At 38.5% G+C, this 57,671-nt stretch carries 53 protein-coding genes (2 of these 53 cut by a window edge); 14 read left to right on the top strand and 39 right to left on the bottom strand.

The window, feature by feature from the left end:
* The 3 genes in view from DWZ33_RS10385 to DWZ33_RS10375 are tightly spaced (at most 3 nt apart) and all read left to right on the top strand, a layout consistent with a single transcriptional unit that may run on beyond the window.
* Positions 1–653, top strand: the 3' portion of a protein-coding gene (locus DWZ33_RS10385; RefSeq protein ID WP_022938730.1) for an AraC family transcriptional regulator. Its footprint begins 190 nt before the window's first position; only the last 653 of its 843 coding nucleotides appear in the window; its start codon lies beyond the left edge, outside the window; its stop codon occupies positions 651–653.
* Entirely contained in the window at positions 646–1,527 is an 882-nt protein-coding gene (locus tag DWZ33_RS10380; protein ID WP_118454766.1) for a DMT family transporter, read from the top strand. The genes DWZ33_RS10385 and DWZ33_RS10380 overlap by 8 nt, the downstream gene beginning before the upstream one ends.
* A 3-nt stretch (positions 1,528–1,530) precedes the next feature.
* Positions 1,531–1,953 (top strand): DUF2000 domain-containing protein, encoded by a 423-nt coding sequence (locus tag DWZ33_RS10375; protein WP_118454765.1) that lies wholly within the window; start codon positions 1,531–1,533, stop codon positions 1,951–1,953.
* Positions 1,954–1,989: 36 nt separating this feature from the next.
* On the opposite strand, the gene DWZ33_RS10370 is transcribed toward DWZ33_RS10375, so the two are convergent.
* Genes DWZ33_RS10370 through DWZ33_RS10345 form a run of 6 tightly spaced genes read right to left on the bottom strand, consistent with a single transcriptional unit; the run spans position 1,990 to position 6,730 of the window.
* Positions 1,990–2,652, bottom strand: a complete 663-nt coding sequence (locus tag DWZ33_RS10370; RefSeq protein ID WP_118454764.1) for an HAD family hydrolase — start codon at positions 2,650–2,652, stop codon at positions 1,990–1,992.
* Between the two features lie 8 nt (positions 2,653–2,660).
* Positions 2,661–4,148 (bottom strand): sulfatase, encoded by a 1,488-nt coding sequence (locus DWZ33_RS10365; protein WP_118454763.1) that lies wholly within the window; start codon positions 4,146–4,148, stop codon positions 2,661–2,663.
* Positions 4,149–4,152: 4 nt separating this feature from the next.
* Positions 4,153–4,971: a PTS system mannose/fructose/sorbose family transporter subunit IID gene (locus DWZ33_RS10360; protein ID WP_118454762.1), complete on the bottom strand. Its 819-nt coding sequence runs from the start codon at positions 4,969–4,971 to the stop codon at positions 4,153–4,155.
* Complete coding sequence (locus tag DWZ33_RS10355; RefSeq protein WP_118454761.1) at positions 4,971–5,771, bottom strand: PTS mannose/fructose/sorbose/N-acetylgalactosamine transporter subunit IIC; 801 nt, start codon at positions 5,769–5,771, stop codon at positions 4,971–4,973. Before DWZ33_RS10355 ends, DWZ33_RS10360 begins: the two co-directional genes overlap by 1 nt.
* Positions 5,772–5,773: 2 nt before the next feature.
* Positions 5,774–6,262: a PTS sugar transporter subunit IIB gene (locus DWZ33_RS10350; protein ID WP_022938737.1), complete on the bottom strand. Its 489-nt coding sequence runs from the start codon at positions 6,260–6,262 to the stop codon at positions 5,774–5,776.
* 36 nt (positions 6,263–6,298) lie between these two features.
* Positions 6,299–6,730: a PTS sugar transporter subunit IIA gene (locus tag DWZ33_RS10345; protein WP_022938738.1), complete on the bottom strand. Its 432-nt coding sequence runs from the start codon at positions 6,728–6,730 to the stop codon at positions 6,299–6,301.
* A 367-nt stretch (positions 6,731–7,097) separates the two neighbouring features.
* On the opposite strand from DWZ33_RS10345, the gene DWZ33_RS10340 reads away from it, so the two are divergent.
* Positions 7,098–8,552 carry an arylsulfatase gene (locus tag DWZ33_RS10340; protein ID WP_118454760.1) on the top strand — a complete coding sequence of 485 codons (1,455 nt, stop codon included), beginning with the start codon at positions 7,098–7,100 and terminating at the stop codon, positions 8,550–8,552.
* Between the two features lie 32 nt (positions 8,553–8,584).
* On the opposite strand, the gene DWZ33_RS10335 is transcribed toward DWZ33_RS10340, so the two are convergent.
* Together DWZ33_RS10335 and DWZ33_RS10330 are read right to left on the bottom strand one after the other, a co-directional pair.
* Positions 8,585–9,082 carry an AAA family ATPase gene (locus tag DWZ33_RS10335; RefSeq protein WP_244925872.1) on the bottom strand — a complete coding sequence of 166 codons (498 nt, stop codon included), beginning with the start codon at positions 9,080–9,082 and terminating at the stop codon, positions 8,585–8,587.
* Positions 9,082–10,647: a helix-turn-helix domain-containing protein gene (locus tag DWZ33_RS10330; protein ID WP_022938747.1), complete on the bottom strand. Its 1,566-nt coding sequence runs from the start codon at positions 10,645–10,647 to the stop codon at positions 9,082–9,084. The genes DWZ33_RS10335 and DWZ33_RS10330 overlap by 1 nt, the downstream gene beginning before the upstream one ends.
* Before the next feature lie 98 nt (positions 10,648–10,745).
* Between DWZ33_RS10330 and DWZ33_RS10325 the strand changes: the two genes are divergently transcribed.
* The gene (locus DWZ33_RS10325) at positions 10,746–11,840 is read left to right on the top strand and encodes a radical SAM/SPASM domain-containing protein (RefSeq protein WP_118454759.1); all 1,095 of its coding nucleotides are present in this window, start codon (positions 10,746–10,748) and stop codon (positions 11,838–11,840) included.
* A 24-nt stretch (positions 11,841–11,864) separates the two neighbouring features.
* Here DWZ33_RS10325 and DWZ33_RS10320 read toward each other — a convergent pair whose 3' ends face one another.
* The gene (locus tag DWZ33_RS10320) at positions 11,865–12,482 is read right to left on the bottom strand and encodes a YigZ family protein (RefSeq protein WP_118454758.1); all 618 of its coding nucleotides are present in this window, start codon (positions 12,480–12,482) and stop codon (positions 11,865–11,867) included.
* Between the two features lie 78 nt (positions 12,483–12,560).
* Between DWZ33_RS10320 and DWZ33_RS10315 the strand changes: the two genes are divergently transcribed.
* The 4 genes from DWZ33_RS10315 to DWZ33_RS10300 all read left to right on the top strand — a co-directional run bounded on the left by DWZ33_RS10315 (position 12,561) and on the right by DWZ33_RS10300 (position 17,397).
* Complete coding sequence (locus DWZ33_RS10315) at positions 12,561–13,376, top strand: MerR family DNA-binding transcriptional regulator (RefSeq protein WP_118454757.1); 816 nt, start codon at positions 12,561–12,563, stop codon at positions 13,374–13,376.
* 159 nt (positions 13,377–13,535) lie between these two features.
* Positions 13,536–15,464 carry an FAD-dependent oxidoreductase gene (locus tag DWZ33_RS10310; protein WP_118454756.1) on the top strand — a complete coding sequence of 643 codons (1,929 nt, stop codon included), beginning with the start codon at positions 13,536–13,538 and terminating at the stop codon, positions 15,462–15,464.
* A gap of 203 nt (positions 15,465–15,667) precedes the next feature.
* Complete coding sequence (locus DWZ33_RS10305) at positions 15,668–16,519, top strand: DegV family protein (RefSeq protein ID WP_022938752.1); 852 nt, start codon at positions 15,668–15,670, stop codon at positions 16,517–16,519.
* A 20-nt stretch (positions 16,520–16,539) separates the two neighbouring features.
* The gene (locus DWZ33_RS10300) at positions 16,540–17,397 is read left to right on the top strand and encodes a DegV family protein (protein WP_118454755.1); all 858 of its coding nucleotides are present in this window, start codon (positions 16,540–16,542) and stop codon (positions 17,395–17,397) included.
* Between the two features lie 247 nt (positions 17,398–17,644).
* Here the strand turns inward: DWZ33_RS10300 and DWZ33_RS10295 are convergent, their stop codons facing one another.
* The 23 genes from DWZ33_RS10295 to DWZ33_RS10185 form a co-directional block, all read right to left on the bottom strand.
* Positions 17,645–17,899 carry a type II toxin-antitoxin system RelB/DinJ family antitoxin gene (locus DWZ33_RS10295; protein ID WP_118454754.1) on the bottom strand — a complete coding sequence of 85 codons (255 nt, stop codon included), beginning with the start codon at positions 17,897–17,899 and terminating at the stop codon, positions 17,645–17,647.
* 449 nt (positions 17,900–18,348) lie between these two features.
* Positions 18,349–18,501: a FeoB-associated Cys-rich membrane protein gene (locus DWZ33_RS10290; RefSeq protein ID WP_182425652.1), complete on the bottom strand. Its 153-nt coding sequence runs from the start codon at positions 18,499–18,501 to the stop codon at positions 18,349–18,351.
* Positions 18,498–20,507 carry a ferrous iron transport protein B gene (feoB, locus tag DWZ33_RS10285; protein ID WP_022938759.1) on the bottom strand — a complete coding sequence of 670 codons (2,010 nt, stop codon included), beginning with the start codon at positions 20,505–20,507 and terminating at the stop codon, positions 18,498–18,500. The genes DWZ33_RS10290 and feoB overlap by 4 nt, the downstream gene beginning before the upstream one ends.
* The gene (locus tag DWZ33_RS10280; protein WP_022938760.1) at positions 20,485–20,733 is read right to left on the bottom strand and encodes a FeoA family protein; all 249 of its coding nucleotides are present in this window, start codon (positions 20,731–20,733) and stop codon (positions 20,485–20,487) included. The genes feoB and DWZ33_RS10280 overlap by 23 nt, the downstream gene beginning before the upstream one ends.
* Positions 20,734–20,925: 192 nt before the next feature.
* Complete coding sequence (locus tag DWZ33_RS10275) at positions 20,926–21,777, bottom strand: prephenate dehydrogenase (protein ID WP_022938761.1); 852 nt, start codon at positions 21,775–21,777, stop codon at positions 20,926–20,928.
* Positions 21,770–23,038 carry a 3-phosphoshikimate 1-carboxyvinyltransferase gene (gene aroA / locus DWZ33_RS10270; RefSeq protein WP_118454752.1) on the bottom strand — a complete coding sequence of 423 codons (1,269 nt, stop codon included), beginning with the start codon at positions 23,036–23,038 and terminating at the stop codon, positions 21,770–21,772. The genes DWZ33_RS10275 and aroA overlap by 8 nt, the downstream gene beginning before the upstream one ends.
* Before the next feature lies 1 nt (position 23,039).
* A complete protein-coding gene (aroF, locus tag DWZ33_RS10265; RefSeq protein WP_022938763.1) occupies positions 23,040–24,056 on the bottom strand; it encodes a 3-deoxy-7-phosphoheptulonate synthase in 1,017 nt (338 codons plus the stop codon).
* A gap of 13 nt (positions 24,057–24,069) precedes the next feature.
* Positions 24,070–25,086, bottom strand: a complete 1,017-nt coding sequence (aroF, locus tag DWZ33_RS10260; protein ID WP_022938764.1) for a 3-deoxy-7-phosphoheptulonate synthase — start codon at positions 25,084–25,086, stop codon at positions 24,070–24,072.
* Complete coding sequence (gene aroQ, locus DWZ33_RS10255) at positions 25,083–25,526, bottom strand: type II 3-dehydroquinate dehydratase (RefSeq protein WP_022938765.1); 444 nt, start codon at positions 25,524–25,526, stop codon at positions 25,083–25,085. The genes aroF (DWZ33_RS10260) and aroQ overlap by 4 nt, the downstream gene beginning before the upstream one ends.
* Positions 25,507–26,754: a shikimate kinase gene (locus DWZ33_RS10250; RefSeq protein ID WP_118454751.1), complete on the bottom strand. Its 1,248-nt coding sequence runs from the start codon at positions 26,752–26,754 to the stop codon at positions 25,507–25,509. Before DWZ33_RS10250 ends, aroQ begins: the two co-directional genes overlap by 20 nt.
* A 2-nt stretch (positions 26,755–26,756) precedes the next feature.
* On the bottom strand, positions 26,757–27,842 hold the full coding sequence (aroC, locus tag DWZ33_RS10245) for a chorismate synthase (RefSeq protein ID WP_118454750.1): 1,086 nt from the start codon (positions 27,840–27,842) through the stop codon (positions 26,757–26,759).
* Between the two features lie 9 nt (positions 27,843–27,851).
* Complete coding sequence (gene aroB, locus DWZ33_RS10240) at positions 27,852–28,871, bottom strand: 3-dehydroquinate synthase (protein WP_022938768.1); 1,020 nt, start codon at positions 28,869–28,871, stop codon at positions 27,852–27,854.
* Between the two features lie 623 nt (positions 28,872–29,494).
* Positions 29,495–30,946, bottom strand: coding sequence for a glycoside hydrolase family 1 protein (locus DWZ33_RS10235; RefSeq protein WP_118454749.1), 1,452 nt, complete (start codon positions 30,944–30,946; stop codon positions 29,495–29,497).
* Position 30,947: 1 nt separating this feature from the next.
* Positions 30,948–32,354: a PTS transporter subunit EIIC gene (locus tag DWZ33_RS10230; RefSeq protein ID WP_118454748.1), complete on the bottom strand. Its 1,407-nt coding sequence runs from the start codon at positions 32,352–32,354 to the stop codon at positions 30,948–30,950.
* A 74-nt stretch (positions 32,355–32,428) separates the two neighbouring features.
* Positions 32,429–33,256 (bottom strand): PRD domain-containing protein, encoded by an 828-nt coding sequence (locus DWZ33_RS10225; RefSeq protein ID WP_182425650.1) that lies wholly within the window; start codon positions 33,254–33,256, stop codon positions 32,429–32,431.
* A 319-nt stretch (positions 33,257–33,575) separates the two neighbouring features.
* Complete coding sequence (locus DWZ33_RS10220) at positions 33,576–34,985, bottom strand: glycoside hydrolase family 1 protein (protein ID WP_118454746.1); 1,410 nt, start codon at positions 34,983–34,985, stop codon at positions 33,576–33,578.
* 1 nt (position 34,986) lies between these two features.
* A complete protein-coding gene (locus tag DWZ33_RS10215; protein WP_118454745.1) occupies positions 34,987–36,843 on the bottom strand; it encodes a beta-glucoside-specific PTS transporter subunit IIABC in 1,857 nt (618 codons plus the stop codon).
* A gap of 13 nt (positions 36,844–36,856) precedes the next feature.
* Entirely contained in the window at positions 36,857–37,690 is an 834-nt protein-coding gene (licT, locus tag DWZ33_RS10210; protein ID WP_118454744.1) for a BglG family transcription antiterminator LicT, read from the bottom strand.
* 184 nt (positions 37,691–37,874) lie between these two features.
* The gene (locus DWZ33_RS10205; RefSeq protein WP_118454743.1) at positions 37,875–38,507 is read right to left on the bottom strand and encodes an epoxyqueuosine reductase QueH; all 633 of its coding nucleotides are present in this window, start codon (positions 38,505–38,507) and stop codon (positions 37,875–37,877) included.
* Positions 38,507–39,529, bottom strand: a complete 1,023-nt coding sequence (queA, locus tag DWZ33_RS10200) for a tRNA preQ1(34) S-adenosylmethionine ribosyltransferase-isomerase QueA (RefSeq protein WP_022938773.1) — start codon at positions 39,527–39,529, stop codon at positions 38,507–38,509. Before queA ends, DWZ33_RS10205 begins: the two co-directional genes overlap by 1 nt.
* Before the next feature lies 1 nt (position 39,530).
* A complete protein-coding gene (tgt, locus tag DWZ33_RS10195) occupies positions 39,531–40,670 on the bottom strand; it encodes a tRNA guanosine(34) transglycosylase Tgt (RefSeq protein ID WP_022938774.1) in 1,140 nt (379 codons plus the stop codon).
* A gap of 140 nt (positions 40,671–40,810) precedes the next feature.
* Positions 40,811–41,029: a PBECR4 domain-containing protein gene (locus tag DWZ33_RS10190; protein WP_147352885.1), complete on the bottom strand. Its 219-nt coding sequence runs from the start codon at positions 41,027–41,029 to the stop codon at positions 40,811–40,813.
* A 682-nt stretch (positions 41,030–41,711) separates the two neighbouring features.
* Positions 41,712–42,998, bottom strand: a complete 1,287-nt coding sequence (locus DWZ33_RS10185) for a hypothetical protein (RefSeq protein WP_118454741.1) — start codon at positions 42,996–42,998, stop codon at positions 41,712–41,714.
* A 411-nt stretch (positions 42,999–43,409) separates the two neighbouring features.
* Between DWZ33_RS10185 and DWZ33_RS10180 the strand changes: the two genes are divergently transcribed.
* The 4 genes from DWZ33_RS10180 (at position 43,410) to DWZ33_RS10165 (ending at position 48,750) form a co-directional block, all read left to right on the top strand.
* A complete protein-coding gene (locus DWZ33_RS10180) occupies positions 43,410–44,477 on the top strand; it encodes a bifunctional chorismate mutase/prephenate dehydratase (protein WP_022938776.1) in 1,068 nt (355 codons plus the stop codon).
* A gap of 17 nt (positions 44,478–44,494) precedes the next feature.
* A complete protein-coding gene (locus DWZ33_RS10175) occupies positions 44,495–45,730 on the top strand; it encodes a pyridoxal phosphate-dependent aminotransferase (protein WP_118454740.1) in 1,236 nt (411 codons plus the stop codon).
* A 42-nt stretch (positions 45,731–45,772) separates the two neighbouring features.
* Positions 45,773–47,539, top strand: coding sequence for a MutS-related protein (locus DWZ33_RS10170; protein ID WP_118454739.1), 1,767 nt, complete (start codon positions 45,773–45,775; stop codon positions 47,537–47,539).
* 173 nt (positions 47,540–47,712) lie between these two features.
* Positions 47,713–48,750 carry a hypothetical protein gene (locus tag DWZ33_RS10165; RefSeq protein WP_118454738.1) on the top strand — a complete coding sequence of 346 codons (1,038 nt, stop codon included), beginning with the start codon at positions 47,713–47,715 and terminating at the stop codon, positions 48,748–48,750.
* 370 nt (positions 48,751–49,120) lie between these two features.
* Here DWZ33_RS10165 and DWZ33_RS18280 read toward each other — a convergent pair whose 3' ends face one another.
* The 7 genes from DWZ33_RS18280 to DWZ33_RS10135 all read right to left on the bottom strand — a co-directional run bounded on the left by DWZ33_RS18280 (position 49,121) and on the right by DWZ33_RS10135 (position 55,891).
* Positions 49,121–49,705, bottom strand: a complete 585-nt coding sequence (locus tag DWZ33_RS18280; protein WP_244925871.1) for a type IV toxin-antitoxin system AbiEi family antitoxin domain-containing protein — start codon at positions 49,703–49,705, stop codon at positions 49,121–49,123.
* 203 nt (positions 49,706–49,908) lie between these two features.
* Positions 49,909–50,583 (bottom strand): hypothetical protein, encoded by a 675-nt coding sequence (locus tag DWZ33_RS10155; RefSeq protein ID WP_118454737.1) that lies wholly within the window; start codon positions 50,581–50,583, stop codon positions 49,909–49,911.
* A 30-nt stretch (positions 50,584–50,613) separates the two neighbouring features.
* On the bottom strand, positions 50,614–51,876 hold the full coding sequence (locus tag DWZ33_RS10150; protein ID WP_118454736.1) for a hypothetical protein: 1,263 nt from the start codon (positions 51,874–51,876) through the stop codon (positions 50,614–50,616).
* Between the two features lie 425 nt (positions 51,877–52,301).
* A complete protein-coding gene (locus DWZ33_RS10145) occupies positions 52,302–53,525 on the bottom strand; it encodes a helix-turn-helix transcriptional regulator (RefSeq protein WP_118454735.1) in 1,224 nt (407 codons plus the stop codon).
* A gap of 31 nt (positions 53,526–53,556) precedes the next feature.
* Positions 53,557–53,727: a hypothetical protein gene (locus tag DWZ33_RS17985; RefSeq protein ID WP_182425648.1), complete on the bottom strand. Its 171-nt coding sequence runs from the start codon at positions 53,725–53,727 to the stop codon at positions 53,557–53,559.
* 215 nt (positions 53,728–53,942) lie between these two features.
* Positions 53,943–54,773 carry a hypothetical protein gene (locus tag DWZ33_RS10140; RefSeq protein WP_022938784.1) on the bottom strand — a complete coding sequence of 277 codons (831 nt, stop codon included), beginning with the start codon at positions 54,771–54,773 and terminating at the stop codon, positions 53,943–53,945.
* A 5-nt stretch (positions 54,774–54,778) separates the two neighbouring features.
* The gene (locus tag DWZ33_RS10135) at positions 54,779–55,891 is read right to left on the bottom strand and encodes an aldo/keto reductase (RefSeq protein ID WP_022938785.1); all 1,113 of its coding nucleotides are present in this window, start codon (positions 55,889–55,891) and stop codon (positions 54,779–54,781) included.
* Positions 55,892–56,052: 161 nt separating this feature from the next.
* Between DWZ33_RS10135 and DWZ33_RS10130 the strand changes: the two genes are divergently transcribed.
* A protein-coding gene (locus tag DWZ33_RS10130; RefSeq protein WP_118454734.1) for a PD-(D/E)XK nuclease family protein crosses the window boundary here: on the top strand, positions 56,053–57,671 show its 5' portion. Its footprint extends 1,045 nt past the window's final position; 1,619 of the gene's 2,664 nt are visible here — the first part of the coding sequence; its start codon is at positions 56,053–56,055; the stop codon falls past the right edge of the window.

Genomic DNA, 57,671 nt, shown 5'->3' with positions numbered 1-57,671 from the left:
TGATTCTTTTTAATCCCCGTGATAATCATTACTGCGCGCCGATTAATGGCGAGATACTGGATTATCGAGCCGTAAATATTAATCCTGAAATCATGGTTAAGATGGCAGGTGAAATCACCGGCAAGGAATTTACGCCTTATTTCATACACAATGTCATTTATCAAAGTGATATCACTCGTTCATTAAACGATTTATATAATGCGATCTTAAACCATGCCCCTAAGCTTGAAAAAGAGGAAGCCTTCTTTTTCCTGCTTGATCAGGTATTTCAGGAGCATGTCATGCCCTTTGATGAAATCAGTGTCAGTGAACCTGATCAGCAAATTAAATTACTTTGTACCTATATGGAAGAGCATTATTCAAAAAATATACAGCTTGATGATTTAGTAGCTATGACTAATTTCAGTAAATCATATTTATTGAGATCGTTTACCCGTCAAATTGGTGTATCACCTTACCGCTATCTGCAGACAATCCGAATTGACCGGGCTAAAAAACTATTGGAACAGGGCATTTTACCAATTGATGCGGCAGTAATGACTGGTTTTGCGGATCAAAGTCATTTCACGAATTTCTTTAAAGAATTTATCGGCTTGACGCCAAAACAATATCAGCGGATTTTTATCAATCCTAAGGGGAAGAAAAATGAGTGATCAAGCAAAAGGACATCTGTTCGCATTCATTACGATTCTTATCTGGGGGACAACTTTCATTTCCACTAAGGTGCTGTTAGTTTATTTTACACCCATTGAAATTCTTTTTATCCGCTTTTTTATTGGCATATGTACCTTATGGCTTGTCTGCCCGCATAAGCTTAAACTTGTCGATTCGCGGCAGGAATATACCTTTGCGGCGGCAGGTTTATGCGGTATCACCCTGTATTACTTATTCGAAAATATTGCACTGACTTATACGCAGGCGGCTAATGTCGGAGTCATTATTTCAATCGCGCCTTTCTTTACGGTGATTTTCAGCTGTCTGTTTCTGCATGATCAACGCCCAGGCCTACGTTTCTTTTTAGGTTTTTTGATAGCTATGGCCGGCATTGCCCTAATCAGCTTCAGTAACGCCGCTTTAGAACTAAATCCGATGGGTGATCTGCTTGCGGTTGCGGCTGCCTGTATCTGGGCTGCCTATTCAACGCTGACCAAGAAAATCAGCAGCTTTGGCTATAACACGATTCAAACTACACGCCGAACATTCTTTTACGGTTTGATCTTCATGCTGCCAATCATATTCTTTACCGGTTTTCAAATGAATTTGAAAAGTCTCATTGATCCGCAGAATTTGTTTAATCTGCTATTCTTGGGTCTTGGCGCATCAGCACTTTGTTTTGTCACTTGGAACAGTGCCGTAAAAACATTAGGACCAATCAGAACCAGTGTCTATATCTATATGGTACCGGTAATTACGACCGCCGCCGCTGCCCTCATTCTTCATGAAACGATTACTTGGCAGATGCTGGCCGGTATACTGCTTACATTACTTGGTCTATTTTTATCTGAAAAACACAAAAAGGAGAATTAACTTATGGATATCAACAACAATAAATGCGTGATGGTGCTTGATGCTGATCTGCCTCTTGGCTTATTGGCCAATACATCAGCAATTCTAGGCTTCACAATGGGAAAATTACTGCCTGAGATTGCAGGCCCTGATGTCATTGACAAAAGCGGCAAGCAGCATCTCGGAATCATCGCGGTTCCAATTCCGATTTTAAAAGGCGATAAAGAAATTGTACGCAATATTCGTGAAAAACTCTATCAGCCTGAATTTTCAGAGGTTGTAGTTGTTGATTTCTTTGATGCCGCGCAAAGCTGTAACCATTATGATGAATTCATTGAAAAAATGGCTGGGATTGAAGAATCTGAACTTAATTATATGGGAGTAGCTTTATTCGGCCCTAAAAAATTAGTTAATAAGCTTACCGGCTCAATTCCATTACTGCGATAAAAAACCTCAGGTCACATACCTGAGGCTTATTTTTACTTAAAATAGAATACTGCGGTCAAATTCAGTAAAATCGCGAATTATTCCATCAACACCCAGTTCTTTGAAGCGCGCATCCTTGCTTTCATTACCTAAAGCGATGACTGTCGCATGAACGGCTTTGCCAAACTGAATACCGGAAACACTATCCTCTACAATTACTGATTCTTCAACCGGAATGCCGATCAGCTCCGCAGCGGTTTTAAACATTGAAATCTTATTTTCATGACTGCCGTCATCATAAACGATCTTATCCGGATCAAACCAATTCGCAAGCTGGAAATGTTCCACAAAGAAGTCGATATTTGGTTTAATCGAAGCACTGGCAATATTCATTGGAACATTGTGTGCCTTTAATTCATTTAGAAGATCAATAACACCAGGTGCAAGCTTGAAGCTTTCCGGATTCTCAAGACACATCTGACGATAACTTGCTTCCTTTTCTTCAGATAACTGACGGGAATAATCATCATCAATCGGATGTGTGAAAATCATTTCCAGCACCTGTTTATTGTTGCGGCCATGCATCTTAGATGTCAGCTCTTCATGACTCATCGGAACCCCGCGCAGCTTTTCAGACATCGCGTTCCATGCTAATTCATGATAGTGGCTGTCCCAAAATAAGGTTCCGTTAAAATCAAAGAGAATTCCTTTTTTCTTCATTGCCTCACCTAATCCTTTAAGCCAAGGCGCTGCTTCTGTTCCGCAGGCGCTTCATGCTCATCCAGTGCCTTATCTAAAAGCTTGATACAATATTCCTCAGCCTGATGATCAACACCGGCCAGATTTATTTTCTCCGCATAATCATTATCTAAATTAAATAATTTAGTCGCTTTTACCTCGGACATACCGCAGCTCACATTATCGATAATCGACGGTGCATTAACTGGTACGCGGTAAAGCGGATACTCTGTGCGTTTCAAATATCTGCCAGTCTCAATCTGCGGCTCCAATCCTTTACCTAAATATTTGCGGATCGTAGTCGGAATACATGTATATTCGTAACATGGTTTATTTTCACTGTTTGGTGAACGCAGATAGACATAATGGCCATCTGTTACATTCACTGCCATCGCGTGATAACCAAATAAGGCATAGTTTTTTTCATAATGCTCTGGGTCATGGATCAGCTTCATCCATGAGCTTCCCTTCACACTGTCAGGGATTGCGATACCGCTTGCTTCAAGAACCGTCGGCATGATGTCGATATTCTGCGTAATTTTTGATATACGCTGACCGCCCAGCTCGTTCTTTGGAAATTTCACAATCAGCGGCAGATGGGCAAGCTCATTATAAAGATGCATATAATTCTTACCGAAATAGTCTCTTTCCCCCAAGAAATAGCCATGATCCGTTGTCATAATCACTAATGTATCCTCATACATATCGAGTTCCTTCAACTGATCAATCAGCTTGCCGAACCATTTATCCGTCATCGTCAGCAGTGCTGCATAGCGTTTTTGAATATAATCAACAGCATCATCAGGCACATTAACACGATCATAATCAGGAATTTCAAAATATTCACGGTCAAGCTTGGCATCTTCATACAGCTTCATGTATTCTTCTGGTACATCAAATGGTTCATGCGGATCAAACGCTTCAACCATCAGGAAGAAATCATCCTTGCCCTGATTATCCTTCAGCCAGTCACAAGCTGACGCAAAGGTTCTTGGTGACGGATATTCCTCTTCCTTCGGCCATTTGGTGCGGTTCCATTGATATTGACGTCTTACCTTGCCATAAGAACTCTTAGGCATCGTTGGATCATCAATTCTTGATACCCATGGATCGCCTTCCTGACCGCGGTGATAATCCCATGTATTAAATTGCTGCACATAACCTTCACCGCCTAAACGGAAGTAATGGCAATGATCGGTTGTGATATGAGTAAATATATCATGCTCCTTTAATACGGAAGGCAGCGTTACATCAAAAGGTTCAATCGGCCCCCATGAGCGCTCTAAAAAATTCAGACGGCCGCACAAGATATCACGGCGCGCCGGCATACAAGGCGCTGATCCGATCCAGTGCTGGTCAAAGGTTGTAGCTTCCTTTGAGAAGCTTAGGATATTAGGTGTCTTAACAAATGTCTCAGGATTATAACAGGAGAGCATTTGTCTCCTGAGTGTATCCATCAATATTACAACTGTTCTCATTTAATTATGCTAAAATGCCAACCCATGATAATGCGATACAAGCAACCAGCACCCCAAGGATAACCCAAGCTGTATTTTTACCATTGGATTTCTTAATAAATAAGTAGCAGATCAATACCAGAATTACTGGCAGCAAGCAAGGCAGAACCTTATCTAATTGTTCCTGCAGAGCAATCGATCCTTCACCTGAAGCAATCGTAATACCCGTAGCAACCTTAACGGTTGTTGGAATCAGACCGCCGACAACGACAACACCTAATACATTTGCGAAATTAGCAAGACGGTCAAAAATCTGCAGACCGCTGATGCCGCCTTCAGCACCTAATAAAGAAACACCTTTTTCATAACCTAAATGCAGACCATAATATTTTAAAGGCCAATAAAGCAGGTTAATCATTAAGAACATTACAATTGGGCCGATAATACTGCCGTTAGCTACGCGCATTGAAGCACCGATACTGCCGGCGATTGGGAACCAAGTCAGGTTCAGCATACTGTCGCCTAAACCAGCGAAAGGACCCATTAAACCTGTCTTAATCGCTACTACTGAATCTTTATGATCTTCATCTGTGCTTTCTTCAAGCGCAGCTGTGATTCCTAAGATAAAAGGAATAGCAATTGGATGTGTATTGAAATACTCAAGATGACGCTGCATTGCATGTACGCGTTCTTCCTTTGGACGATCGCCGTACAATTCTTTTAATACTGGAGCAAAATCATAAGTTAAGCTTAAGCTCTGCATACGTTCATAATTGTGTGAGAACTGAGTAGTCTGTGTTCTCCATAATACTTTATTTAAAGTTTTCTTAGTAATTTTACCCATTATAGATCATACTCTCCTTCTTCATCAGTTCCCGCTGTATTGCTTACAGCAGCACCGGCAGGTCTAGTCATGATTAAATCATAAAGACCGGCAACAACAGCACCAATCAAGGCAACAGCAAGGGTTGGAAGTCCCATATAAGCAGATAATACGAAGCCTAAAATTAAGAACATCCACATATTTTTCTTCATCATCATCGTTAACAGCATCGCAAGACCAACAGCTGGAATAGCCTTAGAAGCAACGTTGAAACCAGTTAAGATTTCAGCTGGAATTGCCGCCAGAATCGCATCAATAGTATTAGCACCTAAATAGCAAGCAATAAATACAGGTACGGCACGGCTTAAGAAGAAGAACAAGCCGCCTAAGTAATGAAGCGGTGTGATCTTATCAAAATCACCGCTCAGCGCTACATTATCCGCAGCGTGCACTAATGAAATATTCGTAGTCATAATCAGCATGTTGATCTGTTGAACAAGCATTGCTGTCGGTACTGCCACAGCTACTGCCGTAGCGATTGCTGTTTCAATATTAGCACCAGACATAATAGCAATTGAAGCACCTACTACTGTACCAGAAATTACATCAGGAGGTACATAGGCTCCAATATTATTTACACCAAGCCACATTAATTCAAGAGTTGCACCAATAATAATTGCCGTTGTCATATCCCCTAAGATAATACCAACGCCGACTGACGCAAGAAGCGGTTTTCTAAAGCCTAAATGCGGACCAAACTGATCCAATGCGCAAAGTCCTGCCCATAATGCCAGAAGCAGTGACTGAACCAAGATTCCCATGGTTAATCCTCCTTATAGTTTTTAAGTAAATCGACAAACATCATTTTTTCATCACGAGTTGTTGTCTGCATCGTTACCGATACGTGTTCATCATTGATCAATGCGTCAAAAGCAGCCTTTTCTTCAGGTGTTACTGACACATTCTTATGCAGGCGCACACGCTGATCATTAAAACGCATGCCGCTAACATTCATCTCGCTGAATTCAAATCCATTCTGTTTGCATTTTAATGCATCGATTGGAGATGTAAACAGAACCATTGTCACTTTTTTAATTGTCGTCTTTTTCAGAACGTCCAAGAATTGATCAACACCAAAGATGCTGACTTTAATTCCCGGTACCGCAAGTCCCGCAACTGATTTTTGAATCGGATCATTCGCAACCGCGTCATTAACAATAATTACTGACTCAATGCCATAATCCTTGATCCATGTAGTCGCAACCTGACCGTGAATTAAACGGTCATCAATATTTACTAATCTTACTGCCATTAATATAACCCCTTTCCAAACGCTTGTTTGTATGACTTATAGATCGTCTATGTCGTCTTCATCGCTGTTTAGCGAAACATTGATTGGTGACAGAGCAATGGCATGAGTAGCCTCAATCCGCTTCTTTGCTTCTTCACCACTTAAATCTCTGCAAAGCAATAAGTCGATCAATACTGGTAAACTCAAACCCGTATAGCCAATGATCTTCTTACCCTTCAGGATACAGCGGGAGACAGCATTGAAAGGTGTACCGCCGTAAATATCACATAATACGATAATTTCCTTGCATGTTTCTGCCAGAGTGTCATAAGCCGCAGCTATTTCCTCTTCAAAAGCATCCAGTGATTTATCAACTGTAAGTGCCAGAGCAGTTACTTCTTCCTGTGGACCGACAATCATTTCTGCACTGCCTAACGCAGCTTTGGCGAATTCACCATGACTGACTAAAATGATTCCTAAATTACTCATTGTTCCTCCTATCGAACCAATATGTAAGCGCTTAATATTGTGTACATGGTTATTATATCGGCACTGCAAGCCATGTTCAATGTATTTTTTTCTACTAAAAGTTGTTTATTTCGCATAAAGTTTAAATATTTCATAATTTCCCAATTAAAGAATGTTTTGTTAATAAATTACATATCTAAATCTTGATAAAAATTACTCAACACTCAAAATATTACATAATTTGCTAATTTTTTAAATAAAATGCAGATTTTTTATCTTTCTATCGAAAATCACAGTTAAAATAATCCATGATTTTTTCATTTTTTAACTTTTATAACTGTTTAATTGTAAGCGCTTTTAATATAATAAGAGACAAAGGAGACTGGATATGAAAAAACCTAATATAATTTTATTGATGTGCGATCAGCTCCGCGGTGATTGTTTATCCTTTGCCGATCATCCGGATGTAAAAACACCCTATCTTGATACGCTGGCAGCTGACGGTGCTTTCTTCGAAAATGGTTATAGTGCCTGCCCAAGCTGCATACCGGCACGTGCCGCGCTGCTTACCGGGCGTTCACAGACTAAGCATGGCCGGGTAGGCTATCAGGATGGTATTGACTGGAACTATGAGCATTATCTCGCTGAAGAATTAACCAAAAATGGATATTATACACAATGTGTCGGCAAGATGCATGTCCATCCGCCTCGCCTGCTCTGTGGTTTTCAGGGTATGCGGCTGCATGATGGCTACATTGGTCACTACCGTAAGGCAAATACGCCTTATTGGATGCATCAGAATGTCAGCGATGATTATATGCGCTTTTTAAAAGATCATCTAGGTCATGACGCGGATGTAAATGCCAGCGGTGTAGAAAATAATTCATGGGTTACTCATCCATGGATCTATGAGGAGCGTTATCATCCGACGAACTGGGTTGTTGATGAAAGCATCCGCTTCTTAGAAACCCGGGATCGGACGAAGCCTTTCTTTTTAACGGCTTCCTTTGTCCGTCCTCACCCGCCATTTGACGCACCGCAGTCCTATTATGACTTATATAAGGATAAACAGCTTCGTGAACCGGCTCATGGTGATTGGGTCGATCCAAGCCTTACTGAACAATATGGCAGAGTATTAGATTCTGTGCATGGCTGCCGTGATGATGAAATGCGGCATCAGGCAATGGCTGGTTATTACGCATGTATCACTCATATTGATCATCAGATCGGCCGTTTAATTACCGCCTTGGAAAACGATGAAACCTATCATGATACAATCATTGTATTCACTGCCGATCACGGTGAAATGCTGTTTGATAATAACTGCTTCCGCAAGGTACTTCCTTATGAGGGAAGCACTCACATACCAATGATTGTACATGTCGGTAAAAACATTAAAAAAGTTACCCCATTCAGAAGTGACAGTGTGGTTGAATTAAGAGATATTATGCCTACACTGCTTGAATTTGCCGGCATCGATATTCCAGACACCGTGGACGGTATATCAATGGCACCGGAAATTATCGGTGAAAAGCCACATCAACGTGAATATCTGCATGGTGAACACAGCGGCGGTGTACAGTCTAATCATTATATCGTTACCAGTCATGATAAATACATTTGGTTCTCCCAAACCGGCAGAGAGCAGTATTTCAACCTTGACCAAGATCCTCGTGAGGAACACGATTTAATCCATGAGCAGGCATATCAAGATAGAATTCATACATTGCGTAGCCATCTGATTGATGAATTAAAAGATCGTGAAGAAGGTTATACTGACGGCAGACAGCTGCTTAAAGGAACTCCTAAAGCAACCCTTGACTGGCTGAAAAACACAATTTAAAACAAAAGAGATCCGCTTGGATCTCTTTATTATTATAAGGAAGCAATTTGCTTAGCCGCCATTGACGCTGAAATATCACTGACATCAAGCTTAATCGAATTCAGCATTTTATAGCCATCAAGCCGCTGTATACTTCGCTGGATGATTTCTGGTTCACGGATACCTTGATCAACATCCTTTTGAAGACGTTCCCGCAGGCTTTCTTCACGGCATATCAAAGAAATCACTTTCACCTCACAATTGGCGGTTTCAATTGCCGATAACAGTTCATCAATGATTGACTGTTCATGCATGACCCAACAAAAGATTATATTCTCATACACACTGCATTGAATAAAGCTATTTAATAGGAATTTAATATTCGCCAGCACCATTTGTTTCGTTTCTTCATTTACTTCAAAAGGATGCATATCCCAACACCAGTCACCGTCAAGAAATACACAATGATTTAATTGCTTCTTCAGCAGCTGACAAACAGAAGTCTTTCCTACTCCCATCGTACCGCCGATCATATAAAGCTTTTTCATCATCAATCAACTGCCTTGCTGCGGTATTTACTTGGTGAAATACCGATGATCTTCTTAAATACCTTATTAAAATACAGCTGATCCTCAAAACCCACTGCCTCAGCAACATCCTTAATTTTCATATTCGAATGCTCCATCAATTCAATAGCCCGCTGAATTTTCTGTTCATTGATATACTGAATCAGATTCTTACCGGTTTCCGCCTTAAAAATACGGCTCACATGAATTTCACTGATGCCCAAATGCTTCGCAATCATCTCCAAAGTAATCTTCTCATTAATATGCTGTTCCACAAATAAAATAATCTTATTCACATTTTTCTTATATTTACGGCTCGTTTTATCAAATATCCAATTCGCGATCGTATTAAAAATCGTATCTAATTCATTACTGAGCTGTTTCAGCGTCTCACACTTACTGACAACTAAACGCATTGAATCAAAGTCACAGGTACCGCTCTTATAATGCTGTGCTTCCTTTTCTTCAATCAGCGTCAGAATCATCATAAACAGCGATATGATTTGTTCCGGATCTGTATGCTGCATCTCAAAATAATGCAGCAGCTGGTCCTTGCAAGTCAGAATTTCATGAATATCCCTTACGCTGACCTTCGTTAAAAAATCAATTTGATTTTGAATCAGCTCCCGATTCACATCATTAAAATCAGGCACATGTTCCATCACACATACACTGCTGTCACCATGATAGAATTTCCAATTATGATAATGCAATGTCTTAATGTACTGTGAATAGAAGGAAGAGACACCGCTTACCGCGTCTGAAATTGTTATACAGAACGTAAATCCGGTACCGCTCTCTAAATTCATCAGCAGGCTTTTCGCAATTTCAATATAGGTTTCAAGCTGATACGGCGGAACAAGCACGATGCCTGAGTGCTTCTTTGAGAACAAGATTTTCACATTCGGTATATTCTTGAATGCCTTCTCTAATTCATAACTGATATCATTATGCAATACATCCTTATCCTGTCCAAAGATCTTCGTATGAAACAGATTGTACACATGATCAAGTCGAAACAAAAACATCCGGTATGTATTGTTCAAGATTGGCAGCTTATCAATATCAATAGCCTTTAACACACGCTTCTCATCGATTTTCTGCTTATCGCGAATCAAACCCATCAGCTTCTGCAAATCTGATTCAATTGATATATCAGAATAAGCAATTAAATAATCAGCTTCATTCAATTCATTCAATAAATCAATAAAATTCGCAAAACGCAGCTTACTTTTCACAAAATAATCATAAGCACCCAGCTTCATTGCCATACGCACAGTTTCATAATCAGACTTTTCAGAAATTACTACAAAACGACTGCTTGGATACATTTTCTTAATGCGGCTTAAAAAGGAAAGCCCATTGCCTTCTCTTAAATCAATATCGGTTATAACTAAATCATACAAATATTCTCCATAAGATGAGATTGCGTTTTTTTCATTATCAACAGTTGCCAGAATTTCATAGCCATATTCATCCCAATTGATCATATTCTTATACAGATTCAGAATATCCTTATCTTTATCTACAATAAGTACGGTTTTTTTCATGCTGACACTTCCTTATTTTATTCATTATAACATATTTTCTTAATTGAAACGCTCTCATAAGTTAGCTATAATGATAATATGATGTTAGGAGATATAATATGCAAAGTGCTTCTTTTTTAATTAAACCCGCGTCTTCAAGCTGTAACTTGCGATGCAGTTATTGCTTTTATTTTGATGTTAGTAATAACCGTGAACAGGATAATTACGGTATCATGGATGAAACAACGATGAATGCGATGATTGAAAGGATTTTCGCGGATATGGATGAAAACGGTAAAGTAACCTTTGGGTTTCAGGGTGGTGAACCAACGGTTGCCGGTCTTGATTATTTTAAACGCTTTATCATTAAGGTAAATCAAGTGAAAGGAAGCTGTACCGTCAGCTATGCCTTACAGACCAATGGAACGCTGCTGGATGATGAATGGTGTGAGTTTTTCCATGAGAATAAGTTTTTGTTAGGTGTATCCTTAGATGGTTATGAAACGAATATGAATAAATTTCGCTATGATGCTCAAAAGAAAGGTGTCTATTATCGTGTATTGAATGGTATTAAGCTGCTGCGTAAGCATCAGGTTGATTTTAATATCTTATGCGTAATTACTAAATCACTTGCTGAACATCCAAAAGCGCTGTTTAATTATTTTAAAGAGAATAAGTTTGATTATGTTCAGCTGATTCCCTGCCTGCCATCATTAAATAATGATGAAGAAATGAATCGTGAAGCGCTGACCCCTGAATTATATGCCTCTTTCTTTGGCCAGTTTTATGACTGCTGGCTTAAGCATTTAAGAAACGGCCATTATTTAAGTGTAAATCTGTTTGATAATCTGATTGGTATGATTAATGGTCATGCCCCCTATCAGTGTGGATTGCTGGGTAACTGTTCACCGCAAAGTGTGGTGGAAGCTGACGGCAGTGTATATCCTTGCGATTTCTTTGTTACAGAAGATCGGAAATTAGGTAATTTTAAAGAGATGGGCTTAGTTGAGTTAATCAAGAGCGAGCCTTCACAGGCATTCCTGAAAGTACGCGCTGAAGAAAAAGCTGTCTGTCAGTCATGTCAGTTCAGAAATATATGTCATGGCGGCTGTAAGCGGCAAAATGTTTGTTTCTTAAGTGATGACTACTGCGGTTATCAGCATTTCCTTGGTTATGCGATGCAGACATTGCCGCAGATTGCTAAAATGTTTTAACAAGTAAAGGGACATCCGTCCCTTTTATTTTATTATCTCCTGTTCGACAATTTCTTCACCGAGGAAGATAATTACGGCACTGCCGCTGGCTATTTCCTGTATCGCATCATTCAAATCATCACTTCGTGAACGATAGATATAGGTAACTCTTTCATCGTATTCCTTGTTTAATATCTCCGTATCATGATGAGCAAGAAAATAATCCAGCTTGCCGATTAAATCATAGCTGAAAGTTAATGAATATTTATATGTTAAAACTTTATCGGTTAACGGTGCCAGCTTAATCGCTTCTGATACACTTTTAGAATATGCGCGAATCAAACCGCCAGCCCCCAGTTTAATGCCGCCAAAATAACGCACGACAACAGCCACTACATCATTCATCTTATTCATTCGCAGGCTTTCCAGCATTGGCACACCGGCTGTACCGCTTGGTTCACCATCATCATTGCTGCGCTGCAGTTCACTATGCTCACCGATTAAAAACGCGGAACAGTGATGAGTTGCATTAGGATGGAGTTTCTTTATCCTTAGAATATATGCTTTTGCTTCTTCTTCGTTAAAAGCCCGATTCAAGTAACAGATAAATCGGCTTTTTTCAATTTCAAATTCATTCATAAATTCTTCTTTTAAACGAGGCATATCGATCACCGCTTCAATTATAGGGGAAATAGGCAGAAGTTGCAAATTGATGTATAATTAAAACAGGGATGTGATGGTATGAAGCGGTATAAAATTGGTGAATTTGCCCGTGAGATGGGTGTCAGCCAGGATATGATTAAACATTATGAGAAATATGGCATCATAAAGCCTGAGATTGATGAACAGACTAATTATCGCTATTTTAATATTAATCAGGGTGAAAAAATTATTGAAAGCAAGAAATATCGAAATCTTGGCTTTACGATTAAAGAATCAGCAGAATTAATTTTTGATAAGGATTTTGCTGGCATCACTGAGGCATTGAAGGGTAAACGAGATGAGATGGAGATTGAAATAGAGCGGATGCAGGCATATTTAAGCCAGATCAATCAGCTTTTAAAAATAGGCGAACGTTTTGATCAGCAATCTGACAGCTGGGAAATTGTTCATTTAGATGGCTTTTACTTTCTGAAGCAGACTGATAATTATGAATTCAGTCAGGATGAAGCCGTTAAAGATAAGGTCAGGGATTGGCTCGACCGGCTGCCGATTACGAATCAGGCTGTCTTAGTTCCCCGGATGTCCTTTTATGAGGGAGCATTTGATCATCAATGGGGCTTTTCTATATCCTGTAAGAAAGCGACGGAAATTAATCTTGATGTCTCTTATGCTAAGTTACTGCCTGCCGGTAAGTATTTTGTATTCGCAAGCGGTTCATTGCAGAATCAGCCGATGAGTAAGGAACGGTTTCATGAGGTTAAAGAGCTGATGGATAAATTCAAGCTGCAGTATGGTGATGAAGTGCTGATGGAATGTGTCTTTAAAAGTCATGATCATGGTGAGGGGTTCAGTCACTTTATTGTATATATTCCGATCCTTGAACCTGTGGGTTAGGCATAGGTTGTCTCTGTTTGATTGTGAATTTGATAACGAAATGAGCCTTAAATGGCTTTTTTTCTTGTTCATTTTTTATCAAAAGCTGTATTAAATAGGGGTTGACTCATGGCTAAGACCTTATTTTAAGCTTATTAAGGTAACAAATGGAGGGAACTTATGAAAAAACTAATTTGCGGATGTCTAGTTCTGATGCTGTGCGCTTCAATGAGCGGCTGTACATCAAAATCAGATACTCCCACTAACACTTCTGCATATACAGAAGGTACTTACACGGCGGCTGCCAAGGGTAATAACGGTGATGTCAGTGTTGAGGTAGTATTTACAAGTGATGCGATTCAGTCAGTAACTATCACTGAACAGCAGGAAACGGCCGGTATCGCGGATGGCGCGTTAGAAAAAATTCCTGCCGGCATTGTAGAGAATCAAAGTCTGAATATTGATACGATTGCCGGGGCAACAAATACCAGTAACGCAATTCTCAGTGCGGTGGAGGATTGTGTGAAACAAGCAGGCGGTGATGTCGAAGCATTAAAGAATAAAACGACAGAGGTCGTAAAAGGTGAACAGGAAGAAATCAGCTGTGATGTAGTTGTAGTCGGCGGCGGAGCTGCTGGTACGGCGGCTGCATTAGCGGCGGTTGAAGCAGGTAAAAATGTTATTTTAATCGAAAAGACTGCGAGTCCGATGGGTGCCGGTACTTTCGCCGGTGTATTATTTGCCACTGATTCCACCCTGCAAAAGGAAGCCGGCAAAACTGTTGACCCGGAATGGGTTTATGATCAATTCATGGAAACCAGTGAATATCACGCTAATGGTGCCTTGCTGGCGAATGTCATTGCGAAATCAGGATCTACGGTTGACTGGTTAATTGAAAACGGTGTTAAGCTGAATCTGCTTGATCCAGGTCATGGCGGTGTAATCGGTCATTTAGGCAATCCGACAACAGCCCACGGTTATGATGAAGGCGGTGTCGCAGCGATGACTACGCTTCATGAAGTAATTGAGACAAAGGGCGGCAGCGTTCGTTATGAAACTACTGGTACTGAATTGATTATGACTGATGGCAAGGTCAGCGGCGTGATTGCCGTAAAAGCTGACGGCGGTGAATTAAGAATTAATGCCTCATCGGTAGTTCTTGCGACAGGCGGTTTTGCGGGCAATGCGGAAATGACTACTGAAATTTTCGGTGATGTTAATTATGGCAATCCAGTTGTAAAATCAAATACTGGTGACGGTATTAAAATGGCATGGGCAATCGGTGCTGATAAAGGCATCGTTATTCCGCAGAATTATGGTATTGGTCCTGACTTCTCCACAGCCAGTGATGAATTAAAACAGATTGAAAATTACAGCGCGCTGACTGGCGCTTTCCAGACACCGGTTCTCTTTGTGAACTCTCAAGGTACTCGTTTCACCAACGAAGAAGTTGTACTTGAAGCAGCTCATGGTGCTGAAACATTAAGAAGTGTCAGCGGCGGTGAAATTTATTCAATTCTTGATCAAGGAATCCTTAATCAGGTTGCTGAAGGCGGTCTTGCGGAATTAGTGGATCGTTACAGTATCTTCATCGGCAATAATCAGCGTTATATTGAAGGCGGCCATCAGGTTGATACTGATCAGCGCTATGCTGACAGCATCACACCAAAAGATGTAACAGCGGCGCTTGAAAAAGCGGTTGAAGAGGGTATTGTCATCAAGGGCGATACAATTGAAGAATTAGCTGAGAAACTGAATATGCCTCGCTTAACGGCTACGTTAGATCGTTATAATGAAATGTGCCGCAATGGTGCTGATACAGATTTATATAAAGCTTCTGAATACATGGATGAATTAGCTGAAGGCCCATATTATGCGGTTAAGTATAAATATGTGAATTATCTTGGTACCCTTGGCGGTGTTGAGGTTGATGAATATCTTCAGGCAGTAGACGCTGCCGGTAAGCCGATCGATAACCTTTGGGTAGCCGGAGCTGACGCCAGCGGCGCTTATGGCAACGCCTATGTGCCATTTGAAGGCGGTACATTAGGCTTCGCTTATAATTCCGGACGCATTGCCGGTGAAATGGCTGCCGCCAACGCTAAATAAATCAGATTAAGTCTATATCTCCCTGCAAATTGGTCCTTTCAATTAGTATATAAAATACTATTGAATAGGACCTTTTACATATCTTATAAATGAATCATTGATCTTATTTGTCATTTACTCTTGAATTGATTTGTGAGAACATCAAAAATAGGGTATAATATTTTGCATAGGTAACTGTCCTCTGACAGGAAAGGATGGATGAAATGAAAGTTGCATTCGTAACCGATACAAGCTGTGGTGTTTCACCCGCTGAAATGAAGAAGAAAGATATAATTTGCATTCCTTTGCAGATTGTATTTGTAGATCAGGATAAAACACTGTTGGATTTTGTTGATACCAGCAATGCTGAAATTTATAAGCTGATTCGTGAAGAACAGCGCATGACGACTTCAATCCCGCCGCTGGGTCTGATTGAGAAAATATTTGATGATATAAAGAAACAGGGCTATGACACTGTATTCTGTATACCGATTAACGCGGGTTTATCAAGCGCCTATAACGCATATCGTCTGGCAGCTGAAAACATTGGATTGAAATTCATTCATGTAGATATTTATACGACAGCCTGTATGCAGAAATATTGTATTGAATTGGCACATAAGATGTATAATGAAGGTGTGGCGATGGAGGATATAATCGCTAAGATCCAAGATATCGGTGATACTGGACTAACACTTGTTATGCCTGGTGATCTTGACCACTTAAAGCGCGGCGGCCGCTTAACACCGCTGGCTGCGACCTTGGCTGGATTGCTTAAAATTAAACCAATTCTGAAAATCGATAAAAGCTGCCTTGGCAAGATTGATGTTTTCGATAAGGTCCGCACTTATAACAAAGCGGTTGACCGCATGGTTCAGGAGCTGATTAATCGTAAAGTTGATGACAATTATATGATTTATGTCGCAAACAGCGATTCTTTGGAACAAGCTGAATATGTGCGTGACCGTCTGCAGGAGCAATTTCCAAATCATGAGATTGAAATCTGTGATCTGGTTTCCGTTATTTCCGTTCATACTGGCTGTGAATGTGTAGGTATTCAGGCATTTAAAAAGTAAAACTTACGGGGGGTAAGAACATGAAAGTTGCATTTGTAACTGACAGTGGCTGTGAACACAACCAACAAGAAATGAAAGCATTGGGAATTTACAGTTTACCGCTGCAGATCAGCAATGGAAGTGAAACGATATTGGAATTGGAAGATGCCAGTATTGAAGAGGTTTACAAGCGTGTACAAGCAGGCGAGTTGATGAAGACTTCCCTGCCGCCGTTAGGTTTGATTGAGGAATTATTTGCTGATTTAAAAAAGAATGAATATGATACCGTATTTGCGGTGCCAATCTGCAATGGTTTATCGGGTACGATAAATGCCATGCGGCTGGCGGCTGAAGAAAATGGACTGACATTTATCTGCATGGACACTTATGTTACCGCAGAAGTACAGTTCTACTGCATCACATTGGCAAAGAAACTTTATGAAGAAGGAAAAAGCCTTGATGAGATTCAGACGATTCTTCAGGCTGTTATTGACAGTGCCAGTACCCTGCTGATTCCAGTTGATCTGAATCATCTGAAAAGAGGAGGCCGGCTGACGCCCTTGGCGGCAACCTTGGCGGGATTGCTGAAAATCAAGCCTATCTTGAAGATTGACAAGTCAACCGAAGGACGTATTGATGTGTCTGAAAAGGTTCGTACTTTGTCTAAAGCTATGGATAAAGCGATTGATTTAATGATTGCGAATGGATTGAACAGCGACTATGAATTAGTTGTTGCCTATGTGTTAGAAACTGCTGACTGTGAAGATATGATTCAGCGGATTCAAAACCGTGTGCCAGGACTGAAACCACGGCTAATTGAGTTAATCAGTGTCGTTGGCTGTCATACCGGTATCGGCTGTATTGCGATTCAATATTTTAAACCTTATAAAGAACAATAAAATTCGCAGAGAAACAGCTGCGGTTATAACGTAAAAATGCCCTTTGACAAATATTCATTTTGGAGGGTATTTTTTGTATATAGGCTTATTGGCCTGTTAATATAACTAATGGTGGTATTTGATATAAACAAAATTGTATATCTTTTTGTGTGCAGACAAAATTTACATTAATGCGCCGACTCCAAAAATCAGTTAGATTAATCTTCCCATGCATCGAAATCTCATTGTATTACTCTTAACTGCATAATTATTCCTCTATTAAATCATGTTTAGAAATACTTAATCGTCCTGCTTTATAGTCTTCCATCTTCTTTTCCAGATAACGCATATTACTTTCTGAATAAAATGGATCTGCTGACAACTCAAAGGGTATGCGTCGTTCTCTGGCAACCTTTTTTAGAAAGATATTAATTGCCGTTGACATACTCAAGCCTATCTCATCAAAGGTCTGCTCGGCCCCACGCTTCACATCATCATCAACACGCAAACTAATCTGTGCCATAAAATCACGCCTTTCTTATATTCTTATTATATCAATGTTAAAGCAAAGTGCGATATATTTTATTCACATTTGCTATCTGTTTGATAAAATTCTTTATCAGTTCTTAATAAATATTTATTATGAGTAACTATGATTAATGGTTGTTTTAGGTAGTACCCAAATAGTAGCAAAGCATTTCTAATATATCTCCCGTAGGTTATGCCTAAGTATTAGAAAAAAATACGCATTGTCAAAAAAGTCGTTTAAAAAAACATTTTTGAAATAATAAAGGGCTGAAGTTAATACTGAAAAGGAAAATTGAACAAAAACTAATTGATTGGAAAAATACTCCAGATAATACACCTTTGATAATAAGAGGATGTAGACAGTGTGGAAAAACTTATTCTGCTTTAGATTTTGCAGCTAAAAAAACAAGATGTTACAGCCCTGTGCTATATCATCTTGCATATTTATTTTTTTTCTTTACACTTTTTATTACATGCCGCGCAAGCATGATTACAACTGCCATCATGACAGCATGAAGGCTTTTTCCGATAGGCTCTTACTGCAGCAACAACAGCAGCTGCAATCAGCAGAAGCACAATAATATCAATCAGCTTCATAGCATACTCACCATATTCACCAGCTGATAGACAATAAAGGAAAATATCCAGGCTACACCACATTGCGCAAGTACCATGAACAAAGCGCTTTTCGCACTGCCCATTTCACGCTTGCAAGCCGCGATAGCCGCTACACACGGTGTATATAACAACGTAAAGACTAGGAAAGAAGCTGCGCTTGCAGTTGTAAATAAGGAACCTAACACAGCCGGTAAGGCCGTTGAGGTTGTATTCATCAGCACAGTTAAAGTCGATACTACCGCTTCTTTGGCAGTGAAACCAGTAATCAATGCCGTAGCTGCCCGCCAGTCACCGAAACCAAGCGGTGCGAATATTGGGGCAATCATTCTACCCACATTCGCAAGCATACTTAATGAGCTGTCATCGACAACATTCAGCCGTGTATCAAAGCTTTGTAAGAACCAGATAATGATTGATGCCAAAAAGATAATCGTAAATGCTTTGGTCAAGAAATCCTTAGCCTTATCCCACATCAACAACAATACACTTTTAGCACTTGGCAGCCGATAGTTAGGCAGTTCCATTACGAATGGTACCGGTTCTCCCTGAAACATAGAATTTTTTAAAAGAAAAGCGCAAAGAATGCCAACCAAAATTCCTGTCGCATATAGCAAAATCATTACCAATGCCGCATTATTAGGAAAAAAGGCAGCCGTAAACATCGCATATATCGGCAGTTTTGCACTGCAGCTCATAAAGGGTGTCAAGAGAATGGTCATTCGCCGGTCTCTTTCACTCGACAACGTTCTAGTGGACATGATGGCTGGCACCGAACAGCCAAAGCCAATCAGCATCGGCACAAAGCTTCTGCCTGACAGACCTAAATGACGCAGCGGTTTATCCATAACAAACGCAACACGCGCCATATAACCGCTATCCTCAAGAATTGATAAAAAGAAGAAGAGAATAACAATGACCGGCATAAAGGAAAGCACACTGCTCACACCAGCGAAAATTCCGTCAATGACTAAGGAATGCACAACTGGATTTAAGCCATAATTCAGCAGGAAATCAGAAACAAAAATCGTCAATGCATCAAGAGCACCGCTGAATAAATCACTTAAGGTTGTGCCAATCACACCAAAGGTCATCCAGAATACAAAAATCATAATCAGCACAAAAGCAGGCAAAGCAAAATATTTAGATGTCAGAACATTATCGATGGCAACACTTCTCAAATATTCTTTACTTTCATGACATTTAATAACTGTATCAGCACATAATTTTTCAATAAAACAGTAACGCATATCCGCCATCGCTGCTTCGCGATCTGTATGCAGTTCACTTTCCATTTCTTTAACACTGTGTTCAATCAATTCAATCTCGTTCTGACTGAGCGCCAGCGACTCCTGCATTGGCATATCTCCCTCAACAAGCTTCGTTGCCGCGAATCTGACCGGAACACCGATACGCTCTGCGTGATCCTCAATTACATGACATACCGCATGAATGCAGCGGTGCATCGCGCCCGTACAGAAATCAACCCGAGCCGGCAAAATCTTTTGTTTTGCTACTTTGAAGGCAACCTCAATCAATTCATCGATACCTTCATTTTTACTCGCAGAGATAGGCACACAGGGTACACCTAGTTTTTCTGCGAAAGCCTTTATTTTAATCGTACCGCCATTAGCACTTACTTCATCCATCATATTCAAAGCCAGCACCATCGGGATACGCAGTTCCATCAGCTGCAGACTTAAGTAAAGATTACGTTCAATATTTGTCGCATCCAAGATATTAATAATCGCGTCAGGATGCTGATCAAGCAAAAAATCACGAGTTACGATTTCTTCAGAAGTATAGGGAGATAATGAATAAATACCCGGTAAATCCACCACTGTACTTTCCTTGTGATTACGAATCAAACCATCCTTGCGGTCTACCGTAACACCAGGAAAATTTCCAACATGCTGATTTGAACCTGTCAGCTGATTGAAAAGTGTTGTCTTACCGCAGTTCTGATTACCGGCGAGTGCAAAAATCATCGCTGTCACCTACAACTTCTATTTTCTTCGCATCATCAATACGAATCGTTAAATTATATCCACGCAGCCGTATTTCAATTGGATCACCCATCGGCGCTATTTTATGCAGCTGCACGGTCGTTCCCGGTGTGATACCCATATCAAGCAAATGTCTGCGCAGCGCCCCTTCACCATTTACAGCACCAACAATTGCGCTGCTGCCAACCTCTATCTCATTTAAAGTCATAACTACACCTCTTTTGAATGTTATCTTTATCTAACATGATAATGTTATCGCAGAGTAACCACCATGTCAATAGTAAGCAAAGAATAAACCAATAAAAGCACTTTCATTGTCATCAATGGCGGAGAAAATCGTTTTCAAAGCTGTTACACAATAAAAAAGCCATATCCGTCAGGATACAGCCTTGCGTCAAATCTATTTATCGAAATACTTACGGCGCTTTGTCGATTGGATAAATTTCTGTTTCATGCCATCAACATCCTCAGCCATCAGCTTTTGTTTAAAATCATTAATCTCATCGACAAAAGCCGTAATCTCATTTACCAATACATCCTTGTTCATCAAAAACAGCTCAGTCCATAGATTTTCATTGATTTTAGCAATGCGGGTTAAATCACGGAAGCTGTCACCGGTATATTCCTTTAGATGCGAGTTGTCATTGGCATTCATTAATGAAACAGCGATGACATGCGTCAGCTGTGATAAGTAGCCAATCATTTCATCATGTTTTTCCGGTGTAAGAATACAGATATTGTTGAAGCGCAGTTCAATCCCAAATTCATAGAGAAAATCAATCGCTGCCTGCGTGTTCTTTGATGTCGGCGTTATGATGAGATTCGCTGGTAAAAAGATAGAAGGATCTGCAAATTGCACACCGCTGACTTCCTTGCCGGCCATTGGATGACTGCCGATAAACTCACAGTCTTCACGCAGCAATTCCTGAATCTTATAGATAATACTGCATTTTACACCTGTCACATCCGTAATCAAGGCATTCTTTTTGAAGTATTGCTGATTCTCGCTGATCCAGCCAACGATGGTTTTGGGATATAATCCAGATATAATCACATCGGCTTGGCTGATTAAATTAGGATCTGCAGTTGCCGCTCCCTCATCAATGATGCCTTTTTCTAACGCGTAGTTGATGGAAGCTTCGTTAATATCGATAGCTGAAACGATATGGCCTCTTTTTTTAAGACCCATTGCGTAGCTGCCGCCTAATAAACCAAGTCCGATGATCAGAAATCTTTTCTTTTTATCAATCATGAAACTCACTCACCTTTATCATTACCTTACGGCAGTCATTAAAGAATGCCGGATAACTCTTCTCAATATACTCCGCTTCATCAATAACTACCTCATGATCCGCAATCGCAGCCGCTACTGTCAATGCCATCACAATGCGGTGATCCTTCCAGCCGCTGAGCGCATCAGGCGTCTGTGTCATGCCGCCGTTAATGATGATTTCATCTTCACTGCTGCTGATATCGCAGCCAAATTTGCGAAGTTCTGTTTCCATCGCTAAAATCCGATCACTTTCCTTGATTCTCAGCCGTCCGGCATTATAAATCTTAGTACAGCCTTGGGAAGCCATGGCAAGCGTACAGACAACAGGGCCAAGATCCGGACAATTATGCAGATCAATATCATGGGCATGCGGTTCACCTTTGCATACATGATAACCGCCTTCAATCTCTTTAACAGTGATGCCGAAATCCTTAATAATCTCAAGAATCTGCTTATCTCCCTGCAAAGAATCATGGCTTACACCTAAAATATCTAAATCATGATTGATCGCTGCCATAACCGCAAAGAAAGCAAATTGTGAAAAATCACCTTCCACCGCGGTATCATGGGCATGATAATGCTGATTACCTTTAATATATAATGTATTTTCATCCTCAAAGCTGACTTTCACACCAAACTCTTCCAGCATCTGCATCGTCAGCAGCACATAGCTTTTAGATTCAAATGTATTTTCAATATGAATCCTTGAATCATCCTCAAGCAGCGGCAGAATGAATAACAAGCCGCTGATAAACTGCGAAGATACATTTCCCGGTAAAGTATAATTACCTGGTTTCAGTGCTCCTTCGATGGTGATTGAATGCTCATCCTGTTCATAGAAACAGCCCTGAGCTTTAAATAAGTCCTCGTAAATCTTCTGCGGACGTTTCAAGAGACGATTTTTGCCGGTAAAGCTAACCCTCTGCCCAGTCGCGGCAAAGAGGGGAATAAAGAAACGCAGGGTAGAGCCTGATTCATTGCAGTTTATTACAGACGCATTCAAGTGATTAAAATCCTTAATGCCGTTTATTTTTAAGCTATGCTCATAGCATTCAATTTCTGCGCCTAAAGCGCGCATCCCTTCAATTGTTGTCTGTACATCCACAGAATAAGCAATATTGTCAATGTGTGAAACTCCCGGTGCCAGACAGGCACAAAGAATCGCGCGGTGACTCATGCTTTTGCTTGGCGGTATCTTTACACTGCCGCTGCAAGCGGAAGGTGTTACCGTCACTTTCATCTTACAGATCCCTGCCGATCACTTGCGCGATCGCACGGCCTTTCTTAATTACATTCGCGAATTTCTCTGGTTTCAATGACTGCGCACCATCACTCCATGCGCATTCAGGGTTATCATGCACCTCAATAATCAAACCATCGGCACCTGCCGCAATTGCAGCCAAGCTCATTGATTCAATTAATTTCCAATTACCAGTCGCATGTGACGGATCAATAATAATTGGCAGATGTGTCTTTTCCTTAATAATTGGCACAACACTTAAATCCAAAGTATTTCTTGTATATTTTTCAAAAGTACGAATACCGCGTTCACATAAGATAACATTTTCATTACCGCCGGCCATGATATATTCGGCTGACATGATCCATTCTTCAATTGTGTTAGCTAAACCGCGTTTTAATAAAATTGGCTTCTTAGTTTTACCTACCGCTTTCAGTAAAGAGAAGTTCTGCATATTTCTCGCACCGATTTGAATAATGTCTACATTTTCCACAAATTCATCGATATGCTCGGCATCCATCAATTCACTGACAATTGGCAGTCCTGTGCGTTTTCTCGCTTCTGCCATAGCCCGGATGCCCTCACTTTCAAGACCTTGGAACGCATAAGGTGAAGTTCTTGGCTTATAAGCACCGCCGCGCAGCATAGTACCACCGGCATCCTTGACTTCCTGTGCAATGCGGCAGATCTGATCCTCACCCTCAACGGAGCATGGACCGCCGATAATCACAATTTTTTCATTGCCGCCAATTTTAATACCAGCCGCTTCTACAATTGTATCTTCTGGATGGAAGAGACGGTTTGCTTTTTTATAAGGTGCAGCGATGCGGGTAACATCCTCAATCCATGGATTTGCTTTAATGATTTTTTCATCCAATGAGGTAGTATCTCCAATCAAACCTAAAATATGGTAATTGCTGCCCTGTGAGTTATTAACTTGAAAGCCTCTGTCTTCATAAGACTTAATAATTCGTTCAACTTCATTTTTCGGTGTATCTTTTTTTAATGTAATAATCATAATTTATCCCCCTCTAGATATCACGGCCAATAACTTTGGCAATCGCTCTTCCTTTTTCAACAACCTGTTTAAATTTAGCTGGCTTTAATGACTGCGCGCCATCACTCCATGCGCATTCTGGATTGTCATGAACCTCTATAATCAAGCCGTCAGCACCTGCCGCAATTGCCGCAAGGCTCATTGACTCAACAAGATCCCAGTCACCGGTCGCATGTGATGGATCGATGATGATCGGCAGATGGCTCTTGCGCTTAATGATTGGCACAACACTCAGATCTAATGTATTTCTTGTATATTTTTCAAATGTACGGATACCGCGTTCACATAAGATGACATTCTCATTGCCGCCGGACATAATGTATTCCGCTGACATCAGCCATTCTTCAATCGTATTACTCAAGCCGCGCTTTAATAAGATCGGTTTGCGGATCATCCCCAGTGCTTTCAATAAATCAAAGTTCTGCATATTGCGGGCGCCTACTTGAATCAGATCGACATTTTCAACAAATTCATCAATCTTATCCACACCCATAATTTCTGAAACAATTGGCAGACCTGTACGCTTTCTGGCTTCAACCATATCCTGAATGCCCTCACTGCCTAAACCCTGGAACGCATAAGGTGAAGTTCTTGGCTTATACGCACCGCCTCTTAACATTACACCACCGGCATCTTTAACCTCTTGAGCTATGCGGCAGATTTGATCCTCACCTTCCACAGAACATGGGCCGCCGATTACAACAATATTTTCCTTGCCGCCAATCTTAATCCCTGCGACATCCACCACTGTATCTTCCGGATGAAACAGGCGGTTTACCTTTTTATAAGGTGCCGCGATGCGGGTAACCTGTTCAATCCATGGATTCGCACGAACAATTTTTTCATCAACAATCGTTGTATCGCCGACAATACCAAATACGTTATAATCAACACCGCGGATCAGATTGACTTCCAATCCCTTATCTTCAAATTCCTTAATAATTTTATCAATTTCTGCCTGTGGGGCGCCCTTTTTACAAGTAATAATCATGATTCTTTCTCCTTTAATTTTTCAATCAATATTTCTATTGCATGCTTATATCCCTGAATTCCTTCACCGGTAATCGTTTTGAAGCAAGCCAATCCCGGATATGAAATCTGCCTGAATGCTTCTCGGCTTTCAACTTTAGAAATATGTACCTCTACCGCTGGGATACCCACTGCCTTTAATGCATCAAGTATGGCAATGCTTGTATGCGTATAAGCCGCTGGATTGATTACAATACCATCAATTTTACCATAGGCTTCCTGAATCCTGTCAACCAATGCACCTTCGTGATTGCTCTGATAGAATTCTACCAGCACTTGATGCTCATCGCAAGTTTTCTGACATAAATCAAGCAATGCCTGATAGCTTTCACTTCCATAAATACCCGGTTCTCGGATACCAACCATATTGATATTCGGGCCATTAATTACAAGTAACTTCATCAAATCGCTCCTTTATCTGTTTGAGGGCAGCCTCAATTGTTGAATTATTATCTATTTCAAATTGACTGTATTTCTGATACAGCGGCATTCGTTCCTTTTCCATTGCCATCAGACGTTCTTTACTTGAGGAAAGCGGCCGGCTGTCATCAACTAATAATGCGTCTAAATTACGCCGGATATGGAAGATAATACCATTTTGTGCCAATGAGCGCATATTCTCTTCGTTTTTTATAATGCCGCCGCCACAGGAGATGATCAGCTTTGTCTGCTTCGCGAGGTCTTTACAAATCGCTGTTTCTATTTCCCGAAACCTTGCTTCACCCTCTGTATCAAATATTTCCCGGATTGTGCGCTGTTCCCGGCGGACAATTTCTTCATCGATGTCAACCAAACGTTTATCACTGATTTTAGCCAATTCCTGTGACAATGTTGTTTTGCCGCTGCTTGGCATACCGATTATAACGATATTAGCCATATCCTTATAGATTTCATCAGTAATCTGATGTATTTTTTCATCATCAAGCTCTATGTCATGAAAGAATTCACACGCTGCCTTTGCCTGTGCCACCAGCATCTTTAAACCATTCACATGCTTCAGCTTCAGTTCTTCCGCCTGTTGGCAGAGTCTGGTTATCAATGGGTTATAGATTACATCCGCTACTGCCTCCAATTGGCCAAAATCGGCAAGATCGATGATTTGATCATCATTATTAGGATACATGCCAACGCTGGTAGCATTGATGAACACTTGAATTTCCTGATGCTGTTTCAAGGCTTCATAGCTGATGATCGGCGCTGGCTTATTGCGGCCGGCAACCAGTATTTCCTTCGCTCCCATCGCTTTTAATACCGCCTGTGCCGTTTTACTTGTACCGCCGGTTCCCAGTACACAGCAGCATTTATCTTTAATGACAATGTTATGCTGCTTCAGCATCAGCATTAAACCAGTAAAGTCGGTATTCGTCGCTATCAAGCGGCCATTGCGGTTGACAATTGCATTTACCGCATGAATCGCTAATGCCTGTTCATCAATTTCATCACAATACCGCATTACTGTTTCCTTATACGGAATTGTTACATTGATGGCTTTAAAAGCCTTTGTTTCCATGAATTCGACAAGCTGCTGCTCATCAAGTTCAATTAATTCATAGGGCTGATCAATCAGTTTTTCATGTATCATTTTAGAAAAGCTGTGCCCTAGTTTTTTTCCGATTAATCCAATTCGCATAATCAATCCCTCATCCATTTACCGCCATAGGCTTCAACACATAAATCAAGCAGGCATAAAGCGGTCACTGCATCAACTACGACCCTTGCTCGATGGAAGATTGCTGGATCATGGCGTCCTTTCAATTCCAATATGGTTTCCTTTTTCTCATTGTAATCTACCGTCTGCTGCGGCTTAAAGATGCTTGGTGTAGGTTTAATTACCGTTCTGAATAAGATTGGCATACCATTTGCGATACCGCCGTTGATACCGCCATTGTTATTGGTTTTTGAAACGATCTTATCACCGCTCATCAGCCATGCATCATTTGCTTCACTGCCATAATGATTGACAAAATCAAAGCCCATTCCGAATTCAACGCCCTTAACTGCCGGCACTGAGAATAGATATGCGCTTAAATTGCTCTCAATTGAATGAAAATAAGGCTCGCCGATGCCGGCTGGTACATTCAGAATCATTGTTTCAAGAATGCCGCCAACACTGTCCTTTTGAGCTGCCGCTGCTTCTATCAGTTTGATCATTGCACTTTGAGCATCATTGTCCAACACCGCAAAGTCCATGGCTGATAAAGCTTTTAAATCCGCGTTCAGATCATCAAATTCACGGTCATGAATATCCATGCACTGCTTAATATGGGTACCAATTAGAATGCCTTTTTTTTCAAGAATCTGTTGGGCAATCGCCCCTGCCGCTACCAACGGAGCAGTGATTCGACCTGAGAAATGACCGCCGCCTCGGTAATCCTGACAGCCGTGATATTTCACATAGGCCGTGTAATCAGCATGTGAAGGTCTCAGCAGCTGAGGTGTATAATCTCTTGACTGCTGTTCCTTATTCATAATTTGAATATGCAGCGGTGTACCGGTTGTACAGCCATTAAAGAAACCGCTGGTTATATGAAACAAATCCTCCTCATGACGCTGTGTTGATATCTTTCCCTTAGCCCGGCGTTTATCAAGCTGTGCCTGTACCGCATCAAGATCAAGCTTAATACCAGCTTCTAAACCGTCAATGACCACACCGATTGATTCACCGTGGCTTTCACCATAAAGTGAAATCGTAATATTTTTACCGATTGTACTTTTCATGAAAACCTCCTATAAGTATTTTCTTAATGTTTCAATATCAACATCAATTAACTGCGCATGGCCAATTTCTTCAACCTGAACGATGGTAACCTTTTTGCCATCGGCTTTTTTATCATTGAATATTAAATGAATCACTTCATCCGGATCATAAGCCGCATCAATCGGCAGATTCATTTTAGTTAATATCGCCTGTAGACGCTGTTTAATTTCCTCATTCTCGATAATTTTCATCATTCCAATGCTGACACATTCTCCATGATAATAATCATGAAGGTGGTATAGACTCTCAACCGCATGACCAATGGTATGACCAAAATTTAATATTTTACGAAGATTGGCTTCCTTTTCATCAGCCTCAACCACTTTCTTCTTGACGATTAAGGAGCGGGTAATGATCTCCTCAAGAACCTCATCCGGTTCATTATTCTGGAAATCGGCGTCATGCTTCTCAAAAAGCTCAAACAATTCAGGATCAGCAATTAAGCCTTCCTTGACCGCTTCCGCCAGACCGTTATAGTAATGCCGGCGCGGCAGTGTTTTTAGGGTTGTTAAGTCGACAATTACCACTTCCGGGTGGTAAAAGGTTCCCAATACATTTTTTACTTCATCAAGATTGATTGCGACCTTGCCGCCGATGCTGGAATCAATCTGTGACAGTGTTGTGGTTGGAATTGAAGAAAAATGGATGCCTCTTTTAAAGGTAGCCGCTACAAATCCGCTTAAGTCTCCGATGACACCGCCGCCCAGTGCAAGTATTAAATCATTTCTTGAGAAGTTCAATTCCAGAAGCTTCATGCAGATCTGCTGATAAACACGAACGCTTTTTGCCCCCTCACCCTGCTCAGTAATAAACAAATGACCGTTAGGGCATTGTGACAGAACAAGCTGCTGATATTCAGCGGGAACTCCCTCATCAGTGATAATCATAACCTTGCGGTTCAGATCAATATAATCTGCCAGCCGTGTTATCGCGTTTCTGACAATAACAATACGGCTGCTTGCTTCACTTAAGTTAACTGATAATTCCATATTCTGATCTCCTTTTCTAATAAAAAAAGCATCCGTCTTACCAGAATGCTTTGTTATGCCCCTCTTTTGATTAAAAGTCAAAATGACCAATCGTATTTCGAATTGGTTTATCGGGGCCTAGCAATAAAAGTAAAAGACTGACGCTTTATTTAACATTGTTTTCATGCTTCAAGTTTAAAACAAATTAAAATGAATTGCAAGTAAAAAATGAAAGAATTTCACTATTCCATGAAAATTCATATCAACACTGTTACATTTATCAGCTATCAGAAAAACATTTATTTTGAAACAGACCTATGATAAACTAAAGCAACCTTTCTATTATCTTCTGTATATCATTCCTATTAACCAAAATCAAAAATATTTCATTTTTGGTCAATAGAAACATCTTTTATAAATAAGGTTCTCATTAATCCACGATTTACTATATTCTTGAAAACATATTGAGATACTAAACTCTTTAATTTGAAAGATGAACGTTATTATATTCATGGTTGAACATATTGTACGTTCTTTTAAAGTATTACACTGAGCGATAATACAGAAATACATAGCCTTAAACAAAAAAAGAGTTTACTGAGGTTCTAAAACTCAATTAACTCTTTCATTGTTATAACAGTTTATTAATCTAAATCTTTACCATTTGATGCAATTACTTTTTTATACCAGTAAAAACTATCTTTTCTATAACGATTATATGTGCCATTGCCTTCATCATCTGCATCAACATAAACAAAACCATATCGTTTAGTCATCTGACAATCACCGCAGCTCACAAGATCAATACAACCCCAAGGCGTATATCCAATTACGTCACAACCATCACCAATAGCCTCTTTTATTGCTTCAATGTGAGCCTTTAAATAAGCAATGCGATAATCATCGTGAATCTTACCATCTGCCGTCAATTCATCATGAGCACCCAAACCATTTTCAACAATAAAGATTGGAACATTATAACGATCATGCATATCATTCAAGGTAATTCTCAAACCAGTTGGATCGATTCCCCAACCCCAATCACTAATTTTATTATATGGATTAGTAAGATTGCGCACAAAAGCACCAATCGGTTCTGCTTTATCTGGATCTGCACTAATTACTGAAGTATGATAATAACTGATTGCAGCAAAATCTACTGTTCCATTCTTTAAAATTTCTTCATAGTTAGGATACCAAGTAAGCTCAATATTATTTTTACGATAATAATTTAAAATTGAAGTAGGGTAGGTTCCTTTTACTTGAATATCAGTTGGAAAATAATTAAACTGATTCTGCTGTTGAGTTGCCAATACATCTGCTGAATTGCAAGTGTATGGATAATTCTGCATTCTTGCAATCATATTACCAATTTTGCCTGATTTCGCATGTTCATGGAAATACTTAACAGTTAAGGCACTAGCAATCAGCTGATGATGCAATGCTTGATGTATGCATGTTTCTTTTGGCAGATTTGATTTTTCTACAAACATTCCACCGCCTAGATAAGAGGAATTCATTACCATATTAATCTCATTAAAAGTAATCCAATATGCTACTTCATCTTGATATTCATCAATTATAAATTTAGTATAGTTCAGGAAGTAATCGATTATTTTAGGACTTTCCCAACCATTAATAGTTTCTGTCAGATATACCGGAATATCATAATGAATCATGGTTACCAATGGTTTTATGCCATACTTTTTGCATTCTTGAAATACTTGATGATAGAATTTAACACCGTCTTCACAAGGCTCTTGTTCCAATCCAGTAGGAAACAGCCGACTCCAGCTAATACTCATGCGGAATGTTTTAAAACCCATTTCGCCAAGTAAAGCAATATCTTCCTTGTAACGATGATAGAAATCAGACCCTCTGCGGAATGCGAAGTTATAGTCATCTTCGTGCTTTTTATGATCTTCGAACATTTCTAATGTTACATTGATCGGAAAAACTTTTTCATTATCTGCTTTTTTTACTCTGCGAATATAATCCATATGTGACAAACCTCTGCCACCTTCTGTTGCGCCGCCTTCATATTGTGATGCGGATACTGCTCCGCCCCATAAAAAATCTTTTGCAAATTCTGTCATTTTATTTTTCCTCCTGTTCATTTTGTGGTTTAAATAACATCATTGTTGCAATAAAAGCAACAATCATACCAATACAAATACCAATAATTGCATTCATCAGGTTGCCAGCATATGCTCCCTCTCCCACATATCCTGCTAAAGCAAATATATTAGGAGGAAGAAATGACATAGCGCCGACATTTGTAAAACCAAAATATAAGCCGCCTGCTGCGGCGCCAATCATAGCACCCCACATTGGTGTTTTAAAACGTAAAGTTACTCCATACATGCCTGGTTCTGAGATACCAGGAATAATACTAGAAAATGCGCTCGAGAAAGCTAGTGATTTCAATTCTGTCGTCTTCGCTTTGAATCCCACCGCAAGACATGCAGCGCCTTGAGTAAAATTAGAAATTAAGAAGGCAGGCATCATTAATTTATCCATACCAGTAGCAGCAATTGTAGCAATTGAAATTGGTACTGTTCCAACATGCATTCCCAGCATAACAATCCATGGAATAATGGCACAGAAAACCGCTACAGCAAGCAAGCCAAACACATTGTAGAACCATGTCAATGCGCTTGCAAAGCCATCAGAGAACATTGCCCCAAGTGGAGCTAACAGACAGAATGTTAAGGGTATCATAATCAAAATCGTGAATACTGGTTCGATTAAAGAACGCAGCGATTTTGGTGAGTATTTGGAGATAAATTTTTCTACATAGCTCATAACCCAGACTGACAGGATAACCGGAACTACCGTACTACTGTATCCTGCGGAGTAAATCGGCAAACCAAACACACTCATTGATGCGCCTTCGCCAACCATTGATACAAAGGTTGGATGAATCAGCGCAGCACCAATCATACCCCCTAATGCGACATTAGCACCAAACTTTTTAGCAGCAAATCCACCAAGAATTACCGGTAAAAAATAGAAGGCAGCATCAGCGACAAAGGTTAAAGTAATGCAGGTAGGTGAATCAGCCCCCACTAAACCGAATTGTTGAATAATTAATACAATCGCTTTTAAAAGACCAGAAGCTACAAGCATTGGCAATATAGGCACCATACAGCCAACTATACCATCAACAATAGCTGACAGCACACCCTTCACTGAATGAGTTTTTTTCTTTAAATCATCAGTATCTAATCTCTCTTCAATTACATCATTACGCTTTGCACCGGAAACTTTAATAAACGCTTCATAAACTTCCTGAACTTCATTTCCAATAACAATTTGAAGCTGCTCTCCTGAGAATTGCGCTCCAATTACATTTAATTTCTTTAATTCCTCTAAATTTACCAATCCGACATCTTTAAAGTTGATTCTTAATCTCGTATAACAATGCATCACATTGACGACATTGTCACTGCCGCCAATGAGCTCTAATATTTGTTTGGCAAGTGAATCATAGTTCTTCGCCATAAATCAATTCCTCCTTTTATGTTTACTTCATATATGGAAAGCATAATCTCGGCCGTTGATCATGCGAAATCCCTTTATTCACTCTGTTCTCTTGCACATAAACGATTGATATGCAGCATCAGATACAGCATTTCCTCATCATTTAATTCAATTTGTAATTTATTTTTAAATATTCCATTAATATTCAATGCACAGCAATAGGCACTCGGATACTCTTTTTTTATTGATTCAAACATAGTCTTATTCTTACTATTAATTTGATCATTTTTTAATAATCTTTTTAAAAGATAGTCAATATGTGTAGCAAATCTTGAAAAGTTGAAATTCTTTCGATCTATTTTAATACCATATTCATTTTGAATTATCGTCAAACATTCAGTAATAATATCTTCACTATAATTCGGCGCAGAACTTGTGGTTTGAATACGATTATTAATAAAATGTAAAGCAATCATACTTGCTTCATTTTGTTCTAGTTCATATCCTGTTTCTTCTTGAATAATCTTTAACGCTCGATAAGCCTCTTCCATTTCATCAGGATATAATTGTTTTACATCCTCCTGAACTGAAATTCCTATCCTCATGTTCTTCTCAAGCCTTTGTATAGCAAAATTAATATGATCTGCTAATGATAGAGCTGCCGTAGACATTAAAGTAACATTCAAATGTGCTTCAACCTCATCCACAATCCTAATCGCAGCTTGAATAATAGAAATCGGAATCTCTTTAATTACTGAAAAATCAGTATCTTTAATGTTATAAAAAGTCCGATCAATTTTACTTAATGGAAGTTCATACGGTGGTTTTACAAAACCGATTCCCTTGCCAAATACAATAACTTCACGTCCTTTGCTATCTAAACATAAAGAAACATTATTATTGATATTTTTTACTACCTTCATGAATTCCATCCCCTTTCTATGTGAAATCTTTTATTAAAAACAAAAAAATTCTCCTTAGCAACCTAAAACATATGAAAATATCCATATATTCAAGGACAAGCTTCAGAGAATTCTGAATCACAAACCTTTAACTTGATTTTATTATAATGTAAACCCTTACGATTGTCAAATAGAATTTGATTTTCTCAATGAAAATATTACCCAGCTCATAACAGGATGAGATTTCTATTCTCATCAGCTGCTAATGGATAATGCTGTTATCCATAATTATGAATAACAGACAATATTTTAGAAAGATTTGGAATGTACTTCATTTAGCTTATTCAATCAAACTTTCACCATTTGTCGCGATGACATTCTTATACCAGTCAAAGCTTTTTTTCTTATAGCGCTGCATACTGCCGATGCCGTCGTTATCTAAATCTACATAGATAAAACCATATCTTTTCTTCATTTCAGCCGTAGAACAGGATACTAAATCGATACATCCCCAAGCTGTATAGCCAAGTACATCCACACCATCTTTGATAGCTTCACTAACTTGAATCAAATGATCATTCATATATTGAATGCGATAATCATCTTCAACGGTATAGCTGCCATCTGCCTGCATGATCAATTCATCATTCGCTCCTAAACCGTTCTCAACAATAAATAAAGGCTTTTGATATCGATCATAAAAACGGTTAAGCGTATAGCGCAGCCCCTGCGGATCTATCTGCCAGCCCCATTCACTTACCTTTGAATATGGGTTGCGTTTTAAGTTGGTAGTCATATTGCTGCCGGTTGGTTCACCTTTGGTTGGGTCCGCACTGGCACAGTTGCTTGAATAATAACTAAATGATACAAAGTCAACCACATTTTTCAAATCCTCTTTATCCTGATTTGTAATGTTTAAATGAATATTGTTCTCTTCAAAAATACGCTTTGCATAAGCCGGATATTCACCTCTGACCTGCACATCCGCAAATAAGTAGGTATTTCTTTCAAGCTTCATTACCTCGATAATATCATCAGGATTAGGTGTCAGCGGATAAATTGTCACAGCCAGAATCATACATCCGATCATTGCTTGCGGCATTAATTCATGCGCCAGCTTTACCGCTCTTGCACTCGCCACTAATTCATGATGAATTGCCTGATAAAGATCCTGCTGAGTCAGCTGTTCCTTCGGTGTCAGTATAGCGCCGCTCATAAACGGCTGATGAATTATCGAATTAATTTCATTAAAGGTTATCCAATATTTAACCTTTTTCTTATAACGTTCAAATAATGTCCTGCAGTATTTGACATATAAATCAATCAGCCGACGGTCTGCCCAGCCGTTATATTTTTTAGCAAGTGCGAGCGGTGTTTCATAATGAGAAATAGTTACCAATGGTTCAATACCATATTTCAAGCATTCATCGATTACTTCATCATAGAAACGCAGTCCGGCTTCATTTGGCTGTTCCTCTTCACCAGTTGGATAAATTCTTGACCAAGCTATTGAAAATCGATAGACTTTAAAGCCCATTTCCGCAAATAAGTGAATATCTTCTTTAAAGCGATGATAATAATCGATGCCCTTAAGCTTTAGGTTATCTGCTGTCGGCTCATCGGTAATCAGTTTAAAGCCCTTTGGCAGTACATCCTGAATTGATAAGCCTTTTCCATCCTCATTATAAGCACCTTCGCATTGATTGGCCGCTGTTGCGCCGCCCCATAAGAATTTTTCTGGAAACCGCATATTACACCTCCTTCAAGATCATTACCGTATCATCGACGGTGACCGCTTTATTCTTCTCGCAAGTAAATTCATATTGATCATAATTTGCGACTACCATCGGTGTTACCACATCATAACCCTCGTTTTTGATCGCAGTTATGTCAAATTCCATCAACAAATCTCCTGCTTTTACATGATCACCATCTTTAACCAAAACATTGAAGTATTTTCCATCAAGCTTTACCGTATCTAAACCGACATGTAGAATCAAATCCGCTCCCTCTTCAGAAGTCATCGTAATTGCATGTTTAGTCGCAAAGACTGTCTTGACAGTACCGTCAGCCGGCGCATATAATTTACCCTCATCAGGCAGTATAGCGATTCCTTTACCTATTAATTCATTCGCAAAAGTAGGATCATTCACTTCATTTAAGGCAATACATTTACCTTTCAGCGGTGAATGCAGGACTGATTGTCTGCTTGCTGATTGTACTGCGGTTTCTTTCTTTGTCTCCATATCTTTATCTTTAAATAACACAAATGATACAATGAAACTAACTGCAAATGCTATCGCCGCACCGGCACATGCCAGATAAAAATTTGACATGGGCGCATCAATACCGATATAGCTAGGTAATGTAAGCAGACCTGGTGAACCGCCTGAGAAATTCTTAATGTTTAATAGTCCCATAAATAAGCCGCCGGCACAGCCGCCTGCCATTGCCGCAATCAGGTTTGTACGGATCTTCATAGTAACACCAAACAATACTGGTTCAGTAATGCCGCAGACAGCAGTAATACCGGTTGCTGATGTCAGCTGTTTCAATTCTGAATTCTTTGTTTTCACAGATACGGCTAAAGCAGCGGCTCCCTGAGCAACATTGCTTGCCAGCTGACCTGGATATATGATTGTATCAAAACCCATAGTCATACGATTATTAATACCGATTGGCGTAATTGCATGATGTGTGCCCGTCATAACTAAGAATGGCAGGAAAGTTCCCATCAGCGTTGGAACGAGCCAGCCAGCATAGCTGTTAAGAGTATTGATACCGGCAGCAATAAAGGTACTGATAATATAGCCTAAAGGACCTAACACAACCAAGGTAGCAATACCGGTAATCAAAATCGTGATTAATGGTCCTGTGAAGTATTTAATCGCTTTAGGTGATATCTTATCCGCAAAAGGCTCAACGACGGACATCAGCCATACACCTAAAATAATGGGAATTACTGATGAGGTATAAGAAGCGTTATAAATTGGCAGACCAAAGACTGTAATAGCTTCACCAACTTCTTTTGAGGTCGCTACCATACTTATAAAGTTAGGATGAATCAGCATAGCACCCAGCATCATTGCCAGATATTGATTGCAGCCAAACTTCTTTGCCGCTGAGTTAGCGAGTAACACCGGCAGGAAATAGAAGGTAGCATCTGCCATGAAGTTAATCACCTGATAGGTAGAAGCCTGATTATCTACCCACTTAAATGCAACTAATAATGCCAGCACAGCCTTAAGCATACCGGCAGCCGTCAGCGGTGGCAGGATAGGTGTAAAAATGCCAGCTATCGTATCGATAATATTATTAATTTTATTACCATTTTTCTTTTCTGGTTTCTTATCCATTTCATTCAGATCAATCATTTTGATTAAATGCTGATACACCTGTGGGACATCTGAACCAATAATAACCTGATATTGTCCTCCTTTTGATACAACACCGACAACCCCTTCAGTATTTTTCAGTGCTTCAGTATCTGCTGTTGCTTCATCAATAAGATTAAAACGCAGACGGGTAGCACAATGACCCACATGGGATATATTTTTTTCACCGCCAACATGCTTCAGTATAATGCTGGCTATTTTATCATAATCCATTTTAATTCTCCTTTTATTTGTTGTTTAATATACGTTTTATGTGAATCGCTAAATAAAGTAATTCAGTATCTGGAATATTAATTCCTTTCTGCTGGAGGAAATAACGTTTAATCTTCCCGCAGCATTTGAACTCTTCATTAAAGTGATCCTTTAAAGTTTCATATAGTTTTTCATCTTCCGCAAATGCCTGATTCTTTAAAACTCTTTCAATAAAGAATTTTAGGTGAACCATAAACCGATCAAAAGCCAAAGAATTCTCATCAAGATTAATCTGAAAGTGGAACTTAATGATTGAAAGAATTGCTTGAATCATTGTAACAGTTTCACTTACATAGCTTGAATCCTCCACATTCACACTGGCTTCTACAAGATGGATTGCAATATAACCGGCTTCATCTTCAGGCAGTTCAACACCTAACTCACGCTTAATAATGGCCAATGACTCAAGTCCGATGCTGTACTCACTGTGGTAATATTTCTTTATTTCCCATAAGAGTGCGTTTTTAAGCGGCATGCCTTTTTCCATTCTTTCTAGCGCAAAACTGATATGGTCAGTAATTGAAATATAGATGTTATCACTTAACTCCTTATCTAATGTCTGTTTGGCATAATCAATAATGAGATTAGCGATACGAACATGTTCCTGAGGTATTTCAAGCAGCAGATCACTCAGCTTCTGAGCTGTGTTTTCATCTGTGATACGATATATCTTTTCGACCATCGACATATCGATCTCATCGTCTGCTTTTTTCTTATAACCCAGTCCACATCCCATAATAAGTACTTCATTGCCCTTTTCGTCAAAAGAACGCACCAGATTGTTGTTAATGACCTTATTTACTTTCATAGGTTCCTCCCTGCTACAAAAAAAAGCTACACCACAACATAAAAAACCTAAAAAGTTTCTTATGTGGTATAGCCTGCATTACCAGTAACAATCCATCTTTATGAATAAAGATTAGCACGTTTATTATTGCTTGTCAACGCTTACAAAAAATAAAATTTAACAATACTTGTCTAAAAAGCCTTATTTAATCATTCCCGTGTCTTTTCTCATAAGAGAACTTACATCCGCAGTAATCCTGCCGATACAGATTATTCTCTCTTGACAGCTCCAGTCCGCGGTCAATCCCGCGCTTCTTTTTAAAATCTGAATAAAAATACTTCACATTAGGATATTTTACTGACAGCTTACGGCCTACATCATTCAATATCTGACTGTTTTTCTGCCGTGATATCGTCATTACGGTTGTGAAATAGTCAAACGCATACTCACTTGCATAAGCATAAGCTTCATTCATTCTTAACGTATAACACATAACACAGCGGCTGCCGCCCTCCGGTTCATCCTTCAAAACAGCAATCTTTTCAGTATAAGCCTCACCCATATAAGGCGGTACAATCAGCTTTACCTCATAACCGGTCTTTTCCCGCCAAGTATTCAAATACTGGCGTAGTTCCTGCAGACGGCGCGCATATTCATTTTCCGGATAAATATTGGAATTATTATAATAAATAGTGATATCAAAATAAGGACATAAGAACTCAAGCGGGAAGGCACTGCATGGCGCACAGCATGCGTGCAGCAGCAGTTTTGGATGCAAGTTATCCCGCTTTATAGCTTCAAGTTCATCAACGCTCTGCTGATAATAATTAATTTTCATTATTCAATAAACATACTGTCACCAAAGGAGAAGAAACGATATTTCTCATCAATGGCTTCTTGGTATGCTTTCATAATTAATTCTTTGCTTGCCAGCGCACTTACCAGCATAACCAGTGTGGACTTTGGCAAATGGAAATTAGTAATCAGCGCGTCGATGGCTTTGAACTCATAACCGGGATAAATGAAAATATCAGTCTCTTCAGCACATGCCTGAAATTGTCCATATTTCTGCATGATAGCCTCAAGTGTACGGCAGCTTGTCGTACCGATTGCGATGATTCTTCTGCCCTCTGACTTCGCTTGATTTAAACGCTGTGCAGTATCCGCATCCATCATATAAAATTCTGAATGCATGTGATGCTCCAGCACATCTTCCGTATCCATTGGCCGGAAAGTACCAAGCCCAACATGCAGTGTAACATCTTCAACCTCAACACCCATCGCTTTAATTTTCGCAAACAGCGCGTCAGTGAAATGCAGCCCAGCCGTCGGCGCCGCAGCGGAGCCTTTAACCTTGGCATAAACGGTCTGATAACGTTCAGGATCTTCAAGCTTCTCCTTGATATAAGGTGGCAGCGGTACATTACCGAGATGGTCAAGAATCTCATAGAAGATTCCCTCATAAATCATTTTAAAGGTACGCAGACCTTTTTCACCGATACCAATACATTCTGCCTTTAACTCACCCTCGCCAAAGCTGATCACCGTACCCATTTTCACAACACGGGCATTGCCGACCAAGCACTCCCAAACATCGCCTTCCTGCTTCAAAAGCAATAGTTCAACATGAGCATTTGTCTCTTCTTTAGTCCCAAATAAACGAGCGGGAATAACACGGGTATTATTGCGCACCAAGACATCTCCGGGTTTCAGATAGTCACATAAATCATAGAAATGACGATGTTCAATCTCACCGGTTGAACGATGCAGAACTAAAAGACGCGATTCGCTCCGTTCCTTTAAAGGCGTCTGAGCAATCAGTTCCTCAGGCAGATCAAAATCAAATTCACTTGTTTTCATATTAGAATCCCCTCGAATCTACACTGTTTAAACCATATTTTTTAAACATTTCATCTTTAAAATCACCGAAGCGGTCTTCTTTGATCGCTTTGCGGGCATCTTCACTCAATTTAAGCAGGAAACGCAGATTATGAATTGACATCAGCCGCGCGCCTAAGCCTTCATTGCATTTATTCAAATGGCGAAGATAAGCCTTCGTATAATTGCGGCATGTCGGGCAGTCGCATTCCGGATCAAGCGGTGTAAAATCACGCTCATATTCTTTCCGTTTGATATTCACTCGGCCCTGTGAAGTCATTAATGTACCATGACGGGCGATACGCGTCGGCAGCACACAGTCAAACATATCAACGTTGCGGGCAATACCCTCTAAAATCGCGTCGACAGAACCAACGCCCATCAAATAACGCGGTTTCTCCCAAGGCAGATATTTAACACTGTAATCAATCATCTTATACATCGTTTCCTTTGATTCGCCAACCGACGTACCGCCGATTGAATAACCGGGGAAATCCATCTCCGCCAATGTTTCAGCGCATAATTTACGCAGATCTTCAAATTCACCGCCCTGCACAATTCCAAACAATGCCTGTTCCTCAGGACGCTGATGCGCCTCTTTACCGCGTTTTGCCCAACGCAGTGTACGTTCAACGCTGTTCTTCATATAATCATAAGTTGATGGATATGGCGCGCATTCATCAAAACTCATGATGAAATCAGCACCGATTTTATTTTGAATCTGAATTGATTTTTCAGGACTTAAAAACAAAGTTGAACCATCCAGATGACTCTTAAAAGTTACCCCTTCTTCGTGTATCTTTCTTGAATCCGCAAGCGAGAACACCTGAAAACCACCGCTGTCAGTAAGCATCGGCCCGTTATAATTCATAAATTTCTGAACACCGCCGGCTTCCGCCACAATATCCTCACCAGGACGCAGCCATAGGTGATATGTATTAGACAAAATCACACCGGCACCAATTGCCTTTAATTCTTCCGGAGATACATATTTTACTGTTGCCAATGTTCCTACCGGCATGAACATCGGTGTTTCTACATCACCATGCGGAGTATGCAGGATACCGCAGCGGGCACCTGACTGTTTACATACATGGGTTATTTCAAATTTTATAGCACTCATATTTTTCACCATTTATTATTTTATCACAAACCAGACTATGAACACAAACATTCAATCCAATATTACTTCAATTCGTAAAGTAACTTAATGAGATATATTCTCTTTAAGTTCAAAATAAATGGGGCTGTGACAGATAAGCCCTAATCTACATAAATCTTTTGGTTTATTGGGAGTGAATTTAAAAAATCTTTAGGATTTAATTTTGTACTAATTCCTGTTAAATGTTTAAATTCATCTTTTTCAAAAATAATTTCTATATACTGATTATTGTTATAAACATATAAATATGTTTTTCCAATTAAATTATTATATATTAACGAAGCTTGATGTGCTTCTTCTATAATATCTGTTATATTCATTTTAGTATTTACCCCACATTTTATCAATGACACCCAGCTGCCTTTCTCGCGGCGCTGTTCCTTCCTGTATTTCAATGTCACTACTTTCTACCTGTCGGTATTGGAGTCGCACCCGAGCACTTTACTTCTAATAGTTAATCTACTTTCTTTTCGGCCACAAAAAAAGCAGGTACTCTCCTCAATGATAATCCTGCATTTTAATTCATGGTCATAATAGGTCTTATCAACCGTTTTTATATAGGCATGGTCACACACCTCATCACCTTCCTTCAAGGTAAAGAAAAACACCGCCTAATTGAACGGTGTTTAGATGAATAAGGTATTTGGTGGAAGTGCCAATTCCACATTTCTTTTGACCTTACGGTGCGTAGCAGCACATTCTCTACTTCAAATACCTATTCCTATCCTATACATATTATAGCCATTTTATTCTTTTTTATAAAGTAACTTATGCTTGTCGATAAGTTTAATAACCTTCCTATCATTCTAAGAAAAAAGCAGTATTCAAAAAACGTGAAAATCGAAAGTTTCTCAAGGGAAGACTCTTCCAAGATTATAAGATATATATCGAGGAAAATGAAACAGCTGGGATTGTTCAAATGGACACTGTCTATAATGATGGAACACAGGGGCAAGGTATCACTTTACGAATTGAAGTCCTATATTACTGAAAAAGAAAGCTTTAATTTAATATTTCAGGCTTTTTTTCTTCAGGATAAGTCATTTCCTCAACTTTTTCCTGCTTTTTTCCCTTGATACGGCTAAAGACCTCTTCTGCCCATGGCTTATCTTCTTCATTATTAAAACATAAGGTCATTAAATATAAACCATTCTGACAAATTATCTGACCAATCCCCATAAAGTATTTTTCGCCATCTTCTTCAGCTTCATGAATAACATAACGGCATCTTCCCTCACCGCAGATAATTTCAGTATAAGGCTCACTGCCTTCACCAAATACCGGGCCGACAAAATCAGCGTCACCCTCATTCATAAGATAACCGCTCACCCGCATATTCTTCCAGTCAGGATAAGCTCCGTCATACCATAAATTATTACCATCCGCTTCACGTTCATAGCGGAAATTACCAGGCATATCAATATCAATCTTTCCAAAATGAATCGTTACCCACCCCTTGCGGTAACCAATCGGTGTTTCCGAATAATAAACAGTCTGTTTTGAGGTATCCATCGGTGTCCGCTCATCTAAACGGCAAAGATATTCATAATCCTTAATTGGAATCGGAATCTCATGGCTCATTGTCATCGCCCGCTCAAGATAATCTAAAATTGAAGTATTCAATATCGCATCCTCGTCACTGCGGGAACTTGGCATGTAATAACATTTCTCCCACATTAAATGCATCGCGCAGTTACGATAGAAATACGCGTCCTGCTCCTCATTATTCCAAATAAAGAATTCTTGCGCAAAAGAACCAATGCCCTCTTGAGCAACTCTTGAAACAAGCTCTTTAATATTAAAGCGGCCAAAAGGTGACAGCACACAGCCCTCACAGCCTGCTGGCTGATACTGATTCATATCCCAGCAAATACTGAGGTTGGAATAATCACCACCCGCATAATCATGACAGATCTCGATGATATTCTGAAGCCATGAATAAAAATGTTCCTTGCGCATTCGTTCAAAATCACGGCGTCCTTCATATTCTGTATCATCCTCAATCAGCATGTGTTTCCCTAAACGTTCCTGAAATGCATCAATAAACTCAATCGCGTATTTATGAAAACCGGCGCCTACCAGATTCGTCTGACAATCACCCTTAAATATCCACTCATCTCCATCCTGTATAAATTCCACATAAAGATTACCTAACGGACAGAAATGGATGCCGGAATTATTTTCATCTTCGTCATAACCAAGCTCTCTTTCCTTACATAATTCAGAAAGTATCTGTTTGACCTGCTTTTTATCATGTACACTTGTTTCAAATGAAAATCCAATACTCATAATGTTCTTTCCTTTCAAGTGAAATCACTTCTTCATATCTATAATTAAAATCATTGCCAGTAACATATTCTACCTTTATATATGCAATAAATTCAATCTTATCTAAAATTAATTAACTAAACCTGCTTGCTTCTCAACCATGACATCCTTTATGTATTTGTTTAGTCTAGAAGCTATCTGTATCATAACACAACCCTCGATCAGTTAAAACACTATATTCTGAATAATCATAAGGCTATTAATGCTTTGTCCCCATTCGATGAATAAAATGCTTTTAGTAAATGAATTTGTATCAGATAAACTGCTTTCAATCTCCCTGAATGCTTACATTTCTTTTCTGAAAACGTTTTTCCGTCTATCCAAAGGAACAATTTTGTTATAAAATAGATGATAGTGAAAGAGGGTGCCCGCTTGAATCAACTAGATAAGGCAAGAGAAAAAATCAATGCGATTGATGTTCAGATGCGTGAGCTGTTTGAACAGCGCATGAAAGCTGTCGAAGAAGTTGCTGAATATAAATTAAAGAATAATATGAAAATATTCGATCCTGACCGTGAGGCTGAGGTGATTGAAAAAAATAGTATTAAAATGCAGAACGAAAAACTGAAACCCTATTACCGTGAATATATTCAGGCGGTAATGGATATATCAAAAAGCTATCAGGAATCAATTGTCAATTGTGATACATATGGCTATCAAGGTGTGCTTGGCGCATTCTCCCATATTGCGACGCAGCGTTTGTTCCCGCATGGCAAAATGAAAAACTACGCTGCTTTTGAAGGGGCCGTTAAAGGTGTGCTGAATCATGAGATAGCAAAAGCTGTATTACCTTTTGAAAACAGCTATACAGGTGAAGTCGGCGAAATATTAGATTTATTATTTAAGTATGATGTTGTGATACAATCCATTTATGATTTAAAAATCAATCAGAATCTGCTTGGTTTAAAAGGTGCGACACTCTGTGATATTAAGCAGGTATATTCCAAGGATCAGGCAATTAACCAATGTCAGGATTTTCTTAAGAACTTTGATTATGAACTAATACCTTATGCGAATACCGCGCTGGCGGCAAAATTTGTCAGCGAGAGTCAGGATAAAAGCAAAGCCGCGATAGCTTCTATTGAAACAGCTGAATTATATGGCCTTGAAGTCCTTGCGGAGAATATTAACACCAGCAAGGATAATACAACCCGATTTGTCGTTGTCGGCAATGAACTGCCGGAAGATGGCAATCATCTCTCAATTGTATTTACCGTGCATCATGAATCCGGACAGTTAGCTAAAATCATGCAGATTGTAGCAAAATATGGCTTCAACATGGAAAACATCAAATCAAGATCCTTAAAGGATGCTTCTTGGCAGTATTATTTCTATATGGAAATTGAAGGTCATTATCGAGATGAGAAGATGCAGAGTATGCTTGAAGAATGCCGAAACAGCAGTTCTAATTTTAAAGTAATTGGTGTATATAACCATTAAGAAAGCGAGGGTTCAGTATGAATTTCACAAAAAACAGTGCTAATCTGACACCGATTGAGGATACCGTATTTGCCGTAGTATCTAAAGCCAAGGAAGCAAAAGCTAAATTTGGCGCTGATCAGGTCGTTGACGCGACAATTGGATCACTTTACGATGAAGCTGGCAGTCTGGTAGCCTTTAAGAGTGTTTTTGATAATTATGATAAAATCAAAAAAGAAGTTAAAGCCGCGTATGCTTCCAGTTTTACGGGAAATCCTACTTTTCGTCAGCGAGTAGCGGAATGGACAATCGGCGCGGCTGATGTAAAGCTGGCGCACAGTGTCATTGCCACACCTGGCGGTACAGGTGCGGTATCCATGACATTCTCCGATATCTTAGAACCGGGAGAAACAGTAATTCTGCCGGATATTGCTTGGGGTTCCTACGCTTTAATGGTAACTGACAAACAGCTGAAGGCCAAAAAGTATAAAATGTTTGATGGTGATAAATTTAATCTTACGTCTTTCAAGGAAACTGTATTGAGTGTGATTAATGATCAAAACCGCATTTGTGTCGTAATCAATGATCCATGTCACAATCCTACCGGTTATACAATGACACGCGGTGAATGGGATGAAGTTATTGCCTTTATGAATGAATGCAGCAAACAGGTACCTTGTGTAATCCTGAATGATATTGCCTATATTGATTATGCCTATGATTTAGAGAATTCAAGAAAGTATATGGAAGCTTTTAATAACATTTCAGAACAAGTCATGGTAGTAGTGGCATTCAGCTGTTCTAAAACGATGACTTCTTATGGTCTGCGCTGCGGTGCGGCTATTCTGTTGGCACAAAGTGCTGAGAGTGTACGTCAGGCAGAAATAGTTTTTGAAAAATCAGCCCGTGCTATCTGGAGTAATATTCCTAACGCGGCAATGGATAACTTCTATCAGGTTACAACTGAGCATTATGATGATTTCATGAATGAAAAAGCTGTTTATATTGATTATCTTAAACAGCGCAGTGAAATCTTTAAAACTGAAGCTGAAGCATGCTCTCTGCCATGTTATCCATATAAGGAAGGTTTCTTTGTAACAATACAGATTGAGGATAATGACCGCCGTGACCGTTATCATGAGCTGCTGCTGGCAAATAACATATTTACCGTAAAGGTAAATCACGGTATCCGCGTTGCGGTGTGCAGTCTGAGCATTGATAAATGTAAAGGTTTAGCAGCCAGAATGAAACAATATTTAGATGAAACAAAGTAAGCGATATGACAACATATCGCTTTTTGCGGAAAGGAAGATTTTATGATTGATGAATCTAAGTGGTTATATCGAATAAAACGATTGGAAAATTACTTGGTAACCTTGAAGAAAAAGTCAGGGTTTTACTCGATCCTGCGTTTTAGTTTTTTCATTGTGATACTTGCCGGTATCGTGATGGCTGGTAATATGGGGCAAAGCATAGGCGGCTGGCTGGCATTAGCCGCTTTGATTGCTTTTATCTTCGCAGTGATGGGACATGGCAAGATTAAAGCTAAAATAAAAGACTGTGAGCATGAAATTCTTGTATGCCGGCAATATTTAGACCGTATACACGGCGGCTGGCGAAATTTCCCTGAAAAGGGTGATGAATTTATTAAAGATGCGGATGCTACCTTGCTGGATCTTGATTTAATAGGCAAAGCTTCCCTTTATCAATTGATATCGATTGCCCGTACATGCTTTGGCAAACAGGCATTTTATGACATACTATGCGGAAAATTACCGCTGTATCAACTAGCTGGACAGCAGGCTGCGGTTTCTGAATTAAGCAATCATGAATTTTCCATACAATTTCAAAAATTATTAATTAATCAAAAGATCCAAAACGGAACTGACTGTCAGGCCACTAAAGATCGATTAAATAGTTTTAAACAATATACTTCCTATAAGTATTTACCATTTTTATGTCTGATGCCGTTATTATTACTTTTAATTGGTTTACTGGCGGCATTTGATAAACTGCCCGGCATTGTATTTGCCCTTGCCTTCTTTATTCAATTATTCTTATCCATCGGCATCTCTTTACGCAGCGGTGAAAAAATTGATGGTTATGGTCAATTAAAGGATCAGATATCGGCATCTATGGAATTATTCAAATGCATAGAAGCCGCAGAGTTTAAAAGCGAGCGCCTGAAAGGGATTCAGCAAATTTTAAATAGCAATGGTTCCGCAAGCTCTGCCTGTCAGCGTTTAGACATTATCCTATCATTATTTTCATTGCGTAATAACCCTATCCTCTACCTTGCTTTTAACGGTTTGTTTATGATTGATCTGCAGTGCCTGTATATTTTGGAACGCTGGAAAAATAAATATGGAGATAAGCTGGAGCAATGGCTTGAAACAGCCGGTGAAATGGAAGCTTTAGTATCTTGTTCAATTCTAGCTGCAGTGCGCGATACATGCACACCGTTAGTACATAACGAAGAGCTTCCAAGCATTGACGCGCAGGCATGTGCCCATCCGCTGATTGATCCGGATAAGGTAGTAGCTAATGATTTTAATCTTAAAGGCAGCAATATTATCACCGGCAGCAATATGTCCGGTAAGTCCACCTTTATGCGCTGCGTAGGCATTAATACCGTATTAGCCTTGATGGGCTGTGAAGTATGTGCCAAAAGCTTCAGCTGTACACCCATGCATGTAATCTCATCAATGCGTCTGCATGATGAATTATCAGAAGGTATATCCACATTCTATGCAGAAATCCTGCGTATTAAAGATATTATGGAAGCCAGTAAAACACAAAACTTTAATTTAATTTTGATTGATGAGATATTTAAAGGTACCAACAGCGCTGACCGTATTGTTGGTGCTAAGGAAGCGATTCAGCGTCTGAATCAGCCATGGCTGATCACAATCGTGACCACCCACGACTTTGAATTATGCACAGCACTGCCAACCTTAACAAATTATCATTTCTCAGAAACCTACGAGAATAATGAAATTCATTTTGACTATCAGATCAAGGACGGTCAGTGTAAAACAACCAACGCTAAAGAGTTGATGCGTATGGCTGGTATTATTGATTAATTTAACTAATTACTGATGATAAAAACATCAGTTTTTTTTAAAATATTTTCTAAAGTTTCACCACATTGTTCTAAATATAAACAGTATTTATCCATATATGATAATTAATGAGCAAACGTGTGGAATTCTACATATAATCAGTCTATAATCTTAATTAGGAGGTACATTAATTTATGCCAAAGAAAATTATAGGATTATTTACTGCGCTTTTATGTGCGGTAACCGTAGCAGGCTGTTCAACAAAACCAACTGAACCTGAAAAGCCTGTGGACGATAATAAGGTGGTTGAGCCAGCCGCTAAAGCCGAGCTTCAGATCGGACAAGTTGAAGCTGCTGCTCATGGCACTAAATGCTTCACAACAGCGACTGTTGTTGTTGAAGGAGACAAGATTCTGCTCGCCTACATTGATGATTATCAGTATTTGTCAGCGGCAGATGCTACTGGTATTCCAAACAGTGAAACCTTAGCTGATTACTGGAATGAGGGTTTGGTGCTAGGTTCTAAACGTGTTAATGCTGAAATGTACAGTGCAAACATGGCTAAGAGCGGATCAACAGTAGCAATTGATGTCAATTACAATACAATTCAAGACTATGTAGCTGGCAAAACAATTGCTGAAGTTGAAGAATTAGCTGGTAAAACAAGTGATGAATTAATCGATACAATTTCAGGTGCTACTTTGGTTGATATGCCAGGCTACTTGAATGCAATCGTAGAAGCTGCTAAAGCTGCTCAGGGCAATCCTAAGGTTACTTACGAAGGTGATGTTGCTGCTCTGAAAATCGGACAAGTAGAAGCTGCTGCTCACGGCACAAAGTGCTTCACACTTGCTACAGCTGTAACTGATGGTGATAAAGTTGTCCTTGCTTACATCGATGATTTCCAATATCTTGACGGTGCAGAAGCAACTGGTGTTCCTAACAGTGAAACTTTGAAAGATAACTTAACTGATCCTACAAAAGTATTAGGTTCTAAACGTGTAAATGCTGAAATGTACAGTGCTAATATGGCTAAGAGCGGTGCTACTATCGCTATCGACGAAAACTTCAATATGGTACAAGATTATGTAGCAGGCAAGACAATTGCTGAGTTGAAGGAATTAGGCGGTAAATCAAGTGAAGAAGTTCTTGATACAATTTCAAGCACAACTTTAGTTGATGCTCCGGGATATGTAAATGCCATCGTTATGGCAGCTACTGCTTCTAAGTAATTAAAGAATATATTAAAAGTCATCGCCGCTCATGGTGATGACTTTTTTCTTATTTATATTATGTTCATGTGAGAAATATTATCATATGCACCAACTGTCACCAAATGTATTGCTTAGGTCATTCGTGGTATCACTATGGTTCATCAAGATGCCTATATATACAATCCATATTGGGGATCAGCATAGTGATTGAATTACCATTTCGAAGCAATGTCTGATAATCCAAACTGGAAGAATTATGTTCAAAATATCGAATATATTATCATTATCAATAATACATACCTCACTTGGGTAATCAATATATTTGCTTTATTGCTATTACCGTTCGATCTATTCCTAATTAATGCTTTTAATTGAACTGCTGTCTCTATCATAATAATCCCTCCAGATACGCCTTAATTTTGTTATCAACTTTAAAAATCTCTGCGTATTGCATAAGCTTAGAAATATTTCTATATTTTTTCAAATATTCTTTAACTGCTACTTGTTTATCTTGAGGATCAATTTCTGTTTTAAAAATATCACAAATTGTCCTTTCTGGATCATAGCAGCGAACAATATACCCATTAGGAGTAGTTACTTCTATAATCCCAACTGAATATCTATTTTTGATAGAAGTATATACTTTAATTCCTTGTTTTGTTAAATGATCAACCTTATATCCATATGGAAGCGTAACTGAGTAATATATTGGTTCTCTATCTGACATATCCAACAAATAACAAGCTGTTTCATGAGAAAAAATAGCTTTAGAATATTTATATGATATGACATAAAAATCATCTACCAATAAATCTGAAGAAATATACAATCCTCTGGCAATTCTTTCATAATTATTTTTTTTCAAAAAATCTAAACAATATTGTTTAGAAATACCTTGATCAATAATATCTTTTATATTAATAATTCCATTGTTATTATTTGAATATTCCGTCATAATTTCATTCTTTTTCATGCCATCACCTTACCATTATACTACATATTATAATTAAATGTAGTATCAAAGTCAATAAATTTAGCTTTTCATTAAGTTATACTTCTGCCAATCGGCTTGGATATAAATAATAAGTTCATTATCATCCTCTCACATCATCGTGCGTGATGTAAGGTACATGGCACAAGTTAGAAACTGATTAACCATATAACAACACACAAAGCTTATTCATTACTATCCCTAAGAAGTTCTGCATAGAAAAATGCCATTTCATTATATAATTCATCCATCTTAGTTAATTCATAATTATTATTTATCTCATCAATCATGAGCATCAATACTTCATGAACTAACCACGGATAGGCTATATAAAAGGTTCCTGTAAATTTAACAGCAGCAATCATGGCATTGATAGCTGAATCCAAATCATTTTCTAATCTAGCATAATCAGCCAATCTTAGTTTGAATTGATCAACATACAAATCATTTATGCCTTTTTGTATTTCAAAATAACTTACAGTAACTTCCTCCTCCTTAGTTAATTTAGCAGGACAAGTTAACGCAACAAAATCCTCTTCCTCACGATCCAAAATACTCCAGCCATCATCAGATTCATAATATTCTTTATATGAATCCTCAAATGGGTGATTAAGACGTTTTTCATAGATTTTCCTAGTTTCACTTTTAATTAGGCTTGAATTTTTAAACAATTCAAAAGTTAAATCACCTTTACCATTACTTCTAATAATTGTATGCAAACCCTTTCCGTCATTGATATTCAGGTAAAAATTATAATTGCTTGTAAAATTATCAATTTTATAACTTGCCATGACTTTTGTATTTCCACATAAAGAAACAGTTAGGAATAAGGAAAGTATAGTTTTAATGATTGATTTCATGATATTTCCCCCTTATATTATATATTAATTCTAATTCATCTTTTGATAAGCAAGCTGTGAATTTTCATTGATTGAAAGCTGCCCTTTCGCAATCTCATTATCCGGCTTTTTCAAATCTATCCAAGCAATTCCGTTATTGGATAACAATAAGTCGCTGTCTGCGTACAAATAATGAATATCTGTGTTCAGATCCAGCAAATAATTTTGAGGACGACTTCTGTTTTCAATAGTTTTTGTTCCAGACCAAGTCATCATACCATTTTTGATATTGACTGCTTCAATCCGTTCACTTTCAAAATAATAAAAGATTTTATCCTTTTCGACATCTACCTTGTAAACTTTTGTCAGCAAATTGTTATTCATCATAAGAATTAAGTTATTCTCATCTCCATACAAGCCCATCATACAATTCTCTAATCCAGTAGTTTCATAGATTATTGTTTTAGTTTTAGTTCTCATATCATATTGAATTAGTTGAGTAATCATATTTTCTTTATCTTCCCGTAAATAATACCATTTATTTTTATGATAAACAGGGTGTCCGCTGTTTTCTTCTTCAACCACTTCAAATTCATTTGTTGCGAATGAGTAATATGTAATAATGTATTTGTTGTCTTCGGTTGATAAATCATCATACCAATTAAACATGAATCCATCTTTATCCATATCTGCAATATTATAATGCGGAGGGACATTTTCACTCTGTTTAATTACTTTATACATGTCTGTATCTAAATCATACATATAATAATTTGCTATACCATTGGCTTGATTATATTCTTCAAATATTAAATTATTCTCATAAGCTATAAGGATTTTGAATGAAGCATATATTGAATCTCCATCCATATTTTTCAGTTCTTTAAATTCACCAGTATTACAGTTATAAGAAGCTAAAAATAATGCACTCCTGTTCTCGGATCTATCAGCTTCACCATAGACAACACCGTTATCACTTAGATAAAGCGGCGAGAAATAAACATCGGCTGGCCACTCTAAAGTTACAAAATCATTCAATAAGGCTTCACTATCCAACGTTTCAAAATCTAAAATTTGCTTTTGTGTTGTCTCCACAATCCCGAAATAATTATTAACATCATTTATTTCTTGAGGATAATTATTCAAATTTTCAGCGTGAGCTTCACTATCTGTTTGATCATCAACTTTATTTTCATCTGAAATAATTTGTTGATCATTATCTTGAGAATTTGGACTCAACTTTTCAAATATCTTTAAACCAATAAAAGCAAAACAAATTAATAATACTAAGCAGCAAATTGCTTTTTTAAGCATAATGCATTTCCCCCTTACTCAAAATTGTTTGACAATTTTTGATTAATGCATAATTCTAAGTATATAAATAACTATATCTTAATTTTATAGTACACTATTTACATCTTCTGTTCAAACCCAAATGTGAAAATACAAATTAAAACAATAAATTAAAAGTTTTATCCTTAATTATCAACGCAAAAACCATTATCAAAAGCATATTTATAAAATTAACGATAATTCCGATTATAAATGCACAAAAATTATCGATTTTAATCAAATTTTCATTATATATTTTTAATATAATATTCGAGATATAAATATTTATAGAACAAATCATGCCTTAATAACAACATTAGTAAACATTTTACTCCTCAAATTAACCATTATTTACAAAAATAAAAATAGCAGCTAATAGTTGCTATTTCTTAACGGTAATTAATAGTTCATTTCCCCAAATGCCCTTTAATTTTTAAGTAATGGATTAATTCATCCTTATCATTGGCTCTATCCAGTAAATCAATAAGAATATCGAGATAGAAGTACATATTGCCATACCTCTGCCGACTAGCCAAGTCTTCATAAACCTTTTTAGCTTGGTTAATAATCTTTTTAGTAGGTTTGTCAATTCCCTGATCAAGAAGTAATACAAATAGTTTAAATCTATCTTTATAATCACTTACATCATACAATTGATTATTTTCGTCAATAATTTTATGTGCATTACTATAATTCTCTAATTTATAGTTACACCAAATTTTATATAAAATTAAATTACAATTTTTTGGTTCTAATAGTTCTGCTTTATCCAAACAAATTAGCGCTTCATTATAGTTCTTCATCAATATATGAACCCATGCGGTATTCCTAAGAGTAAGAGCAATGACACTTTCACTGCTTTGCATATATTGAAAAGTTTCTAAACTAGCTTTTTGTAATTCCAAAGCCATGCTATAGCAACCCATTCTAGTATAAATATTAGCCATTTGAAAGTCACAGTGAACTGCTCTTTTATATGAACTGAATTCAACGAACATTTGTTTAGCTTGTATTAGATACTTTCTTGCTTTTTCATAATGACCACAGTCATGGTGTAATAAGCTAAGATGATAATTAATCATAGCAGTATTTTTAATGTTATTAGAAATACAAAGTGCTCGTTCAATATAATTGAAGGCATCACTATAATTTTTTAATGTATGCATCTTTAAAGCCCTATATTCTAAATACAATTGCTCATAGAGAGTATTCTGCTCTACTGCACTATCTAATATTTTTTCCATTTTGTCTGTATGATCTAATCTGTTTGTAAGAATATCACTAATATATTCAATCAAAACCACTTTATAATAATTTTGATTAATCATATAAATTTCCCTATTCTTATTAATTACATCTTCAAAATGATCAAAATTTGCTTTCAAATAAAATATACTATCAATGAATTCTATAATCAGATTTTCTATTTCTTGATCAATTAGTACCAAATCATCAAATTTTACATCGAGTGCTATCTCAATTCTTTCCAGCATTTGCTGATTAGGAATTTCAACTCCTCTTTCAAATTTGCTTAATCTCGCATAATGTATACCAGTTAAAGCATTAAGCTGTTCTAAAGTTAGATTTCTATAATTTCTCCACAACTTAATTTTATTCCCTAGCTCATTCATATATCCACCCAATTGTTCTGATCATTTGTGTTTAGTAGGGTAAATGTTCGTCTTCAAGTGGTTGTACAGTAACACATTCATGCGTGCAGTTCACACCATCAGGTCCGCAATCCTCGTTGTGTACATGTGTGCAATGTCCAGGGAAGCACAATGACATGCTAGTAACCCCAGCCAGTAATAAAGTAAATAACATTTTTTTCATAAATAATTCCTCCTTTTCTACTCCATTATAATTAATTATTACTTTTTGTCTATAAGACTTTTATCGTTAAAAACGAGTAATAAATTTCCATTTTTTACCATTTCAGCCCTTTTTTTTAACAATTTGCACGAAAAAGTGTACATTTTATAAAAATTATAACATAGCATATCATAACTAGACAAAACCCAATCAACAAAAGATTGGGTTTCTATTACTCATTTAGATGTATGCTGCCAGCATTCGCTGTAAGACACATACTTAATGGCATCAGCATTTTGTTTCGCAGCTTGGCGTTGTTTCTTAGGATTACCGCCATATAAGCTGTTTAATCTGCTTTTATCCATCATCGTCTGCACATAAACAAACTTTTTCAGATAGAACCAGCGTTCAATCAGCTTATAAATCGCCTGCCGCGGTTCAGCTTCCTCTTTCAAAGCCTCAACACCCTCAGTACATAATTCCTGTGCGATTGCTGTTGCTGTTTCAACCATTTCATCAAGATTCTTAAATATAATCATATCCAGACCGCGTTGAATATAACCGGCCTTATCACTGCCCATAACGAAGCGTTTCAGCAAGTCCATCTGATGTGTCAGCACTTCATCATCGAAGGCAACTGACACAAGGTCATTACGAATTGCTTCATATTGATTACCAGGCTCACTTAATACAAGGTAAGCCCCTTTGGCATAAATTGTTTCATCCTTACCGCCAAACGAGCAAAGGATACCAGTAGCTTTTTCATTAACTTTGGTGTAGAGAATATAAGGTGCTTTTAACTGACCTTCCGGAAGTTTGAATGCATCTTTGTAGCGTATGATCTGATTAGCAATCGTTTCTTTGCTGCATGTAAGCTGCAGATTAACGATTATGCGGTAGCTTTCATTGATTTCCATGAATTTCTTAAACAGGTCTAACTGCTTTTCGCAGCCCTCACGCTCCTCAAGAATTGTGATATAATCCTCTAAATAGCCATTGAATTCACAGCAGCCATTATCGGTTCTCTGATCAGCACACGCTCCCAGAACTTCCAGTATTTCACTCATCGTTCTCACTCCTTTGTCATTTCTTTATTGCATTTCTTTAACATATCAATAATCTGAATATGCTGTGGACATAAGCTTTCGCATCGCCCGCAAGCCTGACAATTGACTGGACTTTCAGCTGGTAACTGGATAGCCTTTTGCTCTTCTGTGTAGCGTGCCTTAGCACGATCATTCCAAGCTTTGAAGCTGCCCGGTATATCAACGCCAAACGGACAAGGCATACAATAACGACAGCCGGTACAAGGTACCTTCTGTTTTGTCATTAGCTCATCCCTTACCTGATTTACCGCTTCTAGCTCTTCTTTACTCACAGGGGTTTCATCGTTGAAGGTTTTGATATTATCCAAAAGCTGATCCATTTCATTCATACCCGACAGAATCGTCATAATATTTGGATAATTCAACAGCCAGCGAAAACTGTACGAAGCATAAGACCTCGCTGCATCAAATTTCTTAAAAGGTTCAGCGATAAAATCTGGTATATTCGCTAATGAACCTCCGCGCAGCGGCTCCATAATAATTACCGGTACATTGGCTTTTGTAAGCTTTTCATAACCAACCATACCCGGCTCATGAACGACATCCATATAATTCAGCATAATCTGCGCAAAATCAAATGGATAGTAAGAAAGTAATTCATCAATCAATGTATCTTTCTCATGGATGGAAAAGCCAGCATAACGAATTTTACCTTCCGCTTTCTTTCGATCCAGCCATTCACCAATATGATACAGCTTAACCTTTTCAAACCGCTCAAAGCTCATAGCATGAAGCAGAAAAAAGTCAATATAAGTAGTATTCAGCCGTTCAAGCATTCGATCAAGATAACCATCAAGCTCATCTTCACTTTTTACCAAATGAACCGGCAGCTTATCCGCTAATGTATAACTCTCTCTGGGGTAAGGCTTCAAGCCTTCAGCAAGTGCTTTTTCAGAATGCTCATCATGATATACATATGCCGTATCATAATAAGTAATTCCGGATTCCATTGCAGTTTTGATTAATTCGTTTACCTTTTCCTGAATGATATTTCCATCTTTATCAGTAAGGAAACGCATTGAACCAAAGCCAAGACAGGACACTCTGTCTTTGATATTACCTAGCGTTCTATATTTCATGTTTAATCCCTCTTTTTCTTATTGTACTATTTTATTGAATAAAATAAAATGATTACACATCAATTTTATGACAAAAATTTGCTTTTTTTGCAATAAAAAAGGTCAATCCTTTTATGAAAAGTCATCTTGCTTTATAATATAGGAAGAAAGGAAGGTACTATATGAATTTATTCACGAAAAGCCTCGAAAACAGAACAATTTTATGCCCTGAAAATGCTGCTGTTCTCATTCATAAACAGCTGGCGGAGAAACAAATAAGAGGCGTAAGGGTGCTCTCCTTAAACAGTTGGCTGATGAGTTTTGATTTTAATGAAGATCGTTCAGAGATTGAGATTAAGCTTTTAATTCACCAACAGATGAAGCAGATTGCTGAGGAGTTAAATCAGCTTAAACATATTTGCACTACACCTTCTTTTGAAAAGGAATGTCTTACTTTTTTGGAAAAATTTAGGGGTTTTAGTTTGGACTTTGATATGCTGCCTGAAAATAATGAGCTGCAGAAGGAGTTAAAACATATCTTAAAGACACTTCAATATCCTTCAAAAAATGAACGCCGTTTAGAAATCTTAAACAATATCAGCGAAGATGAAATTAAAAAATTGATTCTTGTATACCGTCAAAGTGATTCATTTACAGATTTGTGTCTGCGCAAACTGATTGAAAAGGGTGCCGAAGTCTATGCGTTTGAACAATTTGATGCAGAAGTATCCTTTTATCATGCAGCCAATAAGCGTCAGGAAATAGAATCTGCAATTCAAAAAATCATCCTTGATCAGATGGATTGCTCACAAGTACAGCTTTGTCTGCTTGATCAAAGTTATCACCCGCTGGTGCGTCAGCTTTTAGAGCGTTATCAGCTGCCGTATACCTTTTTATCTGAATCAGGTATTAATAACCTCGCATTGAAGAGTGCGAATATGCTGCGTTTTGCCCTTGATGATAATCAGGAAAACTGTCTGAACTGTTTAAATACAAATTGTTTTTCAACTTTCCAGACACCTTTTTTAATTCAGGCTTATCAGATTTTTAACTGCCAATGGGATGATGCTTTCCCAGATTTGAATCAGGCTTTTACATATAATCTAATGTCGGAGCGGGATGTGGAAACGGTAGCGGCACTGATTCAAAAAGCAGAAGAGGAACGTGCAAAAATCATGCCGATGATGCAATCCTTGACTAAATATCAATCTTATCGTGAGTTATTCACTAATATTGATGCCATCTTGAATCAGCAAGCTAAAACCGATATCAAGGCATATAAAAAGATTCAGCGTTTATTTGCGGATGCCCTTGAAGCCATTCATGATGAATCTGACTGCCGTTTAGTTCTTGAAGAGCTGGAAGCTATGGGCAGCAATAAAAAAGCAGATACAATCGGCGGTATTTTAGTGCTTGATCCTGATGATCTTTTGTTTTGTGATGGAACGTGCTTTGTTTTAGGCTGTACACAAAAAAGCTTTCCTGGCTTTAGTTCAGAGAGCGGAATTTTCGATGAAAACTATCTCGCTTTAATTCCTGGCTATCCTACGCTTGATGAACGCTATGGACACTTTATTAAGAATCGCTTTGTGCTGATGAACTATGCACCAAAGCTTATATTCTCTTATCCTTTGAATGACTTTGAGGGGAAGAATCATGAAGCATCCTTGGAAATAGAAAACTTCGCTGCCGAAAAAGGCCAGAGTAAGAGTATCCTCTATCCGTTAATCCAAAAGGAAGAAACACGCACCGTCCGCCATCAAATCTCTGAACAAACAGCCCATGCTTTATATCTTAATGA

This window comes from Dielma fastidiosa (genome assembly GCF_003475485.1).
In the GTDB taxonomy this organism is placed as follows: domain Bacteria; phylum Bacillota_I; class Bacilli_A; order Erysipelotrichales; family Erysipelotrichaceae; genus Dielma; species Dielma fastidiosa.
This window is presented reverse-complemented; position numbering and strand designations above follow the sequence as displayed.

Excerpts from the sequence above, each read along its gene's own strand:
- DWZ33_RS10310 (WP_118454756.1), top strand. The coding sequence starts at position 13,536 with ATGAAAAAACTAATTTGCGGATGTCTAGTTCTGATGCTGTGCGCTTCA.
- DWZ33_RS10135 (WP_022938785.1), bottom strand. The coding sequence starts at position 55,891 with ATGAAATATAGAACGCTAGGTAATATCAAAGACAGAGTGTCCTGTCTT.
- licT (WP_118454744.1), bottom strand. The coding sequence starts at position 37,690 with ATGAAAGTAAATAAGGTCATTAACAACAATCTGGTGCGTTCTTTTGAC.
- DWZ33_RS10145 (WP_118454735.1), bottom strand. The coding sequence starts at position 53,525 with ATGAATGAGCTAGGGAATAAAATTAAGTTGTGGAGAAATTATAGAAAT.
- DWZ33_RS10190 (WP_147352885.1), bottom strand. The coding sequence starts at position 41,029 with ATGAATATAACAGATATTATAGAAGAAGCACATCAAGCTTCGTTAATA.
- DWZ33_RS17985 (WP_182425648.1), bottom strand. The coding sequence starts at position 53,727 with ATGAAAAAAATGTTATTTACTTTATTACTGGCTGGGGTTACTAGCATG.
- DWZ33_RS10175 (WP_118454740.1), top strand. The coding sequence starts at position 44,495 with ATGAATTTCACAAAAAACAGTGCTAATCTGACACCGATTGAGGATACC.
- DWZ33_RS10305 (WP_022938752.1), top strand. The coding sequence starts at position 15,668 with ATGAAAGTTGCATTCGTAACCGATACAAGCTGTGGTGTTTCACCCGCT.
- DWZ33_RS18280 (WP_244925871.1), bottom strand. The coding sequence starts at position 49,705 with ATGAAAAAGAATGAAATTATGACGGAATATTCAAATAATAACAATGGA.
- DWZ33_RS10300 (WP_118454755.1), top strand. The coding sequence starts at position 16,540 with ATGAAAGTTGCATTTGTAACTGACAGTGGCTGTGAACACAACCAACAA.
- DWZ33_RS10155 (WP_118454737.1), bottom strand. The coding sequence starts at position 50,583 with ATGAAATCAATCATTAAAACTATACTTTCCTTATTCCTAACTGTTTCT.
- DWZ33_RS10325 (WP_118454759.1), top strand. The coding sequence starts at position 10,746 with ATGCAAAGTGCTTCTTTTTTAATTAAACCCGCGTCTTCAAGCTGTAAC.
- DWZ33_RS10150 (WP_118454736.1), bottom strand. The coding sequence starts at position 51,876 with ATGCTTAAAAAAGCAATTTGCTGCTTAGTATTATTAATTTGTTTTGCT.
- DWZ33_RS10185 (WP_118454741.1), bottom strand. The coding sequence starts at position 42,998 with ATGAGTATTGGATTTTCATTTGAAACAAGTGTACATGATAAAAAGCAG.
- DWZ33_RS10375 (WP_118454765.1), top strand. The coding sequence starts at position 1,531 with ATGGATATCAACAACAATAAATGCGTGATGGTGCTTGATGCTGATCTG.
- DWZ33_RS10230 (WP_118454748.1), bottom strand. The coding sequence starts at position 32,354 with ATGGCGAAGAACTATGATTCACTTGCCAAACAAATATTAGAGCTCATT.
- DWZ33_RS10365 (WP_118454763.1), bottom strand. The coding sequence starts at position 4,148 with ATGAGAACAGTTGTAATATTGATGGATACACTCAGGAGACAAATGCTC.
- aroF (WP_022938763.1), bottom strand. The coding sequence starts at position 24,056 with ATGATTATTACATTAAAAAAAGATACACCGAAAAATGAAGTTGAACGA.
- DWZ33_RS10165 (WP_118454738.1), top strand. The coding sequence starts at position 47,713 with ATGCCAAAGAAAATTATAGGATTATTTACTGCGCTTTTATGTGCGGTA.
- DWZ33_RS10215 (WP_118454745.1), bottom strand. The coding sequence starts at position 36,843 with ATGGATTATGATAAAATAGCCAGCATTATACTGAAGCATGTTGGCGGT.
- DWZ33_RS10360 (WP_118454762.1), bottom strand. The coding sequence starts at position 4,971 with ATGGGTAAAATTACTAAGAAAACTTTAAATAAAGTATTATGGAGAACA.
- DWZ33_RS10355 (WP_118454761.1), bottom strand. The coding sequence starts at position 5,771 with ATGGGAATCTTGGTTCAGTCACTGCTTCTGGCATTATGGGCAGGACTT.
- DWZ33_RS10280 (WP_022938760.1), bottom strand. The coding sequence starts at position 20,733 with ATGACTTTAAATGAGATAGAGGTTGGCAGCAGCGCAATTGTTGGTGCT.
- DWZ33_RS10205 (WP_118454743.1), bottom strand. The coding sequence starts at position 38,507 with ATGAAAATTAATTATTATCAGCAGAGCGTTGATGAACTTGAAGCTATA.
- tgt (WP_022938774.1), bottom strand. The coding sequence starts at position 40,670 with ATGAGTGCTATAAAATTTGAAATAACCCATGTATGTAAACAGTCAGGT.
- DWZ33_RS10140 (WP_022938784.1), bottom strand. The coding sequence starts at position 54,773 with ATGAGTGAAATACTGGAAGTTCTGGGAGCGTGTGCTGATCAGAGAACC.
- DWZ33_RS10295 (WP_118454754.1), bottom strand. The coding sequence starts at position 17,899 with ATGGCACAGATTAGTTTGCGTGTTGATGATGATGTGAAGCGTGGGGCC.
- DWZ33_RS10290 (WP_182425652.1), bottom strand. The coding sequence starts at position 18,501 with ATGAAGCTGATTGATATTATTGTGCTTCTGCTGATTGCAGCTGCTGTT.
- DWZ33_RS10170 (WP_118454739.1), top strand. The coding sequence starts at position 45,773 with ATGATTGATGAATCTAAGTGGTTATATCGAATAAAACGATTGGAAAAT.
- DWZ33_RS10330 (WP_022938747.1), bottom strand. The coding sequence starts at position 10,647 with ATGAAAAAAACCGTACTTATTGTAGATAAAGATAAGGATATTCTGAAT.
- aroF (WP_022938764.1), bottom strand. The coding sequence starts at position 25,086 with ATGATTATTACTTGTAAAAAGGGCGCCCCACAGGCAGAAATTGATAAA.
- feoB (WP_022938759.1), bottom strand. The coding sequence starts at position 20,507 with ATGATTTTTGCACTCGCCGGTAATCAGAACTGCGGTAAGACAACACTT.
- DWZ33_RS10315 (WP_118454757.1), top strand. The coding sequence starts at position 12,561 with ATGAAGCGGTATAAAATTGGTGAATTTGCCCGTGAGATGGGTGTCAGC.
- DWZ33_RS10250 (WP_118454751.1), bottom strand. The coding sequence starts at position 26,754 with ATGCGAATTGGATTAATCGGAAAAAAACTAGGGCACAGCTTTTCTAAA.
- DWZ33_RS10320 (WP_118454758.1), bottom strand. The coding sequence starts at position 12,482 with ATGCCTCGTTTAAAAGAAGAATTTATGAATGAATTTGAAATTGAAAAA.
- DWZ33_RS10335 (WP_244925872.1), bottom strand. The coding sequence starts at position 9,082 with ATGATGAAAAAGCTTTATATGATCGGCGGTACGATGGGAGTAGGAAAG.
- DWZ33_RS10345 (WP_022938738.1), bottom strand. The coding sequence starts at position 6,730 with ATGAGTAATTTAGGAATCATTTTAGTCAGTCATGGTGAATTCGCCAAA.
- aroB (WP_022938768.1), bottom strand. The coding sequence starts at position 28,871 with ATGGAATTATCAGTTAACTTAAGTGAAGCAAGCAGCCGTATTGTTATT.
- DWZ33_RS10220 (WP_118454746.1), bottom strand. The coding sequence starts at position 34,985 with ATGCGGTTTCCAGAAAAATTCTTATGGGGCGGCGCAACAGCGGCCAAT.
- DWZ33_RS10350 (WP_022938737.1), bottom strand. The coding sequence starts at position 6,262 with ATGGCAGTAAGATTAGTAAATATTGATGACCGTTTAATTCACGGTCAG.
- DWZ33_RS10370 (WP_118454764.1), bottom strand. The coding sequence starts at position 2,652 with ATGAAGAAAAAAGGAATTCTCTTTGATTTTAACGGAACCTTATTTTGG.
- DWZ33_RS10275 (WP_022938761.1), bottom strand. The coding sequence starts at position 21,777 with ATGATTGATAAAAAGAAAAGATTTCTGATCATCGGACTTGGTTTATTA.
- DWZ33_RS10225 (WP_182425650.1), bottom strand. The coding sequence starts at position 33,256 with ATGAAGGTAGTAAAAAATATCAATAATAATGTTTCTTTATGTTTAGAT.
- DWZ33_RS10340 (WP_118454760.1), top strand. The coding sequence starts at position 7,098 with ATGAAAAAACCTAATATAATTTTATTGATGTGCGATCAGCTCCGCGGT.
- aroQ (WP_022938765.1), bottom strand. The coding sequence starts at position 25,526 with ATGAAGTTACTTGTAATTAATGGCCCGAATATCAATATGGTTGGTATC.
- queA (WP_022938773.1), bottom strand. The coding sequence starts at position 39,529 with ATGAAAACAAGTGAATTTGATTTTGATCTGCCTGAGGAACTGATTGCT.
- aroC (WP_118454750.1), bottom strand. The coding sequence starts at position 27,842 with ATGAAAAGTACAATCGGTAAAAATATTACGATTTCACTTTATGGTGAA.
- DWZ33_RS10235 (WP_118454749.1), bottom strand. The coding sequence starts at position 30,946 with ATGACAGAATTTGCAAAAGATTTTTTATGGGGCGGAGCAGTATCCGCA.
- DWZ33_RS10380 (WP_118454766.1), top strand. The coding sequence starts at position 646 with ATGAGTGATCAAGCAAAAGGACATCTGTTCGCATTCATTACGATTCTT.
- aroA (WP_118454752.1), bottom strand. The coding sequence starts at position 23,038 with ATGAAAGTGACGGTAACACCTTCCGCTTGCAGCGGCAGTGTAAAGATA.